Origin of the sequence: Lactococcus sp. UBA7128 (assembly GCF_002492185.1) — a bacterium.
In the GTDB taxonomy this organism is placed as follows: domain Bacteria; phylum Bacillota; class Bacilli; order Lactobacillales; family Streptococcaceae; genus Lactococcus; species Lactococcus muris.
In genome coordinates, this window is record NZ_DKXK01000085.1 from 1 (window position 1) to 57,671 (window position 57,671).

General features: G+C 39.3%; 54 protein-coding genes and 1 tRNA gene (1 of these 55 running past the window's edge). 14 read left to right on the top strand and 41 right to left on the bottom strand.

Annotated elements, in window-relative coordinates; translation table 11 throughout:
* Positions 1 to 207 precede the first annotated feature (207 nt).
* Positions 208 to 594, bottom strand: coding sequence for a RidA family protein (locus B4H39_RS09205; protein WP_251420358.1), 387 nt, complete (start codon positions 592 to 594; stop codon positions 208 to 210).
* Between the two features lie 320 nt (positions 595 to 914).
* Here B4H39_RS09205 and B4H39_RS09210 point away from each other — a divergent pair, with 320 nt between their 5' ends.
* From B4H39_RS09210 to feoB, 4 genes are all read left to right on the top strand, one after another.
* Positions 915 to 1,277: an Asp23/Gls24 family envelope stress response protein gene (locus B4H39_RS09210; protein WP_202229754.1), complete on the top strand. Its 363-nt coding sequence runs from the start codon at positions 915 to 917 to the stop codon at positions 1,275 to 1,277.
* On the top strand, positions 1,277 to 2,947 hold the full coding sequence (locus B4H39_RS09215) for a DAK2 domain-containing protein (protein ID WP_251420360.1): 1,671 nt from the start codon (positions 1,277 to 1,279) through the stop codon (positions 2,945 to 2,947). Before B4H39_RS09210 ends, B4H39_RS09215 begins: the two co-directional genes overlap by 1 nt.
* Positions 2,948 to 3,219: 272 nt before the next feature.
* Complete coding sequence (locus B4H39_RS09220; RefSeq protein WP_202229642.1) at positions 3,220 to 3,693, top strand: FeoA family protein; 474 nt, start codon at positions 3,220 to 3,222, stop codon at positions 3,691 to 3,693.
* Complete coding sequence (gene feoB / locus B4H39_RS09225) at positions 3,694 to 5,799, top strand: ferrous iron transport protein B (RefSeq protein ID WP_251420363.1); 2,106 nt, start codon at positions 3,694 to 3,696, stop codon at positions 5,797 to 5,799.
* 246 nt (positions 5,800 to 6,045) lie between these two features.
* On the opposite strand, the gene B4H39_RS09230 is transcribed toward feoB, so the two are convergent.
* From B4H39_RS09230 to B4H39_RS09295, 14 genes are all read right to left on the bottom strand, one after another.
* Positions 6,046 to 6,948: a prenyltransferase gene (locus tag B4H39_RS09230; RefSeq protein WP_202229638.1), complete on the bottom strand. Its 903-nt coding sequence runs from the start codon at positions 6,946 to 6,948 to the stop codon at positions 6,046 to 6,048.
* Positions 6,949 to 6,950: 2 nt separating this feature from the next.
* Complete coding sequence (locus B4H39_RS09235; protein ID WP_202229636.1) at positions 6,951 to 7,931, bottom strand: polyprenyl synthetase family protein; 981 nt, start codon at positions 7,929 to 7,931, stop codon at positions 6,951 to 6,953.
* A gap of 106 nt (positions 7,932 to 8,037) precedes the next feature.
* On the bottom strand, positions 8,038 to 8,649 hold the full coding sequence (locus B4H39_RS09240; RefSeq protein WP_251420366.1) for a nitroreductase family protein: 612 nt from the start codon (positions 8,647 to 8,649) through the stop codon (positions 8,038 to 8,040).
* A gap of 77 nt (positions 8,650 to 8,726) precedes the next feature.
* Positions 8,727 to 9,857 carry an aminotransferase gene (locus B4H39_RS09245; RefSeq protein ID WP_202229632.1) on the bottom strand — a complete coding sequence of 377 codons (1,131 nt, stop codon included), beginning with the start codon at positions 9,855 to 9,857 and terminating at the stop codon, positions 8,727 to 8,729.
* An 18-nt stretch (positions 9,858 to 9,875) separates the two neighbouring features.
* A complete protein-coding gene (locus tag B4H39_RS09250; RefSeq protein WP_251420368.1) occupies positions 9,876 to 10,367 on the bottom strand; it encodes a prolyl-tRNA synthetase associated domain-containing protein in 492 nt (163 codons plus the stop codon).
* Positions 10,368 to 10,419: 52 nt separating this feature from the next.
* A complete protein-coding gene (arcC, locus tag B4H39_RS09255) occupies positions 10,420 to 11,370 on the bottom strand; it encodes a carbamate kinase (RefSeq protein WP_202229630.1) in 951 nt (316 codons plus the stop codon).
* Between the two features lie 95 nt (positions 11,371 to 11,465).
* A complete protein-coding gene (locus B4H39_RS09260) occupies positions 11,466 to 12,929 on the bottom strand; it encodes a basic amino acid/polyamine antiporter (protein ID WP_202229628.1) in 1,464 nt (487 codons plus the stop codon).
* A gap of 201 nt (positions 12,930 to 13,130) precedes the next feature.
* On the bottom strand, positions 13,131 to 14,174 hold the full coding sequence (gene argF, locus B4H39_RS09265; RefSeq protein ID WP_202229626.1) for an ornithine carbamoyltransferase: 1,044 nt from the start codon (positions 14,172 to 14,174) through the stop codon (positions 13,131 to 13,133).
* Positions 14,175 to 14,310: 136 nt separating this feature from the next.
* Complete coding sequence (gene arcA / locus B4H39_RS09270) at positions 14,311 to 15,540, bottom strand: arginine deiminase (RefSeq protein WP_202229624.1); 1,230 nt, start codon at positions 15,538 to 15,540, stop codon at positions 14,311 to 14,313.
* Between the two features lie 210 nt (positions 15,541 to 15,750).
* Entirely contained in the window at positions 15,751 to 16,821 is a 1,071-nt protein-coding gene (gene rlmN / locus B4H39_RS09275; protein WP_202229622.1) for a 23S rRNA (adenine(2503)-C(2))-methyltransferase RlmN, read from the bottom strand.
* An 89-nt stretch (positions 16,822 to 16,910) separates the two neighbouring features.
* The gene (locus tag B4H39_RS09280; RefSeq protein WP_202229620.1) at positions 16,911 to 17,519 is read right to left on the bottom strand and encodes a YutD family protein; all 609 of its coding nucleotides are present in this window, start codon (positions 17,517 to 17,519) and stop codon (positions 16,911 to 16,913) included.
* 419 nt (positions 17,520 to 17,938) lie between these two features.
* Positions 17,939 to 18,391 carry a dUTP diphosphatase gene (locus B4H39_RS09285; RefSeq protein WP_202229618.1) on the bottom strand — a complete coding sequence of 151 codons (453 nt, stop codon included), beginning with the start codon at positions 18,389 to 18,391 and terminating at the stop codon, positions 17,939 to 17,941.
* Positions 18,392 to 18,427: 36 nt separating this feature from the next.
* A complete protein-coding gene (locus B4H39_RS09290) occupies positions 18,428 to 19,120 on the bottom strand; it encodes a rhomboid family intramembrane serine protease (RefSeq protein WP_271327882.1) in 693 nt (230 codons plus the stop codon).
* On the bottom strand, positions 19,110 to 19,628 hold the full coding sequence (locus tag B4H39_RS09295) for a 5-formyltetrahydrofolate cyclo-ligase (RefSeq protein WP_251420373.1): 519 nt from the start codon (positions 19,626 to 19,628) through the stop codon (positions 19,110 to 19,112). The genes B4H39_RS09290 and B4H39_RS09295 overlap by 11 nt, the downstream gene beginning before the upstream one ends.
* 112 nt (positions 19,629 to 19,740) lie before the next feature.
* On the opposite strand from B4H39_RS09295, the gene B4H39_RS09300 reads away from it, so the two are divergent.
* Both B4H39_RS09300 and B4H39_RS09305 read left to right on the top strand, forming a co-directional pair.
* A complete protein-coding gene (locus B4H39_RS09300) occupies positions 19,741 to 19,938 on the top strand; it encodes a cold-shock protein (protein WP_003135240.1) in 198 nt (65 codons plus the stop codon).
* 131 nt (positions 19,939 to 20,069) lie between these two features.
* Positions 20,070 to 21,425 carry an MATE family efflux transporter gene (locus tag B4H39_RS09305; RefSeq protein ID WP_251420375.1) on the top strand — a complete coding sequence of 452 codons (1,356 nt, stop codon included), beginning with the start codon at positions 20,070 to 20,072 and terminating at the stop codon, positions 21,423 to 21,425.
* A gap of 14 nt (positions 21,426 to 21,439) precedes the next feature.
* Here the strand turns inward: B4H39_RS09305 and gatB are convergent, their stop codons facing one another.
* The 13 genes from gatB to rnpA all read right to left on the bottom strand — a co-directional run bounded on the left by gatB (position 21,440) and on the right by rnpA (position 32,328).
* The gene (gene gatB, locus B4H39_RS09310; protein ID WP_251420377.1) at positions 21,440 to 22,873 is read right to left on the bottom strand and encodes an Asp-tRNA(Asn)/Glu-tRNA(Gln) amidotransferase subunit GatB; all 1,434 of its coding nucleotides are present in this window, start codon (positions 22,871 to 22,873) and stop codon (positions 21,440 to 21,442) included.
* A gap of 1 nt (position 22,874) precedes the next feature.
* On the bottom strand, positions 22,875 to 24,347 hold the full coding sequence (gene gatA, locus B4H39_RS09315; protein WP_251420380.1) for an Asp-tRNA(Asn)/Glu-tRNA(Gln) amidotransferase subunit GatA: 1,473 nt from the start codon (positions 24,345 to 24,347) through the stop codon (positions 22,875 to 22,877).
* A complete protein-coding gene (gene gatC / locus B4H39_RS09320) occupies positions 24,347 to 24,652 on the bottom strand; it encodes an Asp-tRNA(Asn)/Glu-tRNA(Gln) amidotransferase subunit GatC (protein ID WP_202229606.1) in 306 nt (101 codons plus the stop codon). Before gatC ends, gatA begins: the two co-directional genes overlap by 1 nt.
* Before the next feature lie 220 nt (positions 24,653 to 24,872).
* Entirely contained in the window at positions 24,873 to 25,664 is a 792-nt protein-coding gene (gene codY / locus B4H39_RS09325; protein ID WP_202229604.1) for a GTP-sensing pleiotropic transcriptional regulator CodY, read from the bottom strand.
* Between the two features lie 135 nt (positions 25,665 to 25,799).
* Complete coding sequence (locus B4H39_RS09330; protein WP_251420382.1) at positions 25,800 to 27,398, bottom strand: glycosyltransferase; 1,599 nt, start codon at positions 27,396 to 27,398, stop codon at positions 25,800 to 25,802.
* A gap of 137 nt (positions 27,399 to 27,535) precedes the next feature.
* Positions 27,536 to 27,859 carry a DUF1292 domain-containing protein gene (locus tag B4H39_RS09335; protein ID WP_202229600.1) on the bottom strand — a complete coding sequence of 108 codons (324 nt, stop codon included), beginning with the start codon at positions 27,857 to 27,859 and terminating at the stop codon, positions 27,536 to 27,538.
* 15 nt (positions 27,860 to 27,874) lie between these two features.
* Positions 27,875 to 28,303, bottom strand: a complete 429-nt coding sequence (gene ruvX, locus B4H39_RS09340) for a Holliday junction resolvase RuvX (protein WP_202229598.1) — start codon at positions 28,301 to 28,303, stop codon at positions 27,875 to 27,877.
* Positions 28,303 to 28,569, bottom strand: coding sequence for an IreB family regulatory phosphoprotein (locus tag B4H39_RS09345; RefSeq protein ID WP_003133629.1), 267 nt, complete (start codon positions 28,567 to 28,569; stop codon positions 28,303 to 28,305). Before B4H39_RS09345 ends, ruvX begins: the two co-directional genes overlap by 1 nt.
* A gap of 200 nt (positions 28,570 to 28,769) precedes the next feature.
* Complete coding sequence (locus tag B4H39_RS09350) at positions 28,770 to 29,681, bottom strand: aldo/keto reductase (RefSeq protein ID WP_251420385.1); 912 nt, start codon at positions 29,679 to 29,681, stop codon at positions 28,770 to 28,772.
* Positions 29,682 to 29,955: 274 nt separating this feature from the next.
* The gene (gene rpmH / locus B4H39_RS09355; protein WP_003135255.1) at positions 29,956 to 30,090 is read right to left on the bottom strand and encodes a 50S ribosomal protein L34; all 135 of its coding nucleotides are present in this window, start codon (positions 30,088 to 30,090) and stop codon (positions 29,956 to 29,958) included.
* Positions 30,091 to 30,210: 120 nt separating this feature from the next.
* Positions 30,211 to 31,122: an RNA-binding cell elongation regulator Jag/EloR gene (jag, locus tag B4H39_RS09360; RefSeq protein WP_202231261.1), complete on the bottom strand. Its 912-nt coding sequence runs from the start codon at positions 31,120 to 31,122 to the stop codon at positions 30,211 to 30,213.
* Positions 31,123 to 31,147: 25 nt separating this feature from the next.
* On the bottom strand, positions 31,148 to 31,963 hold the full coding sequence (locus B4H39_RS09365) for a YidC/Oxa1 family membrane protein insertase (protein ID WP_251420387.1): 816 nt from the start codon (positions 31,961 to 31,963) through the stop codon (positions 31,148 to 31,150).
* Positions 31,960 to 32,328, bottom strand: a complete 369-nt coding sequence (gene rnpA, locus B4H39_RS09370; RefSeq protein WP_202231263.1) for a ribonuclease P protein component — start codon at positions 32,326 to 32,328, stop codon at positions 31,960 to 31,962. Before rnpA ends, B4H39_RS09365 begins: the two co-directional genes overlap by 4 nt.
* Positions 32,329 to 32,708: 380 nt before the next feature.
* Between rnpA and B4H39_RS09375 the strand changes: the two genes are divergently transcribed.
* From B4H39_RS09375 to B4H39_RS09385, 3 genes are all read left to right on the top strand, one after another.
* On the top strand, positions 32,709 to 33,647 hold the full coding sequence (locus B4H39_RS09375; protein WP_251420390.1) for an alpha/beta hydrolase: 939 nt from the start codon (positions 32,709 to 32,711) through the stop codon (positions 33,645 to 33,647).
* A 229-nt stretch (positions 33,648 to 33,876) separates the two neighbouring features.
* Positions 33,877 to 33,962 (top strand) — tRNA-Leu (locus B4H39_RS09380).
* A 174-nt stretch (positions 33,963 to 34,136) separates the two neighbouring features.
* Positions 34,137 to 34,436: a YbaB/EbfC family nucleoid-associated protein gene (locus B4H39_RS09385; protein ID WP_251420393.1), complete on the top strand. Its 300-nt coding sequence runs from the start codon at positions 34,137 to 34,139 to the stop codon at positions 34,434 to 34,436.
* A 152-nt stretch (positions 34,437 to 34,588) separates the two neighbouring features.
* Here the strand turns inward: B4H39_RS09385 and ptsP are convergent, their stop codons facing one another.
* The 11 genes from ptsP to B4H39_RS09440 form a co-directional block, all read right to left on the bottom strand.
* Entirely contained in the window at positions 34,589 to 36,316 is a 1,728-nt protein-coding gene (gene ptsP / locus B4H39_RS09390) for a phosphoenolpyruvate--protein phosphotransferase (protein ID WP_202231266.1), read from the bottom strand.
* Positions 36,316 to 36,582, bottom strand: coding sequence for a phosphocarrier protein HPr (locus tag B4H39_RS09395; RefSeq protein ID WP_202231267.1), 267 nt, complete (start codon positions 36,580 to 36,582; stop codon positions 36,316 to 36,318). Before B4H39_RS09395 ends, ptsP begins: the two co-directional genes overlap by 1 nt.
* Before the next feature lie 146 nt (positions 36,583 to 36,728).
* Positions 36,729 to 37,766 (bottom strand): 3-deoxy-7-phosphoheptulonate synthase, encoded by a 1,038-nt coding sequence (locus B4H39_RS09400; protein ID WP_251420396.1) that lies wholly within the window; start codon positions 37,764 to 37,766, stop codon positions 36,729 to 36,731.
* 97 nt (positions 37,767 to 37,863) lie between these two features.
* Positions 37,864 to 40,437 carry a preprotein translocase subunit SecA gene (gene secA / locus B4H39_RS09405; protein ID WP_251420400.1) on the bottom strand — a complete coding sequence of 858 codons (2,574 nt, stop codon included), beginning with the start codon at positions 40,435 to 40,437 and terminating at the stop codon, positions 37,864 to 37,866.
* A 97-nt stretch (positions 40,438 to 40,534) separates the two neighbouring features.
* Positions 40,535 to 41,155 (bottom strand): lysophospholipid acyltransferase family protein, encoded by a 621-nt coding sequence (locus B4H39_RS09410; RefSeq protein ID WP_251420403.1) that lies wholly within the window; start codon positions 41,153 to 41,155, stop codon positions 40,535 to 40,537.
* Between the two features lie 122 nt (positions 41,156 to 41,277).
* Positions 41,278 to 41,892: an HAD family hydrolase gene (locus tag B4H39_RS09415; protein ID WP_202231271.1), complete on the bottom strand. Its 615-nt coding sequence runs from the start codon at positions 41,890 to 41,892 to the stop codon at positions 41,278 to 41,280.
* A gap of 19 nt (positions 41,893 to 41,911) precedes the next feature.
* The gene (dtd, locus tag B4H39_RS09420) at positions 41,912 to 42,361 is read right to left on the bottom strand and encodes a D-aminoacyl-tRNA deacylase (protein WP_251420405.1); all 450 of its coding nucleotides are present in this window, start codon (positions 42,359 to 42,361) and stop codon (positions 41,912 to 41,914) included.
* 61 nt (positions 42,362 to 42,422) lie between these two features.
* Entirely contained in the window at positions 42,423 to 44,648 is a 2,226-nt protein-coding gene (locus tag B4H39_RS09425; protein ID WP_202231273.1) for a RelA/SpoT family protein, read from the bottom strand.
* A gap of 125 nt (positions 44,649 to 44,773) precedes the next feature.
* Positions 44,774 to 45,529, bottom strand: coding sequence for a 16S rRNA (uracil(1498)-N(3))-methyltransferase (locus tag B4H39_RS09430; RefSeq protein WP_251420408.1), 756 nt, complete (start codon positions 45,527 to 45,529; stop codon positions 44,774 to 44,776).
* A 3-nt stretch (positions 45,530 to 45,532) separates the two neighbouring features.
* The gene (gene prmA / locus B4H39_RS09435) at positions 45,533 to 46,486 is read right to left on the bottom strand and encodes a 50S ribosomal protein L11 methyltransferase (protein ID WP_251420410.1); all 954 of its coding nucleotides are present in this window, start codon (positions 46,484 to 46,486) and stop codon (positions 45,533 to 45,535) included.
* A 28-nt stretch (positions 46,487 to 46,514) separates the two neighbouring features.
* Complete coding sequence (locus B4H39_RS09440; protein WP_251420413.1) at positions 46,515 to 46,979, bottom strand: DUF3013 family protein; 465 nt, start codon at positions 46,977 to 46,979, stop codon at positions 46,515 to 46,517.
* A gap of 161 nt (positions 46,980 to 47,140) precedes the next feature.
* Here B4H39_RS09440 and B4H39_RS09445 point away from each other — a divergent pair, with 161 nt between their 5' ends.
* The gene (locus B4H39_RS09445; protein ID WP_202231277.1) at positions 47,141 to 47,614 is read left to right on the top strand and encodes a GNAT family N-acetyltransferase; all 474 of its coding nucleotides are present in this window, start codon (positions 47,141 to 47,143) and stop codon (positions 47,612 to 47,614) included.
* Positions 47,615 to 47,637: 23 nt separating this feature from the next.
* A complete protein-coding gene (locus B4H39_RS09450; RefSeq protein WP_251420415.1) occupies positions 47,638 to 48,900 on the top strand; it encodes a replication-associated recombination protein A in 1,263 nt (420 codons plus the stop codon).
* 461 nt (positions 48,901 to 49,361) lie between these two features.
* Here the strand turns inward: B4H39_RS09450 and B4H39_RS09455 are convergent, their stop codons facing one another.
* Positions 49,362 to 51,155 (bottom strand): heavy metal translocating P-type ATPase, encoded by a 1,794-nt coding sequence (locus B4H39_RS09455; protein ID WP_251420418.1) that lies wholly within the window; start codon positions 51,153 to 51,155, stop codon positions 49,362 to 49,364.
* Positions 51,156 to 51,519: 364 nt separating this feature from the next.
* Here B4H39_RS09455 and rpmF point away from each other — a divergent pair, with 364 nt between their 5' ends.
* The 3 genes from rpmF to B4H39_RS09470 all read left to right on the top strand — a co-directional run bounded on the left by rpmF (position 51,520) and on the right by B4H39_RS09470 (position 54,877).
* Positions 51,520 to 51,693, top strand: a complete 174-nt coding sequence (rpmF, locus tag B4H39_RS09460) for a 50S ribosomal protein L32 (RefSeq protein ID WP_202230060.1) — start codon at positions 51,520 to 51,522, stop codon at positions 51,691 to 51,693.
* Positions 51,694 to 51,723: 30 nt separating this feature from the next.
* Positions 51,724 to 51,873, top strand: coding sequence for a 50S ribosomal protein L33 (gene rpmG, locus B4H39_RS09465; RefSeq protein ID WP_003135293.1), 150 nt, complete (start codon positions 51,724 to 51,726; stop codon positions 51,871 to 51,873).
* A gap of 2,125 nt (positions 51,874 to 53,998) precedes the next feature.
* Positions 53,999 to 54,877: an Rgg/GadR/MutR family transcriptional regulator gene (locus tag B4H39_RS09470; RefSeq protein ID WP_251420421.1), complete on the top strand. Its 879-nt coding sequence runs from the start codon at positions 53,999 to 54,001 to the stop codon at positions 54,875 to 54,877.
* A gap of 628 nt (positions 54,878 to 55,505) precedes the next feature.
* On the opposite strand, the gene esaA is transcribed toward B4H39_RS09470, so the two are convergent.
* Positions 55,506 to 57,671 carry the 3' portion of a type VII secretion protein EsaA gene (gene esaA / locus B4H39_RS09475; protein ID WP_251420423.1) on the bottom strand. Its footprint extends 792 nt past the window's final position, so the window shows 2,166 of its 2,958 coding nt (coding positions 793–2,958); its start codon lies beyond the right edge, outside the window; the stop codon is at positions 55,506 to 55,508.

Consider the following 57,671-nt stretch of genomic DNA (forward strand, 5'->3'; position numbering starts at 1 on the left):
TCTCCAAATACAATGGTATCTCTCGTCATATTTTAACATGTTACTTAATATTTATGAAACGTTATCATAATGTTTTGTTACATTGTTCTTGGAGAGACGACCATAAAAAAAATTAAAAACGCTCAGCCACGTACAAAAATGTCGTGATTGAGCAGTTTTAGTTAAAATCAGATAAGATTTTATTTCTTTTCCAGCCTCTTATACATTTTACCCTATCTTTTGAGCAACCACTTCAATCTCGATAAGTGCGCCCATAGGCAACTCTCCAACTTCAAACGCCGTTCTGGAAGGAAAACTTCCTGTAAAGTAGCTTTTATATACTTGATCGAAGCTTGCAAAGTCTTTGATGTTTTTTAAATAAACTGTCGTTTTTACAATGTTTTCTAATGAAGACTTGTTATCTTCTAAAATGTATTTCACATTATTCATCGACTGCTTTGTCTGCTCTTCTATACTATCTGGAAAGTCTATTTTATTTGTTTTACCATTGATAGGCAATTGCCCAGAAGTAAAAATTAAATTGCCTACTTCTGTGGCTGGGGAATAACTTCCTACAGCTTGAGGTAATTTTTCACTTGAAATTCTTTTCAACATACCGGCTCCTTCTTGTAATTTATGTCTCTTTTTTAATAAAAACGAAACACTCAGAAACAAATATAGTATACTACACCTCCCTGAAAAAGTAAAGGTTTTCATATTTCATGTTTATATATCCCAAGAAGTCGCATCATCTTTTAAGAATTTTACTGGAAGCCTTCTCCTAAAACAAGGGATACTCAGATCACTAATCAGGAAAAAGTGACTAAAAAGCCAATAAAACAACTGTTCTATTTTACAAAATTATGGTAGAATGAAGTGATACATAAATTATTATGGAGGAAAGTGCTGTGAAATTCAGCAGCACGCATATGAAAATGACCGTTACTATTAATACTCAACATGGTAATGTTGACATTGCAACAGACGTTATCGCTACTGTTGTTGGTGCAAGCACTACTGAAATTTTCGGCGTTGTCGGCATGACAAGTAAAAATGCTGTGAAAGACAACTTCCGTAATATCCTCGGACAAGAAAACTATTCTAAAGGTGTTGTCGTAACGACAGCAGATAATCAAACAACCATTGGTGTTTATGTCGTTGTCAGCTATGGTGTCAAAATTAGCGAAGTTGCCAAAAACATCCAAGAACGTATCCGTTTTAATCTGGAAAATCAACTTGGCATTGCAGCAGCTAAGGTCAATGTATATGTACAAAATGTGAAGGTGGTTGAAGACTAGTGTCAAATATTAACGCAAGTAAATTTCAAGAAATGATTCAGGCGGCAGCAAGTCGCCTTAACGAACAAGCTGAATACGTCAATTCTCTTAACGTCTTTCCTGTCCCAGACGGTGATACGGGAACAAATATGGGGATGACAATCACAAATGGCGCCAAAGATGTTGCTGAAAAACCAGCCGAAACTGTTGGTCAAGTTGCTCAAATTCTTTCCAAAGGTTTGCTTATGGGCGCACGTGGCAACTCTGGAGTTATCCTTAGTCAAATCTTCCGTGGCTTTGCACAATATGCAAAGGATTACGATGAACTTGACGGTATCCATTTGGCAAATGCCTTGCAAAGCGGTGTAGAAGTAGCTTACAAAGCTGTTATGAAACCTGTCGAAGGAACTATCTTGACTGTTTCTCGTGGTGCTGCCGAGCTCGCAAACCGTAAGACAAACGAAACAGATGATGCTATAGCAGTTATGGAAGCTGCCCTTGAAGGAGCTAAGATTGCTTTAGCTAAAACTCCAGATATGCTTCCTGTCCTTAAAGAAGTTGGCGTTGTTGACTCAGGCGGTCAAGGTCTAGTCTACATCTATGAAGGCTTCTTGATGGCTCTCAATGGGGAATTTGTTCCTGAAAATCCTGAGCAAGGTTTGGGCGCTATGGAGCGCATGATTAACCTTGAACATGAGGCTGAAACCAGTGTGGCTGGTGCCTCTACAAGCGATATCAAATACGGCTACTGTACAGAAATTATGGTAGAGCTTGGTCAAGGACCAACAGTGCGCGAAAGTTATGATCACGATAATTTCCAAGCCTACTTGGCGGGGATCGGTAATTCGCTCTTAGTGGTTGATGATGACGAGATCGTAAAAGTCCATGTGCATACTGAAGACCCTGGTTTAGTGATGCAAGAAGGACTCAAATACGGTCGCCTCGTTAAAGTTAAAGTAGATAACATGCGCCTGCAAAACGAGGGCGTTGCTGAAAAGGAAAAAGCAAACAACATCAGTACCTCAACTTCTAAATCTGACTGGGGATTGATTGCTATTGCTGCGGGAGAAGGTCTCGCCGATATTTTCCGTGAAATGGGAGTCCAACACGTCGTTTCTGGCGGACAAACAATGAACCCTTCAACAGAGGACATCCTCAAAGCTATTGATGCTGTGAATGCCGAAAAAGTAATTATTTTACCTAATAACAAAAATATTTTCATGGCAGCTAAATCTGCTGCTGAAGTTGCAGATATTCCTGTTGAAGTGATTGAAACCGCAACCATTCCACAAGGTTTCACCGCTCTACTCAGCTTTGACCCAACAAAATCTATTGAAGATAACAAAACAAGCATGACTGCTGCTCTAGCAGATGTACAATCTGGTTCAGTGACACAAGCCATCCGCGATACAAATATTGATGGTATCGAAATACACAAAAAAGATACTCTCGGTATGGTCAATAATAAAATCGTCGCTTCAACCAAGAAAATGAACGATGCCATCTTTGCTTCTTTCGAAAAAATGATTGATGAAGACAGCGAAATCGCAGCAATCTATATCGGAGAAGACGGTAAAAAATCAAACGCTGAACGCATCGCCAAAGAGCTAGAAAAACGCTATCCTGAACTCGAGGTAGAGATTCATGAAGGAAAACAGCCTGTTTACCCTTATATCTTCTCTGTAGAGTAAATCCAATAAAAAAACTTGCCTTTAATTATGATAAACAGTGCCTGCTAAAATGGATACGGTAAAAATACCATAACTACCATTTAGATAGGCTTTCCGTTTTAAGGCAAGTTTTTTTATTTGTTTTCACGTGAAACACCGACATCCTCGGTCAAGAAAGTATCACAAACTTTCCACAGCGGAACTCTATACACAATTTCCTCGAAATTACAAGTGATTCGTGTTATACTTAGTGTAATGTCAAATGTATTTTACATTTCGCTGAAGGAGCCCGCATGAAAACACTGAATACAGCCCGAATTGGTCAAATATATTACATCGATAAAATTTTAAAATCCGCACATGCTGGAAAATTACGGGAACTTGGTTTTTCATCAGATAAAGAAATCGTCCTACTTTCTCTTGATGGAGAAAATGCTCTTTTAAAAATCGGTGACACGCGCCTAGCCTTAAGTAACTTCTACTTGCAAGATATTGTGATTAAAAATGAACAATCCGAAGAGAACTTATCTTCTCTTTCATCCTTGACTACTGGGCAGACCGGAGTCGTTCGCTTTATTGACTGTCAAGGAGAAATGAAACGCCGCTTAATGGATATGGGCATTACACGCGGTACGCACATTACCGTTCATAAGCTTGCCCCTCTAGGCGATCCTATGGAACTTCATCTCCGAGGTTATGCTCTCTCTTTACGAAAAATTGATGCCGAAAAGATAAAAATAGTAATCCCCAATCAAGAGGAAATATAGATGACCAAAATTGCCTTAATCGGAAATCCCAATAGTGGAAAAACCAGTATTTTCAACATATTGACCGGAAGCAATCAACAAGTCGGAAACTGGCCTGGTGTCACAGTAGAATGTAAAACTGGGCGTTATAAAAAAGACAAAACCATTGCTATTCAAGACCTTCCTGGAACTTATTCACTCTCACCTTATACCTTGGAAGAGCAGGTTACACGGAACTATCTTAGAGAAACCCCACCAGATATTCTCCTTAATATTATAGATGCTACTAATTTGGAGCGTTCTCTCTACCTTACATTACAGCTTATGGAGTTTAACATTCCTATAGTTATTGCTCTAAACATGAGTGATTTACTGGAATATCAAGGAAAGAAGATAGACAAAGAAAAACTCTCTTATATGTTGGGGGTACCTGTTGTACCCACAAGTGCTCTAAAAAATCGTGGCTTGGATGAGGTTATACGGATTGCTTGCCAGCCTTTGGAGATTCACCCTCTGGACTACGACCACCGTCTTGAAAGTGCCTTAGCAGAGATTGGACAAATTTGCCCTCATGCAGAGAATCGTTTTGAACAAATCAAACTCTTTGAAGGGGATACCTTAGCTTTAGAAAGTCTTAGTGATACTCAAAGAAAAGAATTGAATGATATTGTTGCAATAACCGAGAAAATAATGGGAGATGATCATGAATCTATCATCGTCAATGAACGTTATGATTTAATCGGACAAATTGTAGGCCTTGTCGTTACAAGTAATAGTAACGGGCGCCTTAACCTAACGGATAGGATAGACAGTATCGTCACCAATAAATGGTTGGGGCTCCCTATTTTTATCTTTGTCATGTGGTTGGTCTACTTCTTGGCTATTCAAGTTATTGGTACACCTGCCAGTGATTGGTTAAATGATAATTTTTTTGGCAGTTTTCTGCCCAACACGCTTCGTCAAATGATGGACTATTGGGCTATTGTTCCTTGGGTACAGTCACTTCTCCTCGACGGTGTCCTTGCCGGAATTGGAGCTATTTTAGGTTTTGTCCCCCAAATTTTTATTCTCTTTCTTTTATTGGGCTTTCTTGAAGATTCAGGATATATGGCACGTGTGGCATTTGTCATGGACCGCATCTTTAGACGGTTTGGTTTATCTGGAAAATCCTTCATCCCAATGTTAATTTCTTCTGGATGTGGCGTTCCTGGAATCATGGCCACGCGCACAATTGAACAGGAGCGTGATCGAAAAATCACGATTATGGTCACAACCTTTATGCCTTGTTCGGCAAAATTGCCGATTATTGCTTTGGTTTCTGGCGCATTTTTTCACTCCACCAGTTGGGTAGCTCCTAGTGCCTACTTTTTAGGCATGGCGATGATTATCCTTTCAGGAATCATATTAAAAAAGACCAAAATGTTTGCTGGTGATACCTCTGCCTTCATTATGGAACTCCCTACTTATCATCTGCCTCATTTTCCTACAGTCTTAAAGTATGCTTTTGACCGTGGTCTCAGCTTTATTAAACGTGCTGGAACTATTATATTTGCCCTTAATGTCTGTCTTTGGTTCTTGTCCAATTATAGTTTTACCTTGGCGCAAGTTGAACCGGGGGAATCAATATTGGCCACATTAGGAGGTTACTTGAGTATTATCTTTGCTCCTCTGGGCTTCGGAGAGTGGAAAGCAACTGTCGCAACCTTGACCGGCCTTATCGCAAAGGAAACCATCGTTGGGACGATGAGTCAATTGTATGCGCAGGGTGCAGATGCAGAAAATAATGGCAGAGCCATTTGGACAGCTTTACAAAGCAGTTATACCTCTCTTGCAGCTTACTCTTTACTTGTCTTTAATCTTTTATGTGCACCATGTATCGCTGCTATATCTGCTATTTATAAGGAAATGGGTGACGTAAAATGGACTTTACGCGCTGTTGGCTTTCAAACGGCTATTGCATATAGTATGAGTTTCATTATTTATCAGATCGGTTTTTCCGTCCTTGAAAAAACCTTTAATATCAGCACTTTATCTGCGCTACTTCTCATGATTTTTGGAAGTTATCTCATTTTCCGTAAACCAAAAATTACACTAAATAAGGAGGAACATTCTCTTGAACTTAGCTAGTAGTATTCTTTTAGTTATTATTTTAACCGCCACCTTCTTTTCTATTCGCAAAACAGTCCGTGGTAAAGGAGCGTGCGATGATTGTGCCACAACAACCTGTCCCGTCAAAGGTGTTTCTGCACTGGAAACATCAGCGAAAACAGAGTGCTGTGACTAGCAAAAAAGCCTTCTTAACTGAAAGGCTTTTTTAGGGTTCTGTGACACATCTTGTGGGATTTATTATGGAACTTTTTTTGCTTCATTAGTTTAAATAGCTAAAGATACAAGCATCAAGATTGTCTGGGTAAAAGAGAAGATGAGCAGGATTTTCACTGAAATAATGAATGTTTCTTTTTTTACCTGCCTTTGTAAGTAAGGTCTGGCCTGTTTTACGATAAAAGGTAAAAGCAAGAAGAGCATCAGCATAAGCGGGGAAATCAATCTTAGAACAACAGCAGCAACAATAGAAATATAAGCTACAACGATACTCATCGTCCACCAGCGCAACGCATTCTTTCTGCCAATATAATACACAATGGTGTAACGATGATTGGCTTCGTCTTCTTCCAAATCGCAGGTATTATTGGCCAACATCAGGTTTGAAATCAGCAATGTACTTGGCAAGGCAACGAGAAAGGTTGACCCCAAACTTTCAAAGTCCCAGATAAAAACCGCACTCGTATTAATATATACACAAATCAGAAAAATCAAATAGCCCATTGTTAAACCGCTCGCCAACTCGCCCACCGGTAAACTTGATAGTGGTTTCGGACCTGCAGAGTAAAAAATCCCTACAAAATAGCAAAAGAGTCCGAGCCAAAAGACAGGCCAACCCACCAGCCAAGCTACGATTAACCCTAATAACAAGGAGAGAGAAAAGAAGGACATGAGCAATGTACGTATTGTCTTAAGAGACAGATTTTCTCTCCCAATAATATTGGTATTTTTCTTATAATCTTCCGTGTCCACAGCCTTATGATAGTCATTATAATTGTCCCATATGTCTACAAAACAGTTGAAACAGAACATAGCGATAAAGTAGAGGAACAAAGGGAAGAAGTTGGCCGTCTGGTAATGATAGAGTGAGTAAGCCAATCCCAATAAAAAAGGAAAAACGCTGGCTGCTTTAGCTTTCAACTCAATGAGTTCAGCAAATGTTTTAAAATTCATTTTTAATAATTTCTTTGTAATAAAGTTTGAGTAACTTCCTTTAAAATCTCACGATTACGAGATTGGGGAAGTTTTTCAATTTCTAAAAGCGCTTGGTTCGTGAGATGTTTGGCTAAAAATAAACTTCCTGTAATGCCACCCAGATCCGCTACCAACTGCGAAAACTGGATACATTCCTCACGGCTGAGACCGTCTGAGGCTACCAGATAGGGTAAAACCTGTTCAGGTGCTTCCTCTTTTGCTAAAAGCAGAGGCAATGTGTAGATTCCCTGTCTAAAGTCCGTCAGTATAGGCTTATCAGCCTCCTCTAAACCTACAGTAAAGTTCAAAACATCATCATATATTTGGAAGGCCAAACCGATAGCCAAACCGATTTTTCGAGCTGACCGTTGCATCTGCTTATCTCCGCCTGAAAAATATGCCCCTTCCAAACAAGCCAGACTCAACAATTCTGCCGTTTTACCGCTTATTGCCTTAAGATAGTGTCGGATGCTGTTATCTGCATTAAACGCTGACTGCATTTGAGTCAGTTCACCTTGCAGTATTTTTTTCATTGACTTTGCATTTCTAGGTAAAAATGGCGTGTCTGCCATCGTCTCGCAAAGTAGTTCAAAATACACTGTATAGATAAAATCACCTGTATACACAGCAACATCTTTACCAAACTGAGCCTCCACACTTGGTAAACCTCGGCGTAAAGGCGAATCATCGATGATATCATCATGAATCAAGGTCGCTGAGTGCAGCAACTCCAAGCTAGCCGCTATTTTAAGCAAGCGCTCTTCGTCTTGGTTGCCCTCTTTTAATAAGCCAGAAAATAGAAAAAAAAGCGCTGGACGAACCATTTTACCTCCGCGTGTCGTAAACTTTTGCAATGCATCACGTATGTCTGCATTATTTACTGACAAACGTTCCGCCATCAAAGTCTGTACTGCGATAAGTTTTCCTCTAATTTCAGGATAGTCCTGCCAAAAATCTAGCACTTTTTCCTTCGCTCCCTAATATATCTATCATTTTTATGTCTCTATTATTCTAGCAAATTTCACCTTAGATTTCGATATAAACGACTCCAGTTTTTCTTACAAATGCTTAACGAATCTCAATAATGTTTTGCTGTGGCAAGCGATAACTTGCTTCACCTTTAGACTCTGATGTTCCAAGGACAACCAGCAGTTCTGGACGATAACGTTTATCAACTTCAAGAATTTCGTTCACACGCTCTGTACGATCAAAACCAAGAATGACATTTCCTTCATACCCTCTATTTTTGATAGCATACATGAGATTCATTGTCACAAAGCCTATATTCAAGGATAGGTAGCTTGCCTCCATCAGCTCATCCATGCTTTCAAACATTTGTGGATAACGACTATTAAAACGTTGCAATTGCTCGCTGTCAAGTTCTCCAGCTCCTATGCGAGCAATTTCGCTTGAGCGTTCTGAAAGATTTGTATCACTAAAAATAGCAATAACAGCTCCCGCTTCTTTAACCTGCTGCCCATTCTTTCCCTTAACTTCTGATAAAAGCGCTTGACGCTTCTGCTGACTTTCTATAATCACAAAATGCCAAGGTTGGATGTTATGCGCAGAAGGTGCTAAGCTCGCAGCAGAGATAATCTGTTTCACATCTACTGTCGGTATTTTTTTACCGTCAAATGTTTTTACAGCGTGGCGTTCTTTATTAATTTTTACAAAATCCATGGAAATCCTCCTTTCATTATTGTACCAAATTTGGAAATTTTTGGTATAGAAAAAGAGGCTCAAAGCCTCTTATTATCTTATTTGTCATATTCTCGCAAAAATTGAGATAAAGCAGCTAAGCCCTCGCGTAAGGTCGCTTCGTTTGTACAATACCCTAATCTTGCATAGCCCGGTAAGTCAAACCTATTTCCCGGAACTAAAAGAACTCCCTTGCTTTTTAGTAATTCTATGCAAAATTCTTCCGTTTTTTCTGGATCCAATTCTTCAAATTTTACAAAGCTTGTCGAAACAGACTTTGGATATATCATTGAAACCAAGGGTTCATTTTCAACCCACTCACGCAAGATTTCGAGGTTCTTATTTACAATTGCTTTATTACGTGCAAGAACTTTGTCCCGATGCTTTAAAACCAAAGTTCCCAAGGCATCATCAAAAACGCCACAGCAAATCATTGTATAATCCCTATATTTCCGAAACACATCGGTCAGTTTTTCGTCCTGAGTTGCTACCCAGCCCAGGCGCACACCTGGAACAGAGTAAGTTTTAGACAAAGAATTGGTGGAAATCCCTTTCTCATACAAGTCAGCAATGGGTACATAGTCCTCTGAGTCATCTAATGGTAAATAAACTTCATCAACTAATACATAAGCACCAACCGTCTTAGCCAAGTCTACTACTTCTTGCAAAAATGCACGGTTTAATGTCGTTCCTGTGGGGTTGTTGGCATTATTCAGACAAATCATCTTGGTGTTTGGTCGCATCATCTGGCGTAACTCTTCTAGACGAGGGTACCAATTTTCACGCTCATAGATCTGCCAGAAATCAACTTCTGCTCCCAAAGACCGAGGAATATCATAGAGCTGCTGATAGCTTGGGTATTCTGCAATAACATGATCCCCCGGCTCAATCAGGCTATACAGTACGAGATGATTTGCACCAGTTGCTCCATTTGTTGCTAAGATATTTTCTGCAGGAACATCAGTATAAAGTTTAGCCACTTCTTTTTTAAATTCAGGAGACCCCTCAATCCAGCCATAATTGAATTTCTCCTGCATAAGAGCCGACATAAAGCCTTGCCCCTTATCCGCTTCTAAATCTAATATCTCTTGCAGGGTCATAGATGAAATCGTTGACTGTGCAATATCATATACTGCTGACTTTTCCCACACATTAAGCCATTCTTCAACTCCAAAACCATTTATTTTCATAAGCTACTCCTCCATATCTCAAAAATCAATTATAGCATAAGTATATCCTTGTGACTCCAGTATTTTAAAGCAATCTTCCATAGGAAAGAATATTGTCTTTGTATTGTCATTTGGATGAAAAGTCATAATGTCATGCTCCTCAAGCATTTCTCGATCAAAGTAAACGTGCATATTATCCATTTTATTATCAACCAAACCATAAATAGAAACAATCCCTGGTTGGAGCCCCAACATGCTTTCTAAGCGTTCTTCTGATGCAAAATGCAGGCGATTTACTCCAAGTACCTCCCCAAGCTTGTTCATCTCCACTCGCTTACTGTCATCCATAATAACCATATAGAATTGCGTGGACTTTTTATTGGCCAAAACTAAAGTTTTCGACCTACACCCTTCATGTCCTTCGATATATTTATCTGATTCTTCTGTAGAATAACTTGCTGGATGTTCCACTATTTGATATGGAATTTTTAGTTTGGCCATCAGCTCTTCTACTTCTCTAAAATTTCTCATTGGCTCCTCCAAATCATAGGAAAAAGGCCACGTAAACGCAGCCTTTCACATTTTAATCCGCAACAATTGTTGTCCCTGAACCATTTGCCAAGAAATCTTCAAGATTTTCAAGTGAGGTAATCGTTGCAGCACGTCCTGTACGTTCTACAAAAGCCATGGCTGCTTCAACTTTTGGCTTCATAGAACCTGCAGCGAATTGTCCTTCTTCCAAGTAGGCCCCAATCTCAGACAAGGTAACCTTTTCCAATTTCTTTTGATCAGGTTTGTTGTAATTGACGAAAACATTGTCAACACCTGTCAAGATAACCAGTTCATCACCGTCAACGAGTTCTGCAAGTTTAGCGGCTGAGAAGTCTTTGTCGATAACAGCTTCCACACCTGTGTATGTCCCATCTTCATTGGCAACTACAGGAATACCACCGCCGCCTGATACTGTTGTCAAAACTGCAGCATCTAATAGAGGCTTAATTGCTTCTGCTTCGACGATACGCTCAGGTTTTGGACTTGCTACAACACGGCGATAGCCACGGCCCGAATCTTCAACAAATTTCCAATCTGGATATTGTTCCTGCATCTTATTCATCTGCACTTCATCATAAAACGGTCCAATAGGTTTTGTTGGGTTTTCAAAGGCTGGATCATTGCCATCAACAACAACGCGGGTTACAACTGAGGCAACTGGGATATGTCCTAAACCTTCCTTAAGTAGAGCCTTAGTGAAAGCCTGACTCATCCAGTAACCGATTTGTCCTTGAGTCATAGCAACTGCTGTGTCTAAAGGCATAGCTGGATTTTTTTCACTGTCTGATCCCAATTGTTGTAAGAGCAAATTTCCAACCTGTGGTCCGTTCCCATGAGTGACAATGATTTCTACATCGTTGTTTTTGATAAGTGGAATCAATTGACTTGCTGTAACTTCCAAGGCTTCTTGTTGTGCTTTTGCTGTCGGATCATTTGTCAAAATAGCATTACCACCAAGAGCAACTACAATACGTCTAACCATAAATTATTTTCTCCTATTTCTTATTATTTAAGCGCTTACTTTGCGCATCAAAGAATAAAATTTCTGATTAATCAAAAATTTCATCTTTTTTATTCTTAAATACCGAGCAACTCTCTTAAACCAAATTGATTGGCAAGAAGTCCATAAAGAGCTAGTAAAGCTGCAAGTGTGAACACAATGATGGCAAACCATTCTCTTGAAGAAATACTTCTGTTATTTTCTCGTTTCGCGCGAATATAGAGAACAAAGCCAACAACGTAAAGGATAGCGGACATCCATACAAATTCCCAACCGCTCAGATAAAGGGCAACAATCTGGAAGGCCATAGCGAAGAAACCTATTAAGATATTTCTCGGTGATTTTTCCACTAAACCAACTTTAAACATGTAGGCACCTACCAAAGCGTAGCAGACCATGATTACAGCCGTACAAAGATATACAAATACATTATAGGCATCTGAGGCAAAGTAGGTAATGATAATAAAGAGTTGTACAAAACCTTGAGTCAACAATAATGAATTGACAGGTGCACCAGCCTTATTTTCTTTCCCAAACCATGCAGGTAAAAGTTTTTGTGAAGCCAGTTGAGAAGTCGCCTCCACCGGAAGCATTGTCCAAGACAACCAAGCACCGAGAAGTGAGATAATCAAGCCAATAGCCATCAAATTCCCGCCCCAAGGGCCAACCATTTCACGTAGGATTCCAACCATACCTGGTTGTGGTATGCTTGCCAATGTTGCTTGATCCAAATAACCGTATGGCAAGAGTGAGAGCAAGATATAGATAACTAACAGGGTAAGTAAACCAATAATGGAGGCTTTACCTGCATCTGATTTTTTCTTGGCACGGTCACCCATCATCGCAGCGCCTTCAATACCAACGAAGACCCAAATCATGACCATCAGAGAATTTTGAATTTGTTCTACTAAGCCTGATGCTGTCATATTTGTAAAGGCCGCTGAACCATCTGCATTAATCGCTACATTTTGCCAAAAATGCTCTGTGAAAATTCCCGCTTTGAACATGACAATAGCAACAACTGCAAAAATTACGATTGGGATTAATTTTGCGATGAGAACGATAGCATTAATAACTGCTGCTCCTTCGACACCACGAATAACAAGTGCTGTTAAAGCCCATGAGACAACAGAAACAACAATTACTGATAAAACAGTTAAAGAACCGTCATCGTTGGCAAAGACCCCAGGAAAGAAATAATTGACCGAGGTCATCATCAATACAGCAAAGGCAACGTTACCTGCCCAAGCAGACAACCAATACCCCCATCCTGATAAGAAGCCAGCAAAATCACCAAATCCTGCGCGAGCATAGTCTGAAACACCTGAAAGTTCAGGCTTATTTACTACAAGATAGTTCAAGCTCAAAACGAGCATTAAAATACCAAAACCGATAAAGAGCCACGAAATAACAACACCACCTGGTGTAGCGCCACGAGCTAAATCATTTGAGAGGTTGAATACCCCACCACCAATTGCTCCTGAAACAATAATGGCTACAAGGGCCATGAGCCCAATTCCTTTTTTATTTTCTACTTCCATATTACTACCTATTTTTTCATAAAGTCATATGCTTTAAAAAAGTCTTCAACACGATGATAATATATTTGGGATCTGACCTTTTCAAAACAAGAGTTATAGAGGGAGCTTAAAATATTTTTTCCAGATTTGTGCAAACTTCCCACTGGCATCAGCGAAAGTGGAAAGTCTGTCAAATCCGGAAAAAATCAAATTCAACACCAATTATTTGATACTTGGCACATCTGGAATGAAGAGATTACCCAAAGTTGCTGCCATAATTGCTTTAATTGAGTGCATACGGTTTTCAGCTTCCTCAAATTGACGGGCGTATTTAGAGCGGAACACTTCGTCAGTGACTTCCATTTCAGTCAAGCCATATTCTTCTTTGATTTCTTTACCATATTCAGTTTCAGTATCGTGGAAAGCTGGCAAGCAGTGCATGAAGATGAGTTCTTCATCTGGAGTTCCAGTCAATTTCATCATATCCATTGTGACACGGTATGGAGTGAGGAGCTCAACACGTTCTTCCCAGTTTGACTCACCCATAGATACCCATACGTCGGAGTAGATAATGTTTGCGCCTTTAACCCCTGCTTCGATATCTGCAGTTGTTTCTGGTTTTGCACCTGATTCAGCTGCAAATTTGCGCGCGATTTCCATAACTTCTTCTGATGGTTGGAGTGATTCAGGCGCCACGATAGTTACGCTAACGCCAAGCATTGCACCTGTTACGATTAGAGAGTTGGCCATGTTGTTGCGTCCATCACCAACATAAGCAAGTTTAAGACCTTTAAGGTAGCCAAATTCTTCCTTGATTGTCATATAGTCGGCAATCATTTGAGTTGGATGCCAATCATCAGTCAAACCATTCCATACAGGAACACCTGAGTATTTTGCCAAGTCTTCCACTTCTTTTTGTGAGAAACCACGACGTTCAATCGCATCAAACATTGACCCCAGAACACGTGCTGTGTCTTCAGTAGATTCTTTAATACCAAGTTGGATATCGTCCTTACCGAGATATTCAGGGTGCGCACCAAGGTCAATCGCCGCAGTGGTGAAAGCTGCACGTGTACGTGTAGAAGTTTTGGCAAAAAGCAAGGCGATATTTTTTCCTTCTAGGTAGTGGTGCGGAATGTTATTTTTCTTCAAAGCTTTCAAATGGATAGCGAAATCAATAAGGTATTGAATTTCTGCAGGTGTAAAGTCTTTTTCTGCTAAAAATGAACGTCCTTGGAAAACTGAATTGATTTTTGGTGTTTGCATTTATTTTTCTCCTCAATTAAATATTTTTTTGTTTTTTGAAATAAGATTATAATGGCATCTGCTTGGAGTTTTGAGTTCGAGAACTGTCAAGCTTATTGACAGTGTCTGTAAACCAAGCAGTTTTAAGTGAACTGTTTTAGATATCTTCACGCCATAGCGGTTGAGACATACAACGTGCTCCACCACGTCCACGTGCTAACTCACTTGAAAGAATTTCATGAACTTTGACACCATGTTCTTTGAGCAATTCGATAGTGACATAGTTACGGTCATAAGTGACAATTTCACCCGGAGCGATTGCCAATGTATTTGAACCGTCATTCCATTGTTCACGTGGTGCAACAATAGGGTCACCATTGCCGCATTCAATCAAGTCAAGTTCTGACAAGTCTAATACTTTCTTAAGTGCAGCTTTGAGATCTGTTAAGTGTTCAATTTCAACCTCACCATCCTTACCTGGACGCAAGATGAAGGCATTGATATTTCCAGAGCCGTCAAAGATTCCTGGGAATACTGTAAACTGATCGTGATTAATCATTGTAAATACAGTGTCCAAGTGCATCATTGCGTGGTTATGTGGAATTTCAACTGCAAGTACAGTGTCAAAGGTTGACAATGGGTTTGCGAAAAGCTCTTTAGCCAATGCTTGAATCGTCTTAGATGAAGTACGCTCAGAAACACCGATTGCCACAGTATGTTTGTTAAGAACTAGTTCGTCCCCGCCTTCGATACGTGTTGTATGGTTGCGGTCACGCCAGATTGGAGTATCTTTAAAGCGTGGGTGATGTGCCATAACGTACTCTGTAATCAAAGATTCAGGTTGACGTGCTGGGAAAGTCATTTTATTGATAGTCATCCCTACACCCATAGATGCTTGCGGGTCACGTGTAAAGTAGGCGTTTGGCAATGGATTGAGGTAAAAATGATTTTCAGCATCAGAACCAGCCATGTCACTAAGTACTGTACGTTGAAGGTCCAATTCGTTTTTACGAACACCTGCATAGATTTTATCAACCATTGCTTTTGTATCCATACTTGTCAAATACTCTGTCAAGCCATCAAGTGTACGCCCTGGACGATAGCCAGCCTCGTGCAAGAGACGTGCCAAGAAGTCTTTTTTAACACTTTCCGTTTGGAAAACATCTGCAGCAAGGTCTTCGATATAGACTGTTTCTGCACCGTTATCACGCAATGTTTGTGCAAAGAAATCGTGTTCCTTCTGTGCAATCTTTAGGTAAGGGATATCATCAAACAAAAGCTGATGCATTGTGTCTGGTGTGATGTTTTCTACTTCAGCACCTGGACGATGAAGGAGAACTGATTTAAGTTTCCCGATTTCTGAGTTGACATTGATTGCTTTTTCCATGAGATAAGCATCCTTTCTTAAGTAAATCTATTATAAATTAAAAATTGTAAAAGCGCTTCCAACACCTTTATTATAGTTTAATCTTTTTTTAAATGCAAATCAACGTTCATTATAATAATGCGCTTTCATTTTATAATTAATAATAAATATACAAAAAGAAACCAGCAATAGCACGGTTAAGGGCAGCAAGCGGTTCCTTTTTATTTTTATTTAATTTTCTTCTTTTTTTCTAATCTGTTTACTTCTGAGTTGTCCACAGGCAGCATCAATGTCTGTACCATGCTCTTGACGCACTACACAGTTGATTCCATTTTTCTTAAGAACATCATAAAATTTCGCCGTATCACCCTGTGTTGAGCGTTCATATCTGATGTGCTCTGCAACTGGATTGTAAGGAATCAAGTTGACATAAGCAAGTTTCTTTCTTGGTTTTAGCAAATCAGCCAATTCTTGAGCAATCTCAGGCGTGTCATTTTCTCCTGAAAGCATGATGTACTCATAAGTTACACGACGATTGGTCGTCTCAGTATAGTAATCAATAGCTTCAAAAAGTTTCTCCAAGGGAGCATTACGTGTAATACGCATAAAGCTTGTACGCAGTGCATTATTTGGTGCATGTAAAGAAATAGCCAAGTTCACTTGTAAATTTTCATTAGCAAATTCTTTGATCTTAGCAGGCATGAAACCACAAGTTGACACTGTGATATGGCGGGCTCCGATAGCCAAACCATTGTCATCATTGATTATGCGTAAAAAGTTCATCAAGTTTACATAGTTGTCAAAAGGTTCACCAATTCCCATAACAACAACATGGGATACACGTTCATCTTGACCTTTTTCGTCAAAATATTTTTGAACCAGCATAATTTGCGCAACAATCTCCCCAGCTGTGACATCACGCTCTTTTTTCAGAATACCAGAGGCGCAAAAAGTACAGCCCATATTGCAGCCAACTTGTGTAGTCACACATACAGATAAACCATAAGATTGGCGCATCAAGACAGTTTCAATCATCATTTTGTCTGGTAACATGAAAAGGTATTTAACCGTCCCATCTTCTGACTCTTGGACGACCACTTGTTCCAAAGGATTCATGATAAAGTGCGCCTTTAGCTTCGCAATAAAATCCTTCGATAAGTTTGTCATTTCCTCAAAAGTTTGAACACGTTTTCTATAAAGCCAATCCCATACTTGTGTAGCCCGAAATTTTTTTTCACCATTTTCGATTGCCCAGTCAATCAGCTGATCACGTGTTAAGCCATAAATTGTTTGTTTTTCCATTATATCTCCGATATTTTTAGCAAATCAGTCCTTAATCCATTTTTTATGTATATTATTCAATAGTTTTTTAGACACTTTTTGATATTTGTCTATTTTATTGTTTTTGAGCGTTCGCGCATTATAAAATTAGATTTAGAATGAGAAACTTTGTCATTTTTCTCATTTTCATTCATTTTACTGTTGATTTTCGTTGATTTATCGCGAATTTCAAAATATTTTTTCTCATTTTTCTTCTGTTTTTTCTGACTGTTTCGATCTTTACTTCGATTATTCCGCTGACGAAGCCTATCAAATTTTGGATGACGCGGTTTATCTTCAAACACACGTTCAGATGTGTATGCTTCATCTTGTGAACGTACACGTCGCAAAACAAAATAGGCGCAACCATAATTACAGTATTCATTAATATAGTCTTCTAATCGATCTATTTTATTTTCAGACTGCATTTTTTTTCTACTGGTTGAAAAGAAACCTTTTAATCGCAGCTGTTCGAAGCCCCAGTCACCAACAATATAATCATATTTATCGAAAATATCACTGAAACGCTGTTCTAACTTTTCAGCATCAAACCCCTCACGGTAATTGTAGACCAAATGAAAAGTCTTCCCGCCTACTTTTACAATATCACCATTGGAAATCACATGCTCACCGGGAAAACGATTATAATTTAATTTTGATTCATCAACTTCTTTTGGCACGCTATCTTCCTTTCTGTTTTTTTTATTCTCTCGTTTTATTTATTTAAACATAGAAAAAACAACTCTACTTGACTTCCCCTTACGGATATCCTAGCGAAAGTACCTTCAATACTTCTCTTTGTCTTTCTTTTTATCCTGCCTCTGACTCACTGTCTCCAATCAGAAGTTAAACTATTATCACCAGCTAGCTCTTATATTTTTTAAGCCTTTAGCAAAAGGAACTTGCTTATACTTGAGCAAGGCATCAAGATTTGGCACAGACGGATAACTTTTTGATTTTTCCGCAAAAAAACGCTCGATGGCTGAAAACTTTTCCAGTTACGAGTGTAAGTCTTTCAAGCAAATATTGCACAACAAATCCATTTTACCATTATAACACAAAAACTCTATCTCCAATCGATAGCTTTTGAGCCTCTTCATTAGTGACCTGTGGAGCCAAAACCGCCTGTACGTGTGGTCTTAAGTGTTTCCTCATCGCCATCAGCAACTAAGAAAGGCATAAAGACCGCTTGAACAATTCTTTCTCCCTTTTCCAAAACAACTTCTGACTCAGTGATGTTCTTCATCTGAGCAAATATCTCGCCTTCATTACTTGGATTATTATAATAATCACCGTCAATAACACCAACTGAATTAATCAGAATCAAACCTTTTTTGCGTGGATTTGATGAACGATCGTAAAGATAGAGCACCTCTCCAGCTTGCATATAGGCTTTAAGTCCTGTTGGTACTAACTTGATTTCCCCCGGCTGTATAACAAGCTTTTCGGCCACAGACAGGTCATAACCTGCAGCTTGTTTCGTTGCGCGTACTGGCAATTCAAGTCCAGCATTTTCATATTTACTTACAATTTCAAATCCACGTGTTTTCATAGCTCTTCCTCATTACTTTTTTCAATTTTGGGGGACCTATTTTATGAATGGTAAAATAAGAAATACCATAAAAAGAATCACAACTGTTACCCCCGATAAAATGCGATTCTGCATCGGTACAGAATTTTTAAAATACTTAGGTGGAAATACAGGCGCCAAAAGCAGGCCTCCTACCGCACCACCGAGATGGGACCAAATGTTTACTGTACTTAAATTAAACAAATTGAAAAAGAGATTGATGGCAATGAGAACAGTGAAAGTCTTTCCAATCTGTTTGAGCAAAGGATGTCCAGTAAAAAAGCCAATTCCTGCAATCGCTGCAAAAAGACCAAAGATAGAGGTTGAAGCGCCCGCAGATAAGGAGTTTGGTGAAAAAATAAAGGTTGCCGCATTCCCAAAAATTCCTGAAAGAATATATATCAAACTGAAATTAAGGCTACCAAATACAGCTTCAACCTGACGTCCAATAAAAAAGAGTGTCAGAGTATTCATCAGAAAGTGCGTCCATCCGATATGGACAAAGATTGGTGTAACCAGTCGCCATAATTGAGTCGGATCAACCAAAATGGCTGGTGGAAATAATGCACCGGTATTAAAAAGATTAATTGCCGAGGTTGCAGCTAAACCATAGCGTAAGAATTGGTAAAGCCAAACCATCGTTGTTAAAAGTGATAAAACATAAGTTGCTTTATGCTTCATAAAGTCTTTTTTTATCATGTCAATGTTCATAAGTAAATGTGTCTCCTATGCGTATATCATGAGTTTCTGGGTTAAAGTCTTTTTGCTGGAAATCATAATATAGACTTGCAGTCTGACCAGAAAAATGCGCCAGATAACGGTCATAATATCCTGCCCCAAAACCAATACGATATCCCTCTTTATTCCAAGCCAAACCTGGGACTAAAATCAAATCAGGAACAATTTCTTGGTTCGACTTAGGTTCTAGTATACCAAATTTTGTGCGTTCTAAGTCATTTTTATTGTATTTTACGAACATCATGTGACGATTGGGCAAAGTCTTGGGTATAACTATTTGTTTATCCTTTTGTTCAAAAAGAGTTTTCAAATCAAATTCAAATTCCTGCGGCATGTAGAGCGCAACGACTTTTGCTGTTCTCCATTGTTCAGAAGCAAGAAATTTTTCAATAATTTTCCGACTTTGGTAGCTTTTATCAGCAAGATCAAAACTTTTCAGTAAATTTATCATCTCTTGGCGAATTAGCGCTTTCTTTTCCATACTTTATATGGTATCATAAAGCTGTAAGTTTTTTTCAAGTTAACGTTTGTGCTTTTTTGTTACACGCTTTCCGACGATAAGATTTACCAAACTAAAGAAAGGATGTATTCAAATGGCACAAGGAACTGTAAAATGGTTTAACGCCACTAAAGGTTTTGGCTTCATTACAACTGAAGAAGGCAACGATGTGTTTGTACACTTCTCAGCTATTCAAACTGATGGCTTCAAAACACTTGATGAAGGTCAAAAAGTGAACTTTGATCTTGAAGAAGGTCCACGCGGACCTCAAGCAATCAACGTTACTAAATAATTCTAATTCTTGGCACCCTTGAGGTGCTTTTCTTTTATTCTAAATTAAGATATTCTAAAAAAGACAGATAGACTATTGTTTAATACATATAAAAAGTTTACAATGTATAAAGCAAAGAATTTAGGAATATTATGAAAGATTTAACAAAAGGAAACATCCTCAAAGGTTTAATTACCTTCACCCTCCCCTTGCTCTTGGGAAACTTTTTTCAAGTGCTCTATAATACTGCAGATACACTAATCGTTGGTCAAACTTTAGGGAAAAATGCCCTTGCTTCTGTAGGGGCTACAGGCTCCATCAACTTTTTAATTGTTGGTTTTGCTCAGGGCATGACCGCTGGACTCACGATTATTACTGCGCAACGCTTTGGTGCCAAAGATGCACATGCTGTCAAAAAGTCCTTTGTGACAGGGCTGTATTTTACGATAGCTATCTCGCTCTTGCTCAGTGTCTTATCGGTCCTATTTGTGGGGCAATTACTCCAACTTATGCAAACTCCTGCTGAGATTTACGAAGGTGCACATACTTTTTTGAGTATTATGCTAGGTGGACTTACAGCGACCACACTATATGCTTATTATTCAAATGCGCTCCGTGCCTTAGGTGATTCCAAGACACCACTCTATGCACTTATCGTCGCCAGTATTTTAAATATAAGCTTTGAGTATTTCGCAATCCTCGTTCTCCATTTAGGCTTAGCAGGGGCAAGTGCAGCTACGATTTTGGCCCAATGTATCTCTGTACTCTATCTGGTTTTACACATTAAACGCAAGGTGCCTGAGTTACATCTTAATCGCAAACTCCTTGCTTACAATGCACAAGAAATACGTACACATGCGCGCTTAAGCATCCCCATGGGATTTCAATCTAGTATTATCGCCATTGGCTCTATTACGCTTCAAGTAGCACTTAACACTATGGGAACAAATGCTGTCGCCACTCAAGCTATTGTTTCTAAGATTGATCAAATCGCGATGCTGCCAATGATGTCGATTGGGCTTGCCATGGCTACCTTTGGAGCCCAAAACTATGGTGCAAAACAATATCGACGAATAAATCAAGGGCTTTTCCAAGCTCTACTCATTGCTGTTTCTTGGGCGATTGGCTTTGCCATTCTTTTAGTAAGCTTGAACTACTACTTCACTACTGCTTTTATCTCACCAAACCAAACTGCTGTTATCGATATGGCTAGACATTATTATATTGTAAATGGTGGCTTCTACTGGCTACTTGCTATTCTCTTTGTCACGCGCTCAACACTACAGGGATTGGGCAATGCGCGCATTCCGACGATTTGTGGTGTGGCAGAGTTAGTCATGCGTGCTGCAGTGGCTATCATCGGTGTTAATCTCTTAAATTATACCGTGATTATTTCATCTAATCCTGCTGCTTGGATGGGATCAACCGCTATTTTAATCCCCACAACTATTCGGATGGTCCGTCGCTTTAACCGAGAAAACACACAAGAAAAAATCGTTCTTCCTTGAACGATTTTTTTATATTAGTCTTTATCCAATTCTTGATAGAGCAGTTTTTGCGCTACTGTCGGATTAGCTTGTCCTTTTGTAGCTTTCATGAGCTGACCAACTAAAGCTTTAGCTGCATTTTCCTTACCTCCACGATAATCCGCAACAGATTGTTCATTTTTAGCAAAGACTTCATGAATAATTGGCAAGAGTACAGCTGGATCAGAGATTTGAACCAAGCCGGCCTTTTTAACAAAAGCTTCTGCTGAGCCGCCATTTTTAGCTAATTCGAGGAAGACTTTCTTCGCAATTTTAGATGAAATTGTCCCATCCGCAATCAGACGCAACATTTCTGTAAGATTTTCTGGGGTTAATTGAATATCTTTAAGTTCCAAATGTGCTGTGTTCAAGTATTGTGCAACTTCTCCTTGAAGCCAGTTGGATACCAATTTGGCATCACCACCACATTTAACAGCTGCTTCAAAGAAGTCAGAGACATCTTTTGAAGTTGTCAACTGGCGTGCATCATATTCACTGAGGCCCATTTCCTCTACATAACGCACACGACGCGCTGCTGCGAACTCAGGAAGTTCTGCACGAACTTCGTCAACCCAAGCTTCAGAAATTTCAATACGTGGCAAATCTGGCTCAGGGAAATAACGGTAATCCGAAGCCCCCTCTTTAACACGCATCAAGATAGTTTCACCTGTTTTATCATCAAAACGGCGTGTTTCTTGACGAATTTCGCCACCAGAACGAAGAATCTTCGCTTGACGCTCAATTTCGAAGGCTAAGGCTTTCTTCACATTACTGAAAGAGTTCATGTTTTTCACTTCTGTTTTAACACCAAACTCTTCTTGACCATAAGGACGCAATGAAATATTGGCGTCACAACGCATTGAGCCTTCTTCCATCTTCACATCAGAAATACCTGTGTAGAGAATCAACTCACGTAAGGCGGTCAAATAAGCATAGGCTTCGTCGGCACTGCGCATATCTGGCTCAGAAACAATCTCAATCAATGGCACCCCTTGACGGTTCAAGTCAACATAAGAGTAGCCATCTGTTCCATGCGTATTTTTACCGGCATCTTCTTCAATATGCGCTCGCTCAATACGTATAGTCGATTTTGTACCGTCTTCAAGTTCAATTTCAATAGAGCCATTGTAACCGATAGGTTCATCCGCTTGCGAAATTTGGTAAGCTTTAGGATTATCAGGGTAAAAATAATTTTTACGATCAAAATGCATACTCTTTTGAATTGACATATTCATGGCAAGAGAAGCTTTCATCCCTGCAACGACAACGCCTTTATTCAAAGTCGGCAAAACACCTGGCATTGCCCAATCAATAACATTGGTATTCACATTTGGTTCAGAACCAAATTCAGCTGGAGTTGGGCTGTAAATTTTTGAGTTCGTGTTTAGCTCAACGTGGACTTCAAGTCCAATGACTGCTTCAAAGTTCATCTTATTTTGCCCCTCCTTCTGTAAAGATAATTGGTTTTTTCTTATGGTAATCTGTCGTTGCTTCAAATGCTGCTGCGACTTGATAAATTGTTTCTTCATCGTAACGCTTACCAATCAATTGCATCCCAACAGGTAGACCTTCAACATAGCCTGCTGGAATCGAAATCCCTGGTAATCCCGCAAGGTTGACCGGAATTGTGAGGATATCTGAGAGATACATTTGAACAGGATCTTTTGATTTTTCATCGAAGCCAAAGGCAACTGTTGGAGCCGTTGGGCCAAGAATCAAATCATAATCCGCAAATACTTTATTAAAGTCTTCAATAATCAGTGTACGCACTTGTCCAGCCTTTTTAAAGTGCTTATCGTAGGCACCTGCAGAAAGACTAAATGTCCCCAGCATGATACGGCGTTTGACCTCATCGCCAAAGCCTTCTGAACGTGATTTCACATAGACATCCTCAAGATTTTCGATATGCTCTGCACGATAACCATAGCGGATACCATCGAAACGTTGCAGGTTTGAGCTGGCTTCTGAAGAAGCAATGATGTAGTAAACAGCTACCCCATACTTACTATGTGGCAAGCTCACCTCTTCAACAATAGCCCCTAAAGATTCTAAGTGTTTCGCTGCCGCCATAATTTGCTCTTTAACTGCTGGGTCAATCCCTTCGCCAAAATACTCTTTAGGCAAAGCAATCTTCATTCCTTTGATGTCTTGACCAATTTTTGAGGTGAAATCAGGTACAGCAAGCTCTGAACTTGTAGCATCCTTGGTATCACTACCAGAGATAACATTTAAAAGTTGTGCATTTTCTTCAACAGTGGCTGAAAACGGACCAATTTGGTCAAGTGAACTAGAAAAAGCAATCAAACCATAACGAGACACACGTCCATAAGTTGGTTTCAGACCCACGATACCACTGAAAGAAGCCGGCTGACGAATCGAACCGCCCGTATCTGAGCCTAATGACAGGCGGACCTGTCCACTTGCAACAGCACTGGCTGATCCCGAAGATGAACCTCCAGGAACTTTTGTTTGATCCCATGCATTACGAGTCGGTTTTACGAAGGATGTTTCCCCTGAGCCTCCCATTGCAAATTCATCCATGTTTGCTTTACCAATAATAATCATGCCATTGTCATAAAGTTTTTCAACGACAGTCGCATCATAAGGCGGAATAAACCCTGATAAAATCTTGCTTGCTGCAGTAGTTTCAATATTTTTAGTCACAATATTGTCTTTAACTGCTAAGGGAATACCGTCTGTGAGTTTTGTTGCATCAATCCCACGCGCATCAATGGCAGCTGCTTGTGCTAATGCTTCTTCATCTAAAACGGAGATAAAACTTCCCACCGCTGCTTCACGTGCATGCACATCTTCCAAGGTCGCACGTGTTAATTCAACAGCAGAGATTTCCTTTTTGACTAAGAGGTCATGCAACTCTTTAATTGTTTTATCATTCAATGCCATTACGCATCACCTCCATCAGTCAACATCGCAGGTACCTTAATATAGCCGTCTTGTTTCGTAGGTACATTTCGCATGAGTTCGTCACGATTATCACCTGCTACAGCAATATCTTCACGCATGCGGTTTAAGTTGTCCGCAACGCTCATCGTAAACTCTACATTTTCTGTATTTACTTCCTCCAGCTGTTCAACCATTTCAATGATTTTACCCAACTGATTCGTCACAGCATCAATTTCGTCTTCCTCAAATTTGAGCTTTGACAATGCTGCCACATGCTCCACTTGCTCTTTTGTAATCTTGCTCATGTTATTTTCCCTAACTATTAAAGATTTTCATTCTCAATTATAGCAAATTTCTAAAAAAACTGATACAGCTAGGCTTTACTGCCCATTTTCACAATGCTTCATAAAGTTATTTTTACTGCACAACTGGCCCATTAAAAAGGAACCGCTTTCCTGCGGTTCCTCTTCAGATATTTTGAGATAAACTTCTTTCCCAAAAGTTTTCCCCAACTATAAACTGTCTTTAGAAATTACGACCTTCAAGTTTTGTAAAGAGACCTTGATTCAGAACTTTAAGATAAGTTCCTTTCATGCCTAATGAACGACTTTCAATAACACCTGCAGATTCAAGCTTACGGAGTGCGTTAACAATAACTGAACGAGTGATTCCAATCTTATCAGCAATTACTGATGCAATAACATGTCCTTCTTCACCATCAAGTTCTTCAAGAATCGCTTTAACCGCTTTCATCTCTGAATAAGAAAGTGTGTTAACAGCCATATTCGCCATGGTATCTTTACGAATATTATCTTCCATTTGTTCAAGCTTAAGGTTAGAAAGTTGAACTCCGATAACTGTTGTTGCAAGCTCTGCAAGAACAAGGTCATCATCATCGAATTTTCCATCTGTACGCCAAAGGATAAACGTTCCTAAACGCATGCCACTACCATAGATAGGAGCACATGTTGTCAAACCATTAGGATATTCTCCTAAAAGTTCTGCAGGAAATATTGACAATGGCTCATTGATTGTGATGTTTGCTAAGGTATCATAAATACGAATAGCCGCACGTGCATAATCTTCTGGCAAATGCTTTTCTACATAGAAAAGTTCATTAACGCGGTCATTGTTAACTTCATATGGTAGTGAAAAGCCTAAAAGTTTTCCTTTTGTATCAATAATACAAGCATTACAGTCGATAACGTTGGCTAAACGCTCCGTCATGTTGTCATAAGGTAAATCCTGCTTTAGGTCAGTCACACCATCTTGCAGAACTGACGTAATTTTGCGGGTTTTTTCTAATAATGTAGCCACGGTTTTCTCCTATTATATTATTTTCTAAATAAACTCTTAACAGATTATAGCACAAAAAAATTCAAAAAACAACAGCAATAGTCAGAAAATTCGCTTTTTTCATTATAATAAAATAAGACATACAATATGTACATCTTATTTCTTTTTATATACAGAAAATTGACTAACATTACTAATTTCTACTTTTTCATATGAATCTTGAAGCGTCCTCTGCACTGAATCTGAGAGTTCTTGCCCACTTTGAACAATAACATATTTATTCTCCGCATTTGCAAAGACTAGATCAAAATTCTGATGAAACCCTATAGGGTAGTAACTTGGAAAAACGCCCAGACTTGCGACACGCTGTGCCCGCAGATTAATATTCTTATCCCCTGCTATAGCCAAAACTCTATCATCTCTTGTCGTATCGGCCTTCACATGTTGAGCAACTTGTTGCTCCTCGGAGAAGACTTGACGATTCATCCATTGTGAAACAAAAGGTGCACCTATGACAAAGAATAGAGCCAAAATTGGAGCAAAGAGTTTTGCTCTCATGTATTGTTGCAAAACATTTCGACGTTGGTTTACAGCATCCTGTAATGTGTCACTGACAAAAAGCAGGAGTAAAGGCAAGAGCGCTAGGAGATTTGAACTTTCAAATACTGGGGATAAAAGTACAAAAACCAAGACGGCAACTGAACCAATGAGCAGTAAAACTTGCCAAACAAAGGTTTGCCCTGATTTTTTAATATTTAACATGCCATGAACAAAATTAGTTGCTAAACCAAATACTAAAAGAAAGACAATTGATTTTAAAAGAGTCAACCACAGATTAGCTGTAAAGCCTAAGCTGGTAAGAGGAATAATGATGGACTGCTCAATTGAGGTGTAGAGAACTTGCGCATTTAACGCATAGAAGGCTACCGTGTATCCTACCAACAGTACACCAAACAAGGTTGCCAGCAATTGATAGAAACCACGCCCAATTCTCTTGTTCCTAATATTAAAGATGAATAAAGCCAATGCTGAAATCACCCATAGAACGGTCATAACCGGTGATATAACCAAAGCAAAGGCACCGCTCATCCCAAAAAAGATAAAAGCTTCATCACGAACATCTTGGCGCAGATAGCGGTCTAAAAACTGTAAGGCCCACAAAGCAAGAGGCAGAGCCATCAAAGTTGGGGAAGTCCCTCCCTGAGCCAAACCTGCAATTGAAACCAAGGTAAACCCTGCGGTAATGCGCGCAGCTAAACGACTGTGTGTCCGCTGTAAAATCAACCGATAAACTTGTACACCACTTATAAACAAAGCAAAGAGTTGGAAAAAGTAGAGCAACCACGTGGTTTGAGCGAAATGTCCAATCCAATTAATTAAGTAAAAGACTAAACCTCCAGAACCCCAGAAATCATTATAAGGAACCAAACCTGCCTGCATGGCCATTCCTGAATAAAGGTATTGAGATTGTACTCCAACAGATTGGAAATTAAAAAGCGGTAAAGCATAAAAGGTCAAGCTAAGAGCAAAAGAAACCAGAGCAATAAAAAACCAGTCAGCCGCTAAAATTCTCGGTGCCTTTTCTCTTGTTCGTGTAAAGCCTCCTTCTGCCTTGTCACGCCGTGAATAAGAACCGGTGATTTCAACAGAGTCATCAAACGCTTCCTCGCTCTCAAATCCTTCAAATTCTTCGGATTGCGCCATTACTTTTGTCTGTTCATGCCTCAATGTGCGTGAACCATATCTTTTTTTCATGATTATTTCCTTCAACGAGTAATTACTAAATTATAACAAATTTTCCCAAACTACTCAATCTTCCTTAGAAGAACAAGGCCAAAATTCCTGACATTAATGTAGCAATACAAGAAAAAAAGGGCTTCACCCCTTTTTTATCAATAAACTTCGTCGTCTTGATTTTCCATGAAATTATTGAACACTTCTTCAATCATATCCCATTCAGCATCAGATTCTTCAGCAATAGGCTGTAAATCTCCTTCAGTACCGTCTTCATTTTGTGTAAATGAATAAGCTTGAATTTCAACTTCACCATTCTCATCCTCTGTGCCATCAACAGGCATAACGAGAACGTAATTCTTACCAAACTCTTCTTGACCATCGATAGTAATCAAGATTTCAAAAAGGCTTTCATTCCCGTTATCATCAATAAGAGTGATAAAACGTTCTTCGTGTTCGTGGTCATGTGTATGTTCTGACATAATACTTCCTATCTTCTAAAATAATTTATGGGCATCAAGATAGTTTTGCAATATCAAGACTGCCGCAAGTTTATCAATTGATTTTTTACGGTCCTTACGACGGACACCACCATCAATCAATACTTTTTCTGCCTGCATGGTTGTCAAACGTTCGTCCTGGTACTCCACGGGTACACCAAACTCTGAGGCAATTTTTTCGCCATAATTTCTGGATGCTTCGGCTCGAATACCTTCATCGTTATTCATATGCTTGGGTAAGCCAAGTACAATTTTCGAAGGTTTATACTCCTTAACCAGTTCTGCTAAGCGCTCAAAACCAAACTCACCTGATTCACTATCAATTTTTATTGTCTCAACAGGTTGAGCCGTCATACCAAGTAAATCGCTGACTGCAACACCAACGGTTTTTGTACCGACGTCAAGCCCTAAAATTCTGCTGTACATTAGAGTTGTACACCGTGTGCTTTTAGGTATTCTTTAATCAATTCTTCAACAATATCATCACGGTCAAAGCGACGAATCTTGTTGCGCGCATCGTCGTGACGTGGAATATAAGCTGGATCTCCTGACAAAACATAACCTACCATTTGGTTGATAGGATTGTAACCTTTAGCATCAAGTGCACGATAAACATTTACAAGTGTTTCGCCAATTTCTTTTTTACTTGAATCATCAAATTCAAAGCGGACTGTTTCATCTGTAAAACTCATGGTATGTACCTCCTTTGGGATAGGTTCAAGCAAATTGCTTAAAAATCCTTTTAATTAACTTTTCCTAATAATGCTCCTTAATTATACACCATTTCCCCTACGAATTCAATCTATTTCAACTCCTTGCTTGTCTGGAACACTAACATCCTTAGTTTTTTATAAATTTACTGCAAGATAGGAGTTTCTTATGTGACAACCCTTCACGGTAAACTATTCCCTGCAGCCATGTACAAATCGTACCACTCATCATGACTTAAAACAATGTCGCTTGCTTCCGTGACTTCCTTAATACGACTCTCTGTCATTGTTCCGATTATCGTTTGCATCTTTGCTGGATGACGATTAATCCAGGCGATAGCAATTCCTGACGGTGTCACGCCATATTTTTCAGCATAAAAGTTGAGTTTTTGGTTTAATTCGGGGAATTTTTCATTGTCTACAAATGGGCCGTCAAAGAAACCGTATTGGAAAGGAGACCATGCTTGGATGGTCATTTTATTTATACGTGAATATTCTAACACTGAGCCATCTTGCATATGACTGGCCTGATTTGGAATATTTACATTCAATCCTGCATCAATCATTTCCGTATGCTTCAAACCAAATTGCAGTTGGTTGAAATATAGAGGCTGCTTAACTGCTGTTTTAAGCAGTTCTATCTGCATCGGGTTTTGATTGGAAACACCAAAATAGCGTACTTTTCCTGATTTTTCTAGCTCATAAAAAGCCTCTGCAACCTCTTCTGGCTCCATTAAAGTATCCGGACGATGTAGAAGTAATGTATCCAAATAATCTGTCTTAAGCCGCTGCAGCGAACCTTCCACAGATTTAAGAATATGCTCTTTTGAAAAATCATAAGCCACTCCCGGACGAATTGAGCATTTGGACTGGAGATAGATATCCTCACGTCGAATAGATGTCTGTGCCAAAGCTTCTGCAAACACTGTCTCACACTGGCCATCTCCGTAAATATCTGCATGATCAAAAAAGTTAATGCCATTTTCATAAGCTGTCTCAATGACTTTTACAGGATTCTTTCCTGGCTCTATAATACGCATACACCCCAAGATAACCTGCGACGCCTGCATAGCCGCAATTTGAATTTTTTTCATCAACAAAAACTCCTCTTTATTTTACAATAGATTCATTATAGCACAATAAAAGTAAACGCTTAACTTTAAGCTGCTTTTGTTACCATATCTTTTGCTTGAGCAAGGAGAGGCACAATATCTTCCTCTTTCTACAAACCGTGTTTCAGATGAAAAATTAAAAAGCTGTCAAAGACAACTTTTATGCTGTGAATCTTGTGAATCATTTTTAGCAAACATTACCGCAGAGTTGGCAGAACTAAAAAACCTGCCAGCCGGCAGGAATATTTTTTTACAATTAAACTGTAAGTGAAGCACGTCCTTTACGACGACGAGCTGCAAGTACACGACGTCCGTTTTTAGTTGCCATGCGTGCACGGAATCCGTGAGTAGTCTTACGAGGTTTTTTATGCGGTTGGTAAGTACGTTTCATTTATTAAATCCCTGGGCTACTTCACTTGGGAAAGTAGCTCCACCGTTCTTGCGGTGTTCCTTTCTTTCATTTCTGTGCTTAAAGCATACTAAAATATTCTACACTAAATACTCTCAAATGTCAAATTTCTTTTGTCACTGTAATATAACGATTGTATTCGCTACCGTCAGAGTGGCTTGAAACACCGTCTTCCTTCGAAATGATAGTATGCACAATCTTGCGTTCGTTAGATTGCAAGTCGTTAATATACACTGTTTCCCCAGCACGTGCACGTTCTGCGGCACGATGCGCCAAGCTTGTAATATATGCTTTACGCTTTTCATGATAATCACCAACGTTTACAGCGATGTTTACACGTGTACTTAGGATACTGTTTGCATAAGCTTTAGCTAAGGTTTGTAAACTTTGTAAAATCTTGCCATGTTTGCCAATAAGGAGTGCATCTTGATTGGAATTAAGGTTGAAAACGATAAGTGAACTTTCCTTTACAACGTTTACAGTGATAGCTATCCCCATCTCAGATGTAATATTTGTCAGATAGGTGGAAATTTTATCGGCAAAGTCTGACTCTTCATCTGTTAACCCCAAGGGCAAATCTTTTGCTTTTTGCCTAACTTTTTCTGGAATTTCAACTTCTGCAACAGCTTCCTTACTTTGCGCAAGATCCGCCTTGACCTCTTCAATGATAACTTCACGCTCCTCAGCTGTAAGCTCACCCTTCTGCTCTTTCTCAGCTGCACGTACAGCCTTGACAATCTGACTCAACTCAAGCGTAGCTTCCATGGCTGATTGTGCCTTAGGTACACCAAGGTCAACAGCATCAATCCCGCGTTCAGCCAAACGATCCGCTTTGCGAATGGTTTCTTCCTTGATTTCTTCTATATCTACGAGTGCTCGTTTTTTTCCAAAACCTAGAAAACCACGTTTTTCTTTTTGTTTCACATGAATATGCACATTTTCACGTTTTAGACCCAATCGGTATAAACCGCGTTCTATTGCCTCTTCAACTGTTCTTCCAGTAAAAATAGTCATGATTTAAAACTCCTATCTCCTGATTTTACTTCTTATTTTTCAAAGCTTTCTTCAATGCTTTTTCACGCGCTTTTACCTTATCCTTTTCTGCTTTCACCTTAGCTTCTCGCGCTACAATTATCTTAAAAGGATTAGCAATGAGCATCGTTTGTAACACTTGGAAACCATTTGACACTACCCAATAAAGCGCAACACCACTTGCAACATTGATAGCAAAAACAAAAATCATCACTGGCATAAGAAATGTCATCGTACTCGTCATTGCATTTTTTTCAGGTGCCGCTTTCATTGTTAACCATGAGCTAGCAAAAGTAAATAGCGCTGCCAAAATTGGCAAAATGTAAGTCGGATCTTTGTCTCCAATATTAAACCAGAGGAAAGTACCATGCTTTAGGAAATCAACCCGTGTCAATGCTTGATACAAAGCCCATAATATTGGCATTTGAATCAAAAGAGGTAGACAACCTGCGTAAGGATTAACTTTGTTTTTAGCATAAAGTTCCTGAGTTTCTTCCTGAACCTTACGCCGAGAATCCACATCTTTACCTGGGTACTTCGCTTGTATTTTTTTTATTTCAGGCTGAATTTCCTGCATTTTTTGGCTTGACTTAATTTGAATATTCATTAAAGGCAGAAGTGCCACACGAATAATCAAGGTGAATAAAATAATGCCAACGGCTGTCATGCCACCAAATGACAAGAAACGAATGACCTGAGCGAATCCATAAACTATCTGTTCCCAAAAGCTTGTTGAATGTTGTGTGACTTCAGAGCGCCCACAGGCAGCCAATAAGAGTAAAGAAGCACTTGCTATTGAAAGCAAAGTTATTTTCTTTTTCAATCCTTTTCTCCATCTTTATAAATTTTAGATAATTTCAATACATGTTTGAGATTCTTTTTTACTTCTTTAAAACTGAGTTTTTCTACGCCTGGGCGTGCAATGACAACAAAATCTTCACCTTCTAAATGTGATGAAAATTCAGCAACTGCATGCCTTATTAAGCGTTTCACACGGTTCCTTGTAACAGCATTTCCGATTTTTTTACTTACCGAGATTCCTATACGAAAATGCTGTTGCTCAGCATAAAGTTTATATATAATAAATTTCTTGTTGGCAAAGCTATTTTTCGCTAAAAATATTTGTTCAAAATCTTTCGAGCGTTTCACACGATAGGTCTTTTTTATAGCCAAGCCACTCTCTCCCATACTAAAAATTATCTCCACTATTTTAACACAAACTAGAGGAAAAGTCACCCCTCTTCATGAAAGCGCTTTTCAAAGTTGAGTATTCTTGCATATCGCTACTAAGAGAAAACAAGTCATGCTAGAATGGAAGTAAATAAAAGACAGCCTTAACCAGAGAGCCGATAAAATGTACTTCATTTTGCTTCCCTAAACACAACGGTTCCCTGAATCAATCCCCTTTGATTCCTAACTGCTGCCTTTCCTCCCTGCACACTTATTGGTTCTTGTAGGGAGTTTTTTGATATACGCCTCACTCTGTGATTCATATCTCTTCCAATCAAGCTGTAACAAATCAAATCATACGGTGATTTTTTTACTCAAAATTTGGTATAATAATGCAGATGAAAAAAAGTACAAAGAAAAAACTAACTATTTGGAGCTCCAGTATTATAGCTCTATTACTCCTTATTGACTTGGGGGCTACCTTTTATTTTTATAACATTGCGTATGTTCGAAACGATATCCCGACCAGTCAAGTTGAATCTTCAAGTAAAAATTTTCCTCTTGTCAAAAAATTTGATCAACTGGAAAAAACAGACCTTACAATAAAAAATGACGGACTCAAACTCAAAGCCTGGTATGTTCCTGCAGAGAAAAAAACAAATAAAACCGTCATCGTTGTTCATGGCTTTCGTCAAAGCAAAGAAACCATGCGCCAATATGGACAGCTTTTCCACGAACTAGGATACAATGTGCTCCTACCGGACAATCGTGCTGCAGGAGACTCAGAAGGGCAGCTCATTACCTACGGTTTCCATGATAAAAAAGATGTTATAGCCTGGGCCAAGAAATTGACTGATGAAAATCCTAAGACTAACATTACTTTGTTCGGACTTTCCATGGGCGCAGCAACTGTCATGATGGCCTCCAATCAAGAAGAACTCCCAGATTCTGTGAATAGCATCATTGAAGATTGTGGTTATAGCGATGCTTGGTCTGAAATAACCTATCAAGCTAAATCTACATATAATATTCCGCCCTTCCCCCTTGTTTACAGCCTCTCAGCCATGAATAAAGTACGTCAAGGTTGGTTTTTAAAAGAAGCCAGCGCAACTCAAGCTCTTTCTGAAAACAAACGTCCCATCCTCCTCATCCACGGAGATTCTGACACCTATGTGCCAACAGCTATGCTCTATGATAATTATAAAGCCGTTAAAGCAGGCACACCAAAGGAAATGCTCCTTATCAAAGGAGCAGCACACGCCAAAGCTTTCGAGACAAATCCGTCCCTTTATCAGCAAACAATTGAAAAATTTCTAAAAAAATATAATGGTTTATAACCTTTGCGATAGCTGATCAAAGATAAGCTGTCACGATAACTTCTTGAAAATATTATAGGAGCAGGGGATAGCTTCCCTGCTGTTCCATCCTAAAACTGTACAAAATTACTTCCCTCCGCTAAAATATCTACTTTTCCATAGAAATGAGCTTCACATACTTAGCGTAACGAATTACAGTTTATTCTTGCATTCTCTTTAGCAAAATGGTACTATATTAAAGTACCAATTCGCGGAAGTGGCGGAATTGGCAGACGCGCAGGATTAAGGATCCTGTGGCCTATCTTGGCTGTGCGGGTTCAAGTCCCGCCTTCCGCATTTCACTAAACGTCTATTATCTGGACGTTTTTTTCTTTTCCCTAAAAAAACTAAGGCTATCATTTCTTGAAACATGCCCACATCCAACTTCAAAATCAGCCATAAAAATGGTATAATTAATGACATCTGAAAAAATACCTCTACATGTCTGGAAGTAAGGAGATTAGAACTACCATGATGAATATGAAAAATATGATGAAGCAGGCTCAAAAGTTACAAAAGCAAATGCAGGCTGCTCAAGAAGAAATTGCTAGCACAACCTTTTTAGGGAAATCGGCGCAAGATTTAGTAACTGCTGAATTTTCTGGCGATCGTAAATTGACCAACCTCACAATAAAATCTGATGTTATTGATCCGGAAGATCCTGAAACTTTACAGGACCTCGTTACAGATGCTGTAAATGATGCCCTGACTCAAATAGAAAAGACAACTGAACAAAAACTTGGTAAGTTCTCTAAAGGACTCCCTTTCTAATTTTAAAAGCCTCTTAAGGCTTTTTTATGTTGTACAGTAGGTTTTGAAAGCTTAAAACAAAAAACGCTCAAAATGGAACTAGAAAATGCCATTTGAGCGTTTTTTCGTAGGGCTGGTAAAATTGGTTAACTTTTGTCCCAGCTTTTATCTTATTATTTTGTATATTCTTCAACCAGAGCTACAACTTCTTCCATTGTTGCACATTCTGTAAGAGCTCTGTTGGAAAGTTCTTCCATTTTCTTCGAATCCAAACGTTTCATCAATGAACGTGTTTGAAGAACTGATGTTGCTGACATTGAGAATTCATCAAGTCCAATACCCATGAGAAGTGGAACGGCAGTTTGATCGCCGGCCATTTCACCACACATACCAGCCCATTTGCCTTCTGCATGTGCTGCTTTAACAACATTGTTGATAAGGCGAAGGATAGATGGGTTGTAAGGTTGGTAAAGATACGAAACTTGCTCATTCATACGGTCTGCTGCCATTGTATATTGAATCAAATCGTTTGTACCGATTGAGAAGAAATCGACTTCTTTTGCAAATTGATCAGCCAACATCGCTGCTGCTGGAATTTCGATCATGATACCTACTTCGATATTTTCAGCTACTGGAACACCTTCGGCAATCAATTTAGCTTTTTCTTCATCGTAGATTTTCTTAGCAGCACGGAATTCCGTAACCAATGCAACCATTGGGAACATGATACGGAGTGTACCATGAACTGATGCACGGAGAAGTGCACGAAGTTGCGTACGGAACATTGCATCACCACTATTAGAGAGTGAGATACGTAAAGCACGCCAACCCAAGAATGGGTTCATTTCTTCTGGCAAGTCAAAGTATGGCAATGTTTTGTCACCACCGATGTCCATTGTACGGACAACGACTGGTTTACCATTCATGCCTTCAAGAACTGCTTTGTAAGCTTCGTACTGATCTTCTTCCGTTGGGAAGTCTTGAGCATCCATATAGAGGAACTCTGTACGGTAGAGTCCAATGGCTTCTGCACCATTGTCGTTAACACCTTCAACATCTTTAGGTGTACCAATGTTGGCAGCTAACTCAAAGTGTTTGCCATCAGCTGTAACCGTTTCAGCATCTTTAAGAGCAGCCCATTCAGCTTTTTGTGCAGCATAAGCTTCACCAGCTGCATGGAACTCGCTTTGTTGCTCTGGAGTTGGATCAAGAACAACTTCACCTGTTAAGCCTGACACAGCCATAAGTTGACCTTCAGAAACAAGTTCAGTAATATTATTTGTACCTAATACAGCTGGGATTTCCAACGTACGTGCCATAATTGCTGAGTGAGATGTACGTCCACCAATGTTTGTAACAAAGGCTTTAACGTACTTCTTGTCAAGCTGTGCAGTATCTGACGGTGTCAAGTCTTCAGCAACAATGATTACTTCTTCGTTAATCAAAGCTGGACTCGGCAATTTCACACCAAGAAGGTTTGCCATTACACGTTTTGTAACGTCTTTAATATCGGCAGCGCGTTCTTGCATGTAAGCATTGTCTTCCATGCCTTCAAAGATAGCAATGAACATGTCAGTGATTTCTTTAAGGGCTGCTTCAGCATTAACTTTTTTAGATTCAATAGTAGCTTTGATTTGAGCGGTCATATCTGGATCTGCAAGGACCATCATGTGTGCATCAAATACGGCTGCGGCTTCTTCTCCGAGGCTATCTACTGCTTTATCTTTAATAATTTGAAGCTCGCTTTGAGCAGCAGCAAGTGCTGCTTCAAGACGAGCTTCCTCATTTTCGATATTCTCAACAGTAACTGTCTCAAATGACAAGTCAGGTTGAACAAGCAAGTATGCCTTTGCTACGGCTACACCTGATGATGCAGCGATACCTTTAAGCATAGTTGTCATTATTCAGCAAGACCTTCCTTCACCATTGTTTCAGCGATTGTGTTCAATGCGTCGTCAGCATCAGCACCTTCAGCAGTGATAGTTACATCAGCACCTTGACCAACACCGAGTGACATAACACCCATAATTGACTTAAGGTTTACAGATTTACCTTTGTATTCAAGGTTAATTTCTGAAGTGAATTTAGAAGCTGTTTGAACGAGCAGTGTAGCTGGACGTGCGTGGATACCAGTTTCTGCAACGATGTGGAATTCTTTAGATGCCATTTTGGAATCTCCTTATTTCAAATTTTATTCGATGATGCCGCTTTGTTCAGCATATCTATACTATTACATTATACTATAAAGTGAAAAGGTTTGCAATGATTATTCCATTAAATTATATTTATCATTCAATCTTTTTCATTTTAATTCTAAACTTCGCGTCTTTCTGCCTCATAAATTTCGTGGATTAACTTTTCTGTTTTTTCCCAGCCTAAACAAGCATCTGTGATAGATTTTCCAAATACTTCAGGAGTATCTTGACGACCATCTTCCAGATAAGATTCAATCATAAATCCACGAACATAACGCTGGATTTTTTCATCCCAATCACGATTAACTAAAGTTTGCCGGACAATCCTAATCTGCTCCATATATTTTTTCCCAGAGTTATCATGATTCGTGTCCACAATGATAAACGGATGTTTCAACCCCATTTTTTCATAGTTTTCGATAACTTCTTGCAGATTATCTGTATAGTAGTTGGGGATATTCTTACCATACTCATCTTGTCCTCCGCGTAAAATAGCGTGTGCTAATGGGTTTCCCTGAGTTTGTACCTCTGCACGACCAAAGAGAAAATCTTGCTCATGCTGTGCTGCATATATCCCATTAAGCATCACTTTGATATTTCCAGATGTTGGATTTTTCATGCCTGTTGGGGCATCTATCCCCGAAGCTACAAACCGGTGTTGTTGATTTTCCACAGAGCGCGCGCCCACTGCATAATAAGAAACCAAATCATCTACTAAAGGGAGATTTTCCGGATAAAGCATCTCATCTGCAGTTGTCAAACCTGTTTGTGTAATCACCTTATAGTGCAAGTCTCGGACCATACGTATGCCATTGATCAGATCTGCTTTTCCCAAAGCATTAGGCTGATGAATAAGTCCCTTATAACCTTCCCCATTTGTCCGTGGTTTTGCTGTATAAACACGCATAACCATAAATATTTTATCTTTTACTTCTTCTTGAAGCTTTGCCAAACGATGCGCATATTCGAGGACTGCCTCTTCATTATCAGAAGAGCAGGGACCAATGATTAATAAAAGTCTTTGGTCATCACCTTTGATGATTGCTTCCAACTCTCTATCTCTCGCTTCTTTTCGCCTATGTTGATCGTTATCAAGGTGGCTCAACATTTTGATCGCATCAACATTTATCTCTGGGCTTATTATTTTGAAAGACATCTTTCTCCTTTCAACTTATTAATCTTTTATGCGTTGCAAACCTACAAAAACAAACACCCTAAACCAGGGTGTTTCATCTATTTTATCACTTTTTTGACTAAGCGGTGTAAACGCGACCGTGACAATTTTTATATTTTTTACCTGAACCACAAGGACACATGTCGTTACGCCCTACCTTGCTAAAGTCAATTTCTTCTGCAGAAGCCTGCCTCACATTTGTCATGTTTGCTTGTGAAACTGTTACAGTTACACGTGGTGTTTGCTCTTGAACTGCCGTTTGCGGGTGAATTTGAGCTTTCATCATCAAACGTGTCACTTCAAATTCAATCGCACCAATCATGTTGTTAAACATCTTGTAAGATTCTTCTTGATATTCAACAATCGGATTGTTTTGCGCATATCCGCGAAGACCTACTGATTGACGCATTTGATCAAGGTGATCAATATGCTCAGACCAGTTATTATCTACCACACGAAGAATAACTGCACGTTGAAAATCAATTTGACGGCCTTCTTCTCCCAAGCGTTCCATTTGGCTAGCATAATGTTCTTTGACTTTTTCAAAGAGGAAATCTTTAATTTCTTGTACACTCTTGCCTTGGAGATCAGACAGACTAAATGCATCTGCAGAAAGCATCGTGTTCTCAATTGTTTCATAGAGATTAAGTAAGTTTGCTTCTTCTTTCAGATCGGCTGCTGCTGCATGACCATCAACTTGGCGATCAATAGTACGCTTGAACATACCATATAGCGCAGGAGTCATATCCTCAGTTGCCACAATTACTTCATGGCGCTGTGCATAAATAACTTCACGCTGCTCACGTATAACGTCATCATATTGCAAAACTTGCTTACGCGAATCGTAGTTGTTTCCTTCAACACGTTTCTGTGAACCTTCGATTTGGCGTGTAATCAAACCTGATTTAATTACAGCATCATCTCCACTTATACGCATGCGGTCAAGAAAGGCCGAAACACGCTCAGAACCAAAACGTTTCATCAAGTCATCTTCAAGCGAAAGATAAAACTGAGAGACACCAGCATCCCCTTGACGCCCAGAACGGCCACGGAGCTGGTTGTCAATACGTCGGCTCTCATGTCGTTCCGTACCAATGACTGCGAGCCCCTGATACTCTGGATTCGGATGGTCCTTAACTCCAGGACCAAGCTTAATATCAGTACCACGACCGGCCATGTTGGTCGCAATCGTTACTGCGCCTTGCTGTCCAGCATTCATAATGATTTGTGCTTCACGGAAGTGATTTTTAGCATTCAAAACCTCATGAGGAATTTTGGCTTCAACCAATTTTTTCGAGATGACTTCTGATGTTTCTACGGCAACTGTACCAATCAAAATAGGCTGACCTTCAGAATGACGCTTTTTCACGTCGTCCAAAACAGCATTTAATTTTGATTCAATCGTTGGATAAAGCAAATCTGGATGGTCTACACGACGTATTGGACGATTGGTCGGAATTGGGATAATTTGAATATTATAGATTTCACGAAATTCTTCTTCCTCTGTTTTAGCTGTCCCTGTCATCCCTGCCAGTTTTTTATACATACGGAAGTAGTTTTGAATAGTGATGGAAGCCATTGTCTTAGATTCATCTTGAATTGGCACCCCTTCTTTTGCTTCAATCGCTTGGTGTAAACCGTCTGAATAGCGACGACCTGGCATCGTACGACCCGTAAACTGGTCGATAATCAATACTTCTTGTTGATCATCAACCATGTAGTCAATATCATGAAGCATGATATAATTAGCGCGAAGTGCATTGTCCACAAAGTGAGTCAAAGCAACATTTTCCATATCATAGAGATTTTCAATATCAAAGAAACGCTCAGCTTTGTCTATACCTTCATCTGTAAGTGAAATGGTCTTAGATTGCAAATCAATCTTGTAATCATCTCCCTCTTCATAGGCCTCACGACCAATCAGAGTTTTAGCAAACTGGTCTGCACGGTAGTAAAGTGCAGAGGAGCCCTCCGCTTGTCCTGAAATAATCAACGGCGTACGCGCTTCATCAATCAAGATTGAGTCCACTTCATCGACAAGTGCATAATTAAGCGGGCGCTGTACCATATCCTCAAAGCGCGTAACCATGTTATCACGTAAGTAGTCGAAACCAAGCTCTGATGACGTTGAATAAGTGATGTCGCAATTGTAAGCTTCACGTTTTTCTTCTGGCGACTTAGAGTTAAGGTTCAACCCTACTGTCAAACCGAGCCAATTATAAAGCTCACCCATTTCAGTAGCATCACGTGTTGTCAGATATTCATTGACTGTAACAACGTGCACTCCTTTACCAGAAATAGCATTCAAATAAACAGGCATAGTTGCTGTTAAGGTTTTACCTTCACCGGTACGCATCTCAGGAACGTCACCATTGTGGAGTACAATCCCCCCCATAATTTGCACGTGGAAAGGGAAAAGTCCCAGCACACGTTTGGCTGCTTCTCGACAGACAGCAAAAACCTCGTACAACATATCATCAAGGCTTTCGCCTGCTGCCGCACGTTTTCTAAATTCTTCTGTTTTTGCTTGCAACTGCGCATCTGGAAGGGCAGCCATTTCTTCTTCGTATGATTCGACTTTTTGAGCCATTTTATGTAGCTTTTTCAGCTCTTTTTTGTCGTTCTCCACTAACTTTTTAATAATATTTGACATGTATTCTCCGTTACTATCCTAAAGGGATATTTCCCCTATTTTAGCATTTTTAAAGGTTTTTTCCAATAGATAACATAAATTTCAAAATACTTTTGTATCATTCCGCAATGTATTTGTAATTCGGGTCGATTTCTTTATCAAGCTGCGCAAAAGCGGATTCTAAGCGGCGATTCACTTCTTCAATTCCTTCGGCATTTGCTTTTTTAATATCTGAAATATCAATAGGCTCACCAAAATTCAACTGTACTTTCTCACGTTTGAAAATGCCTTTCATTGATAAAGGACCTTGATAGACAGCTGGAACAATGCGAACTTTAGCCATCTTAGCAATGATGGTCACACCACCTTTTAATTCGCTTGAATGACGTGAACCAGTTGGAAACATAATGAGAGACTTGTCTGACTTTTTCAGCATCTTCACTGGATATTGGATAACTTCACGCCCCGGATTTTCACGGTCCACAGGAAAGGCACCACATTTTTTTATCCACCAAGCAAAAAAAGGATTTTTAAAAAGTTCTTTTTTTGCCATAAAGATAAATTGCTTTGGACGCGTTGCAAAAGCCAAATAAACAGGATCCAAGACCATGCGATGTGGCGCAACTAAAATGTAGTTCTCGGACTTATCTGGGATACGTTCCGTATGGTGATATTGGGCTTTACCATTGAAGATAAAAAGCAAAAAGCGAACTAAACCGCGTAAAAATGTATAAAACATAACCGATATGATACTCCTAGCAAAATATTTAGCTTTTATAAATTTTATACTATTTAACGAGATTTAGCCAGTCTAAAAAACCAAAGCTTCCTCAAGGGATTTTGGGCTATACTTTTTCTCTTTTACAAGCCAAGTTCTAGGTCCAAGATGGTCTGAGGGCTTTGGAGATGAATTGTTTGCAGGCCACTCTCTTGAGCACCCGCTATATTTGCAGCATTATCATCAATAAACAGAGTTTCCGAAGCCTGTAAACCAGCCAAGTGTAAAACTTCTAAGAAAGACTCTTTATCAGGCTTCCTTAGGTGTAAACCATGCGAGTAAAAAACTTTTTCAAAATAAGATTCTAAACTTCTCCCCATTTGCTCCAAGCATTTTTGCTCAAAACATTGGGCATGTATACTATTCGTATTTGAAAACAGGAAAATCTTATATTTTTTTGAAAGTTTCTCAAGATAGCGCATACGCTCCCTGTTGAAGTCCTTTAAGAGCAAATTCCAAGCTTCTTCAATTACTCTGTCCTCTAAATCTAGTTGACTTTCTTGTCTCAGGCGTTCACAAAACTCAGCTGGCGTAAGCAAACCCAACTCTAGCTCTTCAAAAAAACTCGACTGCTTCTTTAAAGTGAAATACTTTTCAAAGTCTTGAATCCCAAGGTTCTGAAATTTCCTGTTCATTCCTTTAAAATCTAAATCAAGAAGTACTCCCCCAAGGTCGAATATTATATTTTTGAAAGTCACAACTTCCTCCTGACTTAATCTACTTACGCGCATTCTTTGTATCTATGAGTATTGTTACAGGTCCATCATTAACAAGAGTTATATCCATATCTGCTCCAAATTCTCCCGACTTGGTAGGTACAATGCTGTTAAGCTTTTTATTAAACTTAAGATACATAGTCTCTGCGTAAGCAGGATGCCCTGCCTGAGAAAAGCTTGGACGAGTTCCTTTGCGTATATCTGCATAAAGCGTGAATTGCGAGATGGACAAGACCTCACCATGAATATCTTGAACAGACAAATTCATCTTACCAGCCTCATCTGAAAAGATGCGCATTTTACTTATCTTACGGACAGCGTAATCAAGGTCAAATTCAGTATCCGCATCCTCTACTGCCACAAGAAGCAAGAGTCCTTGCTTAATTTGGTTTCTGATTTCACCTTCTATTTTAACTGAAGCTTCCTTCACTCTTTGAATTACTATTTTCATAATTTTATTTTATCAAAAAAACTATCCAATGGATAGATTTCTTTTATCTTTTTATACTTCATTAGCCATTTGTTCGCTTTACGCTGTAAACATCTGGCGTCATTTTAATTTTATCAACAATCAAAGTGAGGTCCGAAAGATTTTTTATGCCAATCGACAGGTTAATGTTAGCCATCTTACGATCCTTTGTTGGATGAGCGTTTATTGAAATTAGGCTCTTTGTTGTATTGGACAATACTTGAACGATGTCATTGAGCAAATTCGGACGATTAAAAGCATAGACATGAATATTTGCCACATATTCTTTAGTCAAATGCTGAGAGTCATCCCACTCAACGTCAATCAGACGTTTCTCATAATCTTCTTGACCTCGAACATTTTTACAGTCTTCTCTGTGTACAGAAACACCTCGACCTTTAGTAATATAGCCAACAATCTTGTCGCCAGGAACAGGGTTACAACATTTACTGATGTGAATCAACATGCTGTCAACACCGGAAACGCTCACGCCTCCGTCATGGCGAATTTTCATGACGTTTTTGTTTTTGTTCTCGCGTTTAACTTCACCCTTCATCAGTTGCTCTGATTCGGCTTTAAGTTTTTCTTTTTCAACCTTTCGCCGTTCATTTTCTGTCAACCGATTGAAAACTGAAGTTGCCGATATTTCACCAAAACCTACTGCTGCAAACAATGCTTCACTGTCACGATAGCTTAACTTTTCAAGAACCTCATCCAGATGCTTTTTATCTAAATATTGATTAGGTGTAAAGCCATTTTCTGCCAGCTCCGCTTGCAGCATTTCACGTCCCTTATGAATAGAGAGCTCTTTATCTTGACTCTTGAAAAACTGTTTTATCTTATTGCGGGCCTTGTTAGTTTTAACAAGCTTGATCCAATCTCGACTCGGACCAAATGACGTTTTTGATGTGATAATCTCAACCTTATCACCAGTTTTAAGTACATAGTTGAGTGGCTGCATCCGCTCATTAATCTTTGCTCCTACTGCATGATCACCAACTTGTGTATGGATAGCATAAGCAAAATCAATAGGTCCAGACCCTGCTGGCAATTCTTGTACAGCACCTGTTGGAGTAAAGACGTAAATCTTATCTCCTAGAATGTCTTCCTGAACAGCCTTTACAAATTCTTCCGCTGAATCTCCTGACTGTTCCTGCAACTCTACCAGCTCATTAATCCAGTTAAGAGTTTCAGAAATCTCATGAACATCAACTTTAGATTTACGCCCTTGTTTATATGCCCAGTGCGCAGCTACCCCGTATTCCGCTATTTGATGCATTTCATGCGTTCTAATTTGGAACTCCATTGGTCCCTTAGGACCGTAAACTGTTGTGTGAACTGACTGGTAACCGTTGGCTTTAGGGTTTGCTATATAATCCTTGAAACGTCCCGGCATTGGCTTCCACAAGTCGTGAATGTAACCGAGAGTAGTGTAAACATCACTTGTCGAGTCTGTCAAGCACCGAATAGCAATTAAGTCATAAATTTCATCGAAACGTTTTTTCTTATCATGCATTTTACGATAAATTGAATAAATATGTTTCGGACGACCGTAAATTTCAGCATCAACGTTGGCACCCTCCATGCGCTCGTTTAACTTCTCAATGACCTCGGAAACTAAATTTTCACGTGTCGCACGTTTTTCATTCATCAAACCACGAATACGGTAAAATTCTGTTTCATTGAGGTAGCGGAAAGATAAATCTTCAAGTTCCCATTTAATGCTCCCGATACCTAAACGATGCGCAAGCGGTGCATAGATAGCCATCGTTTCACTCGAGATACGTTTCTGCTTATCGGGACGGAGGTTTTTCAGCGTACGCATATTGTGAAGTCTATCTGCAAGTTTAACCAAAATGACACGAATATCTTTGCTCATAGCCATGAGCATTTTACGGTGATTCTCTGCAAGCTGCTCTTCATGCGATTTATATTCTACTTTACCAAGCTTGGTTACACCATCAACAATATTCGCTATTTCTGAGCCAAATAACTCCTCTAAGTCTGCTTGTATAAAGTTTGTGTCCTCAACAACATCATGCAAAAAACCTGCCGATACAGTGGCTGCATCAAGCTGTAACTTAGCCAAAATTCCTGCGACTTGAATCGGATGAATGATATAAGGTTCTCCACTCGCACGATATTGCTCCGCATGCGCTATAGAAGCACACTTTAAAGCCTTACGCACCAGTAATACATCTTTTTCATTCATATATGTGGAGGCAAGCTTAACCACTTGGTCTCCTGTAAAATTTGGTTCTGAAGGCATATTTTATTTACTGTGAAGTAGCTCCACTTTCCTCCTTTAATGTATTTTTACTATTTTACCATATTTAAGGTAAGAAAATTAACCTTTTAATTCCTAAAACAAGAATTTCTATCCTTTTGTTCGTTTTATTTTAAGAGTTCAAAATAAGTTGATAGAGCAGCTAATGCATATAATGGTGCTGTCTCTGCCCGCATGATACGTGGTCCTAATCCAACAAGTTTTGCTCCGGCTTCCTCAAACAAAGCTATTTCTTCCAGTGCAATACCGCCTTCCGGTCCAAAAACTAAAAGAATTTTTTGTCCGGCTTGCAAGTCGGCAACGCTTTGGGCAAACATCGACTGCTCTCCCTTTTTAGCTGTCTCTTCATAAGCAATCAGCACTTGATCAAACTGAGAAAACTCTGCAACAAGCGCAGAGAATTTTTCAAAAAAGCGGACCTCTGGGAGAATTTGACGCTGAGATTGCTCTGCCGCTCCTAGGACGATTTTATCCAACTTTTCTTTTTTCTTTGAACGTTTTTTAGCATCCCATCTCGCCACAGACCATTTAAATGGCGCAGCCCAAATGCTGCTTACACCGAGTTCTGTTGCCTTTTCACTGATAAATTCTAGTTTATCTCCCTTCGGAAAACCCACAGCCACTGTTACTTGAATCGGGAGTTCCGTTTGTATATCGCAGATTTCTAAAAGGCGAACTGTTTTTTCTCCACTCGAAACCACCTCGGCCAAACCCACCCGTCCTTCTTCAAAGACGAGCTGTAGCTTTTCCCCAGCATTGGCACGCATAACTGTAAAAATATGATGTGCAGCTGCTTTGTTTTCGATAGTGAATACTGTGCCTATTTCTGGCTGATTTTTAAATATAAAATACTGATTTGCCATGACTTAGCCGCCAATTACTCCTTCACGGTTTTCTGTTTTCTTGAAAATCACACAGTTCCACTCCCCTTGACTCATACGTGTCTCGAGGAAAAACCCAGCCTTCTCCGCGGTTTGGATAACTTGATCTGCTTTGTCCGCAATAATACCGCTCATAATTAGATAACCTTCGTCTTTAACTAAGTGAAAAGCATCTTCGATCATCAAAACGAGAATATCAGCTAAGATGTTAGCCACAATAACATCTGCTTGGTGATTAATCCCTTCCAATAGGTTGTTAGACGAAACAGAAATTCTCTCTGTACTGGGATTGAGTGCGATATTTTCACGTGCCACACGAACAGCAATCTCATCGATATCATAGGCATAAATATCATTCGCTCCCAGATAGGCACTGGCAACAGACAGTACACCAGAGCCTGTACCCACGTCCAATACAGTTTCCCCACCTCGAATAATTTGCTCCAAGGCATAGAGACTCATTTTTGTTGTAGGGTGCGTACCCGTACCAAAAGCCATGCCTGGATCAAGACGAATCAACTTCTCTACTGGTGATTGAGGTGTATAATCTGTCCAACTTGGGACAATCGTCAAATCGTGGGTGATGCGTGCTGGTTCAAAATATTTTTTCCATGCATCCGCCCAGTCTTGCTCCGCAAGATTATTTGTTTTTACTGTCACATTCGTCACATCAAAACTTCCAGCTAGAGCACTTATCTTTTGTTCGATATCTGACTTCAACTCTGTGATGGGCAAGCTTTCTGGGTAGTAAGCTGTAACTTCTATCATTTCTGACTGTTCTACTTTCGGGAGTATTTCACCAAAAAGGTCTTTGTGATTAAGGTAGTCGGCGCTATCTTTGATTTCAACACCTGCTGAACCTGCCTCAACTAAAATATTACTGATAGCCTCCTCTGCTGCTCGAACGATACTCACGGTGATGCTGTTCCAATTGTTCATTTTACTTTCCTCTGCTCTTGAATTTCTATTAATAACGTGGATACTTGAAGAAAGTCGTTTCTCCAAGAGTCTCTAAGCCTTGTTCAAACTTTTCTTGTTCGAACTCAAGCATAAACTCTTCTTCTTCTGAACTTAAGAAATCCATCAGGGCATCAAGTCCCTTATCTGCTGTTTCTTGCAAAAACTCAACAAAGTAAGCAATATATTCACGTGACAAACCTTTGTCTGAATAAGCAATACCTGCCAAGTAATCTTCCTCTGAAAACTTGGATTTTTTTGGATTATAAAAAATAACGGTGTCTTCATAAAGAACATTTTCTTCTGACTCCACACCATCTGCATCCAAAAGAACCACACCTTCTGGATTAGCAGCTTCTAACAAAAAACTGACTTCTACTGCAAAATTACGTTTGTCCCAATTTATCTCAAAATCATAACTAAAATTTTTGCTTAGCTCTTCATCTAAAATGTCTAAAAAACCATATTTCGCCATTTTTCACCTCTTTTTCTGTTGCAGTTTGCTGCTCCCTCTGCGACTAAAGCTGCGCATGGAAGACAACAACTCCCTAGGAATTATCTGAGTTTCTTACAACTTTGGAATACTTTTCTGTTATAATTATACCAGAAATAAAAATTATCTCTAGAGAGAACCTTATGAAAATCAGACCTATTGAACCCCATGATTTCGCTATCGTGGCACGTCTTGAAAATCAAAACTGGACTTTAAAATCCACACCGCTTATTATTAACAGTTCAGCGGAAAAAATTATGAAAAAAATCTTAAAAGGTACGCGTTATCTCCTTGCTGAAGAAAACGGAAAAATTTTAGGTGTCTTGGATTACGGCCCACGTCACAAGTCAGAGTTTGGTGCTCATGTCCTCACTTTTGGTATCATGACTATTCAGGAAGCTCGAGGAAAGGGTATCGCAACCCAACTTATCCAGTACCTCATCCGTGAGGCACGTGCCGAAAATTATGAAAAAATCACAATCAATGCGATGTCAAGCAATCCCGAAGCTTTACATCTCTACGAGCGTCTTGGCTTTATACTTGAAGGGCAGCTGAGAAAGGAATTTTACATCGATGGAACTTACGTTGACAGTTTGATTTACGCTTATTATCTCTAATCCCTAAGGAGAAGCTATTTATTATGACTCATCAAAACCTAGCACGACGAATGCGCCCACGTAATATTGACGAAATCATTGGTCAGTCCCACCTTGTGGGTCCTAAAAAAATTATTCGCCGAATGGTGGAAACAAAACTCCTTACCTCAATGATTCTTTACGGACCACCAGGTATAGGTAAAACCTCAATTGCTTCAGCAATTGCAGGGACAATGAACACCGCCTTTCGGAGTTTTAATGCAACAACTGACAGTAAGAAAAAGTTACAGGAAATAGCAGCAGAAGCTGAATTTTCTGGTCAACTGGTCCTGCTCCTTGATGAAATCCACCGTCTTGACAAGCCCAAACAAGATTTTCTCCTCCCTTTACTTGAGAATGGACAGATTATTCTTATTGGTGCCACCACGGAAAATCCTTACTTTAGTGTTGTTCCCGCAATTCGAAGCCGCGTTCAGATTTTTGAGCTAAAGCCTTTGGAAAGTGATGATTTACAGAATGCTGTAAACCTTGCCCTTGAAGATAAAAAACGGGGCTTTGATTTCCAAGTCACTTTGGATGACGATGCGCTCTATTTCCTCGTCCACGCAACGAATGGAGATTTACGCGCCGTTTACAACGCTTTAGAGTTGGCTGTTTTATCCTCTGAAGACCATCACGTTACTTTAGACGATATGGAAAACTCTTTACAGCGTAAAGCGCTTAGTTTTGACAAAGACGGAGACGTCCACTATGATTTACTCAGCGCTTTGCAAAAGTCAATCCGCGGCTCTGATGTAAACGCAAGTTTACACTATGCTGCCCGTTTAATTGAAGGGGGAGATTTACAAAGTTTAGCACGTCGCTTAACTGTTATAGCCTATGAGGATATTGGTCTAGCCAATCCTGATGCTGCGGTACACACTATGCTTGGCTTGCAGGCCGCAGAAAAATTAGGTTTTCCCGAGGCAAGGATCCCTTTAGCAAATATCGTTATTGATTTGGCGCTTTCTCCCAAGTCCAACGCTGCTTATGTAGCTCTTGATACTGCCATAGAAGACTTAGGAAAATATGGTAACCTACCTATCCCCCCACATTTACAAGATGGACATTACGCTGGTGCTAAAGATTTGGGAAGAAGTGAAGGATACAAGTATCCCCATAATTTTCCGGAACACTGGGTAGCTCAGGATTACCTTCCTGATAAGCTACGTAAAGCAGATTATTTTCAACCGGATGCAACAGGAAAATATGAATGGGCGCTCAATGAGCGAAAAAAATGGATTGAAGGGCAAAAGAAAAAGCGTTAGAAATAACGATTTTTCTGGTTCTGTACACTCTATGAGGCTGGGACAAAAGTCCAAAATAATGGAAAGTCGCTCAATTACGGTCATTAAAAATGTCGTGGTTGAGCGATTTTGAATTTTTAGTTTTGGACAAAAACAGTCAAATTTCGACTTTTGTCCCAGCCTCATTTTTTACGCAAAAAAAGCCATAGTAGTCCGCTAAAATAGTAGTTACGACACAACACATTTTAGTTAGGACTCCTATGACTCATTCTGATTCTATCATACTTTTGCTAGGCCTCAAAGCCTCAGACTTAGTTTTCCTGCAGGAAAATCATTTCCGTTTAGCTTTTACAAAGCTGATAGGTAAGCATGAAGCACAAGTTTTTACTGCTACTTATCAACCAAAGCAAATGGTTTACCCTACTTGTGGCGTCATTTCTGAAAAGCACAAGGTTCGTGATTACAGGATCAATTTTTTTATATTATTTATTTTTAAATCCTTTCAAAGCTCTCAGAGCATAAAGAATCGAAACCACATCGATGAGCTCCTGAAAAAGTGCACCGATAATCGCTGGTATAAGCCCTGTTGCGGCAATAAGCATCAAGATGACACATATAGTAATCCCAATCAAGACAGACTGCTTCGCAATTTTTAGGGTATCGCGACTAATATGAACAGCCTTGACTACTGAAGATAAGTCATTTTTCAAAAGCACGATATCCGCTGCTTCACTTGCCACAGTATTATTCCCTGTACCGATAGAGATGCCGACATCAGAGAGCGTCAAAGCTGGAGCATCGTTCACCCCATCACCAACCATAATAGTTGGATGAACACTTGATGCCTCTATTTTTGCTAACTTTTCTTCTGGTAACATACTGCTATAGACTTCAGTAATTCCAACCTGTGCTGCGATTTTATTTGCTACACGTGCATTGTCACCCGTGAGCATGGTAATATGGTCAAAGCCAGCCTGACGCAAGTCCTTGATGACTGCTGGTGCATTTTTGCGTAAACTATCCGAAAAGGTTACTGCTCCGATATATTGTCCCGCACGCGAGACATAAAAGGCCGTTTCAAAGTCTAAGCCCTCTGGTGCTCCGACGAAGTTTGCCCGACCAATTTTGATGAGCTGGTTTTTTATTTGTCCTGTAACACCTAATCCCGCAACTTCATTCAGATCTCCCAACTCTAACGCATGAACACCATGTGACTCTGCATAGCTTGATACTGCTTTGGCTAAGATATGATTAGAAGATCTCTCTATAGTGTAGACAATTTCAAGTAATTCTTCACGAGAAACCCCTTCCACAGGTACAACTTCATCCACCTCGATTTTACCATCGGTAATGGTTCCAGTCTTATCAAAGAAAATCGCTTTAGCAGTCGCTAACTTTTCAATGATTGTTCCATTTTTAATAAGAAAACCATTTTTTGATGAACGGCTCATCCCTGATACAAACGCAATTGGTGCAGCTAAAATAAGTGGACAGGGGCTGGCCACAACAAGAACCTCCGCAATACGCACAGGATCCCCTGAAACGAAGTAAGCAACAGCCGCAATGACATAAGCCATGGTCGTAAAGGGTACAGCATATCGGTCAGCTAAACGCACAAAATTAGCAGGTGTCTCCGCCGCTTCACGAACCAAGGCAACAATTTTTTGAAATTGTGATTCGCTCGCGGCTACGCTTGTCTGGATTTCAATGCTTGAACTGCCATTGATTGCTCCTGAGAGAACTTCATCCCCTTGTTGAAGTTCCATCGGTTTAGCTTCACCAGTAATAGAGGATTCATCCAGAAGAGCAGCTTCTGATAAAAGCAAGCCATCAATAGGCACCACCTCCATCGGCTTAATCAAGAGACGTGCCCCAATCTCGACATCATCCAATTCCATGTCAATAACTTTACCCTCTCGCACGACATGGGCTATCTCAGGTGTTTTCTTCAGCAAGGCCGAGAGCTCTCGGTTAGCTCGACCAGCCGCATAGTCCTCTAATGTCTCACCTCCAACTAACATGAGAATAATAATTAATGAAGCCCAATACTCACCAACTAAAAGTGTCGCAATGATGGCCGTAATCGCCAATAAGTCCACACCATAGTTCCCTTTACGCAAGGTCTTTATCATCTCAATAAACATCGACAAGGCCAAAATTCCCCCTGCGATAGTGATAATAAAACGCGCAATTTGAGGTGCATTAAAAGCAAACTGAGCCAAAAGAGACACAGCAGCTATGAAAAATACTAAAACAAGTTTTTGCCAGTTTTTCATGTCTTCTCCTTATAAAATAAATTTCTGAAACTTTGCCCTGTTTGACTCCGAAGAGTTTTCATCGAACACTGATTTGCTCGGGATAGAAAAATAATCTTTGTCGCACTTTGATTCCGAAGAACTGAGCTTTTATTCTATAAGTTACAACATCCTTGTCTATATACTAGCAAAAAATGGTCCATAATTCTAACCTCATGACTGTCAAACATATTTGTCACCCTTCATTTTTCCCACACTATTAACGAAAGAAAATGTCAAGTAAAAATACTTTACAAAGCTTGCTTTTTGAAAAAGATTAGTGTATTATGGTAAGGTACGTTTTTGGGAGCATCCAAAACGAAAAAATTTACGGAGGAATCAAACTATGGCAGTACCTGCACGTCGCACTTCTAAATCTAAGAAAAACAAACGTCGTACACATTACAAAATGACAGCTCCAACTGTTACTTTTGACGAAACTACTGGTGACTACCGTCACTCACACCGTGTTTCACTTAAAGGCTACTACAAAGGCCGCCAAGTAAGAGACGCTAAATAAAAACAGTAAAAAAGTCAGAAAGGAACCGTTATGCGCGTAAATATTACACTTGAACACAAAGAATCTGGTGAACGTCTTTACCTTACTCAAAAGAACAAACGTAACAACCCAGACCGTTTGGAGTTGAAAAAATACTCTCCAAAACTTCGTAAACACGTTATTTTTAAAGAAGTTAAATAAGGGTTGATTACAGGTCAATAGACTTGTAAAATATTGATTTAGTGCGATTGTTGAAATTTTGAATTTCAGTATATTGCATTAAAAATCACTTGAAACTCTACCTTTTTCTCTAGCTTTGAGAAATAAAAACAAATGGGGAATCAAGACCAACGCTGTATTAGTGCTGGTTTTTCTTATCGTGCGGAAAAAATTAAGCATTAAATCTCTATCAAAATAGACTTAATACTCACTCAAATACTCTTGTTTTCTTCCAACTGTATAATTTGACAAACTTGGCGCTTATGCTGTAATGAAATTAACGAAGATTTGTGGGAGTGGTTTCTCACAGCTATTTATGGGTCACAGGGAGCTGTGGCTCATTTTTTATATGAAAAAACCGTCAGATTGAGTAAGTATGACGGCTTGAAACATGGAATTAGTGGCGCTTGTTCGACCGTTTTCTCAACCAGTCCTTGAACAGCTCACGGACTACACCCACCACTATAATTGTTCCGAAGATTTGCAGAAGCATTTTCTCACCCCCTCCCTTAGGCATCTCTGCATTGGTTAGGTGCGCCTCAATTATTATAGTATAATCAATGACCGTGGAAGATAAGGTTAGGTAAAAACGCCCGCATTTCCCCCAAGTTTACCCAATGGCGGATGAATACAACTTATAAAATGAAAACACAGCTTATTATAAAAATCTGTGTTTTCTTGTTTTTAAAATTATCTATACTGAGTTTTTATCTTGCTTTTCATCAGAGTTTTACTGGTGGATGATGAGGACGGGCGGATACCTCTATAAGCGGAGACAGAATTTGCCATTCCAGTACCAAACAAAACTCCTGCAACGTGTCCATATTAACCATGACGTGAATTCCAACCTGTTCTAGGACCTCCAGGAGTACGGAGCCACCATGAGTGATTGTTTGAAGGTGCACGACTTGCAACATCAGGAAAAGCACGATCATCACCTGATAAACTTATAACATCTGCTAAAGAAAGCGAGAAAGCCTGTTGTTCACCTCCAGCTTCTATAGAAATTTTTTATTCATTTTATTATTTCCTGTTCTTAACGTTCTATTCGGCTATTTTCGTTTAATTCTCTTAGAATTATGAGCTATAATTATCTTGCAATTCCAAACCGTCTGACTTAAGAGCATTGCTACAAAAAATGTTATCGTCAGTGGATTAAAGATAATCGTAAGTAAAACAAAAGATATTGCCAAAATACTACCAGAAAAATAGTGGTGCAGCTGTCTCTTTATATTCATAAGCTTTATCATGCGAACACTGGTAAGATAAAACAAAAGTGCACAATTAACCAGTATTAATAATACAGCAGACACTACTACTATGAAATTCACGGATGAAGCGATAGCGAAAAATATCAAAGCAATCAAGTAGGAGATAATTTGAAGTTTTGGTAGCCTCTTTTTGTAAAAATTAATCTCTTCTTCTTTTTTCATAAATGCAATGTTTTGAAAAAGGAATATACCAATACTACTCAAAATAAAACTTACCTGAATCACTGTAAGGAGACCTAAAAGGCTATCAAAATCTTTGAAATTGACAGGCTTTGAGATGAATATCAGGAAGCTAGCCCCAAGAAAAACTAGACAACTATAAATATAAGTTTGTATGTTTTTATTCATAAGCCAGATTAATAGAAAAGACGAAAATTGCCCATGGCATAAATCGCTGCAGTTGCTGAAAATAGTGCGAGAGACACAACGGAACTAATAGTTACTTTTTTTAAAATTTTATTCATACTCATTCTCTATTTCTAGCCCTAATGGGGCATTTATAACAGCAATTCAGCTTTTTAATACATTGGAACACTACCTTTCGCTAAATTTCACTGATTTGATAACATCAATCAACCAGAAAATGCAGACCACTAACGCAAAATGTATATAATCATCATAATTACCTCCTCTATTATCTGAATTTTTTTATTTTGCTATAATTATATTATACAATTCATTCTACATATGCGATTTCTTGAACCTTAGCTATTTTCTAAAATATATTTGCATTTATTTTTTACAGTAAAGTCTTATGAAATTCTGCTATATGTGGCTTCCGTGCAATGATTAAGAGATTATCTCACTTCAAATATAGTTGAAACAAAGGAGCGCCAATGCCTAAAAATTCACCTCTTGGAAAAATTTATCATGATTTCAGAATTGCAAAAGGCTTCACTCAAAAAGAAGCAGCCTCTAACACACTTTCTATCACTCAACTTTCTAACTTCGAGCTTAACAAAAGCATGGTGACAACAGATATTTTTCTAGCCTTGCTTGATAATATTTTTGTCTCCTTATCTGAATTTCAATATGTGTATCACCTTACAGTACGGGAAAATAAGGATTATCTTTCCACTAAACAAGAGGCCTTTCTGTCACAAAATCCTGTTCAACTTAAAAATTTAATTGACCAATATAATAAAAAAATCAGCGAGAACATTCCCAATAAGAAAAATCTTTTGCTTGAAAAAATAAGCGTTGAAGCATTACTCAGTTTAATTGATGAAGATTATGATGTTTCAAAAAATGATATTCAATTTATAAAAAATCATCTTTCAAATACTAAGGAATGGGGAGAGCTTGAAATACGTCTGCTTGGACATAGTGGGAAAGCATTAGATTTAGGTACCCTTTCTCAACTCACTTATAAAATGATAGACCCTAAGCAAAGAGGATTAAATAACCCATCAGTGTGTAAAATGACATACAAAGCCAGCTTAAACATACTTGATTTGTTTATCAGCCAAAAGCAAGAAAATCTTGCACTTGGCCTAATTACCCATTTGGAAAATAGTGGCATCTCTGAGTACGATTTGTACGAAAAAATTCGATTTATCTATCAAAAAGCTCATTTTGAGTTTGCATTTGGTGATAAAACTGCTGCTTTAGAAAAAATGCAACAATGCCAGAAAATTTTTGAATTCAGTGAAGCATTCGATACCGCTAAAATTCTTATGGTGGAGATTAAAGCTTTAAAAAATTCTCTTGAATAATCGAATGTTTCGATATGCCATTGAATAAGATACCCTTCAAACAAAAATACCAGCTCTAGCTTTTTTTAGTTGCATTTTCTGAGGTGGTCAAAAAGCCCAAAGCCAAAGGCAATGCGCTTAGTGAGTTTACAAAAATTGTTCTTAGCTTCAAGTGAGCTGTTGGAATAGGGGGAGACCTCGTGAAATAATCTGCTCATGTTTAAGCAGATAGCGACAGCTCTTTTTGAAGTCCTCAGACAAACTTTCAGGCATGCTTTTAATAACTTGAAAAAAGTCAGAAACAGACTTGTTTGAAAGGTGTCCAAAGCGCTTTGATAGACCTCATAAGCCTAATGAAGCTGCTGACTATAAGCCAAAAGATAATCAATGTTCCCACCTTCTGTCCGCCATTAACCGCGAAAAAAGAGGAACTCTTTTCAATACACTAGCCTGATAACTTTCACGTTTTGTGCTGTTTCTGATATAATCAATTTTCTAAAATCATCTCACAATATCTGTAAATAAAATCAATGAGTACTTGCTCTGATTAGAGTTCTTTGTCAGGAGTCTAGATATGCCACATACTCTCGATAGCAGTCGCGGTCTACCTATAACCATCAGCTTCTATCTGAAGAACACCTAAACTCTATTATCCTTCTTTTTTTCTACGCCTCAAATTGAATACAAGCATACTTATCAATCCAAATATCAAACCAGCCCCAAAAACTATGACCCAGCGCCAGTCAAAGTAACTTACAGTCATGGCAGAGACTTGTGGTGTAGTATCCTCAGCTTGGATAGGTTGTGCAAAGAAGTCAAATATCCCTTCTTTATCATTGCCTTCGGTACGTGTGTTCTTGAACACAGTCCCAAACTGCTCCTTATAAGCTTGGCTTGAGGCAAGCGCACCGGACCCAACTTTAATGGTCTGATCTGTATCAGCCATAGTCTTCTCCGCATCGTGTTTGGTCTTGTCTACTTGCGCCATCAGGTCCTCAAAGTCTTGCTTGTTATCCTTAATAGTCTGCGCACTTTCAAAAGTTTTATCCGCTGTCTCACTCGAACTTTTAATCAGACGAGAAATTGATGCATACAGGTTTGCATTGGCCGCTTCATCGCCATAAAGTTCTGCCTTTCCTTGCGCTTGACCTGCCCATTTTTCGGCTTTGAGCTGAACAAGGTCTGATTGCTTGGCTTGCCAGATGTCCGTTGAACCATCAATAAGCGTCATGGCTTGACTGTACCAATTATTTAATTCCTCCTTGCTTTGACTGAAATAATCTACGGGTACATTAACCTGATTCAAGCGTTCATGGTCTTTTTGAATGTTGTACATGACGGCTGATATGGCTTTGATTTGAGTGATGATACTTGTGATATTATTTCTGCCCACATCATAATAATTACCCACTTCCTCTCCACTTTCATCCAGATAATCGAGGATAAGTGCGGGATAGATTGCGCCATAAGACTTATAAACTGACGTGTCTTCTTCAAAAAAGTTTGCCGGTGGATTTTTGGCATACTCTTCAAGCTCTTCATCCGGTCGCCCATAAAGGAAAAGCAAAAGCTGACTTATCGTATCCAGCTTACTGAGGTAGTTGGATATAGGTCCAAATCCTTTTGAACCGATGTACTCCTGTGTCACATCACGAGGCATTAATATCAGATGCTCTGACTGCTCAAAAACAACTTTGTTTTCTTCCTCATCATTTGTCACAATAAAATCAAAGTATGCTTCTTCAGATTTTCCTAAGTCAATGCTGTATTCAAAGCTGACAACAGTATCGAGAGCGGGAATAGCAGGTTTAGTAATATCCGCAGGCAATGTGACAGAGGCACGGGGTTGAGGTATCATTGGAGGATTCGTATCGACTTCAGGAGCTGTAATCTGTGGTTCTTCTCCCTTATAGTCCTGCTTGTTGTAAATATGATAGCTCCCTTTATGCCCAGAAGCTTGCTCAGCCTTAAAACTGGTATAAAGCGGTTTTGGACTAAAAGTAGGGAAGCCCTCGTTTGGAACAAGTGGTTGGCCATTTAACTCTGCCTTTACTGTGTAAACGGCATCCGCAGGAACTTTGATACGAAGTGTTTTCTTCACGGTTTGTTGGGTCACTTCTTCGGGAAATATAAGGTCTAAATCAGGAGTCTCTCCAATGTTATTTTCTTGATTTTCATCATGATTAAGGGCTTGGCTATATTCTGCGATAAGCTTGAGCTTATTGTCGTAACCCTGTCGATCAAAATCAGTATTTTTCTCCAAGTGGTCAAAAAGAGACGTGACTGCTTCTTGGTTATGAGGAAGGTGCCGCAAGAGCGAGAGAATTTTATCTTGATAATCCTTTATTGGTCCATCTTTCAAAATGTCATTATGGTCAAAAGTTTCACCAATTTTCTTCGCCAAGGCTAATTTGCTGTCTGATTTTTTAAAGCTATTATGAGGTAAATCAAAATTTTCAAGACTGATGTCTTGGTGGAGGGCAAAGTATTCTTGGAGTAACTTACTTTCAAGTGTCAATAGTTCCGTTCTTGAAGCGCCCATGTTTTGAAGTTGTGTTTCAAAGTCGGCTTTGGTCACTGCGATGGCCTTATTATACTTGTCTGCCAAGTCTTTGTACTCTGATTCACGGTGGTTAAACTGATCCAAATCCCCATTACCATCCACAGAAGATAGACCGGCGAATCCCCGCCAAGTGGCGGTGTCTCCCTTAGATAATTGATAGATATAACTGTCAAAGTTATCATCATAAAACTTCTTATCCTGCGCACCTTGATGAGTCAAAGCTTGATTGCCATTGTAGATATTGGTATACAG

Coding starts and splice junctions, on each gene's coding strand:
- B4H39_RS09285 (WP_202229618.1), bottom strand. CDS start 18,391: ATGAAAACACGTGGATTTGAAATTGTAAGTAAATATGAAAATGCTGGA.
- B4H39_RS09210 (WP_202229754.1), top strand. CDS start 915: ATGACCGTTACTATTAATACTCAACATGGTAATGTTGACATTGCAACA.
- ruvX (WP_202229598.1), bottom strand. CDS start 28,303: ATGTACAGCAGAATTTTAGGGCTTGACGTCGGTACAAAAACCGTTGGT.
- feoB (WP_251420363.1), top strand. CDS start 3,694: ATGACCAAAATTGCCTTAATCGGAAATCCCAATAGTGGAAAAACCAGT.
- rpmF (WP_202230060.1), top strand. CDS start 51,520: ATGGCAGTACCTGCACGTCGCACTTCTAAATCTAAGAAAAACAAACGT.
- B4H39_RS09305 (WP_251420375.1), top strand. CDS start 20,070: ATGAAAGATTTAACAAAAGGAAACATCCTCAAAGGTTTAATTACCTTC.
- prmA (WP_251420410.1), bottom strand. CDS start 46,486: ATGAACAATTGGAACAGCATCACCGTGAGTATCGTTCGAGCAGCAGAG.
- rnpA (WP_202231263.1), bottom strand. CDS start 32,328: ATGGGAGAGAGTGGCTTGGCTATAAAAAAGACCTATCGTGTGAAACGC.
- gatC (WP_202229606.1), bottom strand. CDS start 24,652: ATGAGCAAGATTACAAAAGAGCAAGTGGAGCATGTGGCAGCATTGTCA.
- B4H39_RS09395 (WP_202231267.1), bottom strand. CDS start 36,582: ATGGCATCTAAAGAATTCCACATCGTTGCAGAAACTGGTATCCACGCA.
- B4H39_RS09385 (WP_251420393.1), top strand. CDS start 34,137: ATGATGAATATGAAAAATATGATGAAGCAGGCTCAAAAGTTACAAAAG.
- rpmG (WP_003135293.1), top strand. CDS start 51,724: ATGCGCGTAAATATTACACTTGAACACAAAGAATCTGGTGAACGTCTT.
- B4H39_RS09240 (WP_251420366.1), bottom strand. CDS start 8,649: ATGGATTTTGTAAAAATTAATAAAGAACGCCACGCTGTAAAAACATTT.
- argF (WP_202229626.1), bottom strand. CDS start 14,174: ATGCAAACACCAAAAATCAATTCAGTTTTCCAAGGACGTTCATTTTTA.
- B4H39_RS09230 (WP_202229638.1), bottom strand. CDS start 6,948: ATGAATTTTAAAACATTTGCTGAACTCATTGAGTTGAAAGCTAAAGCA.
- B4H39_RS09425 (WP_202231273.1), bottom strand. CDS start 44,648: ATGCCTTCAGAACCAAATTTTACAGGAGACCAAGTGGTTAAGCTTGCC.
- B4H39_RS09450 (WP_251420415.1), top strand. CDS start 47,638: ATGACTCATCAAAACCTAGCACGACGAATGCGCCCACGTAATATTGAC.
- B4H39_RS09430 (WP_251420408.1), bottom strand. CDS start 45,529: ATGGCAAATCAGTATTTTATATTTAAAAATCAGCCAGAAATAGGCACA.
- B4H39_RS09205 (WP_251420358.1), bottom strand. CDS start 594: ATGTTGAAAAGAATTTCAAGTGAAAAATTACCTCAAGCTGTAGGAAGT.
- B4H39_RS09330 (WP_251420382.1), bottom strand. CDS start 27,398: ATGAAAAAAAGATATGGTTCACGCACATTGAGGCATGAACAGACAAAA.
- B4H39_RS09245 (WP_202229632.1), bottom strand. CDS start 9,857: ATGAAAATAAATGGTTTTGGAGTTGAAGAATGGCTTAATGTGTGGGAA.
- rpmH (WP_003135255.1), bottom strand. CDS start 30,090: ATGAAACGTACTTACCAACCGCATAAAAAACCTCGTAAGACTACTCAC.
- B4H39_RS09290 (WP_271327882.1), bottom strand. CDS start 19,120: ATGAACATTGACATGATAAAAAAAGACTTTATGAAGCATAAAGCAACT.
- B4H39_RS09260 (WP_202229628.1), bottom strand. CDS start 12,929: ATGGAAGTAGAAAATAAAAAAGGAATTGGGCTCATGGCCCTTGTAGCC.
- arcA (WP_202229624.1), bottom strand. CDS start 15,540: ATGGAAAAAGCAATCAATGTCAACTCAGAAATCGGGAAACTTAAATCA.
- B4H39_RS09470 (WP_251420421.1), top strand. CDS start 53,999: ATGCCTAAAAATTCACCTCTTGGAAAAATTTATCATGATTTCAGAATT.
- jag (WP_202231261.1), bottom strand. CDS start 31,122: ATGACTATTTTTACTGGAAGAACAGTTGAAGAGGCAATAGAACGCGGT.
- B4H39_RS09440 (WP_251420413.1), bottom strand. CDS start 46,979: ATGGCGAAATATGGTTTTTTAGACATTTTAGATGAAGAGCTAAGCAAA.
- B4H39_RS09250 (WP_251420368.1), bottom strand. CDS start 10,367: ATGAGAAATTTTAGAGAAGTAGAAGAGCTGATGGCCAAACTAAAAATT.
- gatB (WP_251420377.1), bottom strand. CDS start 22,873: ATGAACTTTGAAGCAGTCATTGGACTTGAAGTCCACGTTGAGCTAAAC.
- B4H39_RS09445 (WP_202231277.1), top strand. CDS start 47,141: ATGAAAATCAGACCTATTGAACCCCATGATTTCGCTATCGTGGCACGT.
- B4H39_RS09375 (WP_251420390.1), top strand. CDS start 32,709: ATGAAAAAAAGTACAAAGAAAAAACTAACTATTTGGAGCTCCAGTATT.
- B4H39_RS09220 (WP_202229642.1), top strand. CDS start 3,220: ATGAAAACACTGAATACAGCCCGAATTGGTCAAATATATTACATCGAT.
- B4H39_RS09300 (WP_003135240.1), top strand. CDS start 19,741: ATGGCACAAGGAACTGTAAAATGGTTTAACGCCACTAAAGGTTTTGGC.
- B4H39_RS09350 (WP_251420385.1), bottom strand. CDS start 29,681: ATGAAAAAAATTCAAATTGCGGCTATGCAGGCGTCGCAGGTTATCTTG.
- secA (WP_251420400.1), bottom strand. CDS start 40,437: ATGTCAAATATTATTAAAAAGTTAGTGGAGAACGACAAAAAAGAGCTG.
- B4H39_RS09335 (WP_202229600.1), bottom strand. CDS start 27,859: ATGTCAGAACATACACATGACCACGAACACGAAGAACGTTTTATCACT.
- B4H39_RS09410 (WP_251420403.1), bottom strand. CDS start 41,155: ATGTTTTATACATTTTTACGCGGTTTAGTTCGCTTTTTGCTTTTTATC.
- B4H39_RS09455 (WP_251420418.1), bottom strand. CDS start 51,155: ATGAAAAACTGGCAAAAACTTGTTTTAGTATTTTTCATAGCTGCTGTG.
- dtd (WP_251420405.1), bottom strand. CDS start 42,361: ATGAAAATAGTAATTCAAAGAGTGAAGGAAGCTTCAGTTAAAATAGAA.
- B4H39_RS09295 (WP_251420373.1), bottom strand. CDS start 19,628: ATGGAAAAGAAAGCGCTAATTCGCCAAGAGATGATAAATTTACTGAAA.
- gatA (WP_251420380.1), bottom strand. CDS start 24,347: ATGGCATTGAATGATAAAACAATTAAAGAGTTGCATGACCTCTTAGTC.
- arcC (WP_202229630.1), bottom strand. CDS start 11,370: ATGGTTAGACGTATTGTAGTTGCTCTTGGTGGTAATGCTATTTTGACA.
- B4H39_RS09345 (WP_003133629.1), bottom strand. CDS start 28,569: ATGAGTTTTACAGATGAAACAGTCCGCTTTGAATTTGATGATTCAAGT.
- B4H39_RS09400 (WP_251420396.1), bottom strand. CDS start 37,766: ATGTCTTTCAAAATAATAAGCCCAGAGATAAATGTTGATGCGATCAAA.
- ptsP (WP_202231266.1), bottom strand. CDS start 36,316: ATGACAACTATGCTTAAAGGTATCGCTGCATCATCAGGTGTAGCCGTA.
- rlmN (WP_202229622.1), bottom strand. CDS start 16,821: ATGGAAAAACAAACAATTTATGGCTTAACACGTGATCAGCTGATTGAC.